Origin of the sequence: Vibrio sp. 10N.222.54.A3, from assembly GCF_041474095.1 — a bacterium.
In the GTDB taxonomy this organism is placed as follows: domain Bacteria; phylum Pseudomonadota; class Gammaproteobacteria; order Enterobacterales; family Vibrionaceae; genus Vibrio; species Vibrio crassostreae_C.
Map to the genome: position 1 here is coordinate 1 of NZ_JBFRTN010000054.1, position 54,732 is coordinate 54,732.

Consider the following 54,732-nt stretch of genomic DNA (forward strand, 5'->3'; position numbering starts at 1 on the left):
ACATTGCATACTTCCATCTTAAGCTCATTCTTATCAATAAAATTATTTTGCATATAAACCCCTGTAATTCCCACTCTAGTAATACGAGTGAAAAAAGTATGCATAATGTTCCCAAAGAGTTAACTATTTAGAAGGGATAGCCAATAGTTAAAAGTGCATAAAGTTTGTTAAAACCCTTAATTTTGAAGGGCTGAGGGATAAAAAACGATTTGTGATAGATCTCTAAGAATACCTGACTAGCAGGCGTAATATTAATTCCAGACAAGAGATATGAATAAATAATTCATTCTTCTCAACTGAAAATAAATAATTACTCTTAGCGATAAAAGTAATTCAAATATATAAGAGAGAGACGATCATGAGTAAGTTCTATGTAGGTTCTGAAATAGGTCAATTACGCCGCGTTCTAGTTCACCGTCCAAGACGCGCACTGACTCACCTAACACCCTCTAACTGTCACGATTTACTATTTGATGACGTACTGGCTGTTGAGCGTGCAGGTAAAGAGCATGACGCATTTACTCAAACGCTACGTGATCAAGGTGTTGAAGTTCTTCTTCTTACTGACCTACTAGCGGACACGCTAGCAGTGCCAGAAGCGAAAGATTGGCTTTTGAATCATCAAGTTTCTGATTACCGCTTAGGCAAAACTTTTGCTAACGACGTGCGCTGCTACTTGGGCGACTTACCAAACCTAGAGCTAGCAAAAATCCTAACGGGCGGCCTGTCTTACGCTGAGATGCCAATGAAATCATCTTCAATGATGCAAGGCATGCACGCACCAACCGACTTCATTATCGAACCGCTACCAAACCACCTATTTACTCGTGACACATCTTGCTGGGTATACGGTGGCGTATCCATCAACCCGATGGCGAAACCAGCTCGTCAACGTGAAACCAACCACGTTCGCGCTATTTACCGCTGGCACCCAACATTCGCAGGCCAAGACTTCATTAAATACTTCGGCGATGAAGAAAACATCAGCTACGACAACTCAACGATTGAAGGCGGTGACGTTCTTGTAATCGGTCGTGGCACGGTGCTTATCGGTATGTCTGAGCGTACAACAGCACAAGGTGTTGAGCACTTAGCATCTAGCCTATTCAAACACGGTCAAGCGAAACAAGTTATCGCAATGCAGCTACCAAAACACCGCTCTTGCATGCACTTAGACACCGTGATGACGCACATGAACGAAGATACGTTCTCTGTTTACCCTGAAGTGGTGAGTAAAGATGTGCAGTGCTGGAACCTAACTGGCGATGAGTCAGGCGCTGTGAAAGTGAAAGAAGAAGGCTACTTCGTAACGGCTATCGAAAAAGCACTTGGCGTAGACAAGCTAAACCTAATCACGACCGGTGGTGACAACTTCCATGCAGAACGTGAGCAGTGGAACGATGCAAACAACGTTCTAACGGTTAAACCTGGCGTCGTGATTGGCTACGAAGGCAACACCTACACCAATGAAAAATACGACAAAGCAGGCATCACCGTTCTTCCTATCCCTGGTGATGAACTTGGCCGCGGTCGCGGTGGCGCACGCTGCATGAGCTGCCCAATTGAGCGTGATGGTATCTAATCACTAAGACGAAAACGGCCAAGCTGAACGATCTTAAATAATCTCAGCTTGGCCAAAATGAGAGAACACAATTATGACTAAGCAAACTGTTGTTGTTGCACTCGGCGGTAACGCCCTACTTCGTCGCGGTGAGCCGTTAGAAGCCGATGTTCAACGCCGTAATATTGAAACAGCGGTTAAAACCATCTCTGAAATCGCGAAAGTGTACAACGTGGTTCTAGTGCACGGTAATGGCCCACAAGTTGGTCTACTGGCTCTGCAAGGTTTGGAATACAAAAAAGTAAATCCATATCCGCTAGATGTATTGGGCAGTGAGACTCAAGGCATGATCGGCTACATGCTGATGCAAGAGTTCAAGAACTATCTGCCTAACCGCAACATCTCATGCATGTTGACGCAAATGACCGTTGATCCAAACGATCCTGCATTCGCAGATCCAACCAAGCCGATTGGCCCGATCTACGAAGAAGCAGAAGCGCGTGAGTTGGCGGAGAAATTCCACTGGATCGTCAAACCAGACGGCCAACACTTCCGTCGCGTTGTGCCAAGCCCACGCCCTACTGGCATTGTTGAACACGAAGCGATCACCCAACTTATCGATGCAGGCCACCTCGTAATTTGTACTGGCGGCGGCGGCATCCCAGTGAAAAAAGAGAACGGCAAATTAGTCGGTGTTGAAGCAGTTATCGACAAAGACATGTCAGCGGCTTTCTTGGCGAAACAACTGGATGCGGATGCGCTGCTTATTCTGACCGACGCGGACGCTGTTTACCTTGATTGGGGCAAACCGACTCAACACGCACTGCGCAGCACCACACCAAGTGAACTGGCGCAATTCGAATTTGATGCAGGCTCAATGGGGCCAAAAATTGAAGCATCGTGCGAGTTCATTCAGCAAGGCGGCAAAGTCGTCGGTATTGGCGCACTCGAAGATGGTTTGCAAATCCTGCAAGGCTTGGCGGGCACCAATATCACCAAAGATTAATCTACTCGCGAGCTTTTCAAACCTTGCGAGAAAACTGAATCACCGTTTGAACTGAAATTAATACACAAAAATTGAATCGCGCTTTCTTGAATTTTCTTTCCCTGTAACAAGAAAGCGCCTAAATCTAAGAAGGAATACATCATGGCTTTTAACCTACGCAATCGTAACTTCCTAAAACTACTAGATTTCACTCCACGCGAAATTCAACACTTGTTAGATCTTTCTATGGAGCTAAAAAAAGCGAAGTACAACGGTTACGAACAGCCAACACTAACTGGCAAAAACATTGCGCTTATCTTTGAGAAAACCTCAACTCGTACTCGCTGTGCATTCGAAGTAGCGGCATTCGACCAAGGCGCTCGCGTGTCTTACTTAGGCCCATCTGGCTCTCAAATTGGCCACAAAGAATCAATGAAAGATACCGCTCGCGTTCTTGGCCGTATGTACGATGGCATTGAATACCGCGGCTTCGGTCAAGAAATCGTTGAAGAGCTCGGCGCTTACGCTGGAGTTCCAGTATGGAATGGTCTGACTGACGAATTCCACCCTACACAAATTCTTGCTGACTTCCTAACCATGACGGAATACGGCCGTGGTAAACAACTGCATGAAATCAGCTTTGCTTACCTAGGTGATGCTCGCAACAACATGGGTAACTCTCTAATGGTTGGCGCTGCGAAAATGGGCATGGACATTCGCCTTGTTGCTCCAAAACAGTTCTGGCCACAAGAAGAACTATTGGCTCAGTGTCGTGAAATCGCAGAGCACACAGGTGGCAAAATTACACTGACTGAAGATGTTCAAGAAGGCGTGCAAGGTTGTGACTTCCTGTACACCGACGTTTGGGTATCTATGGGCGAAGCGAAAGAAGCATGGGCTGAGCGTATCAACCTAATGATGCCTTACCAAGTGAACATGGAAATGCTGAAAGCAACGGGTAACCCACATGTGAAATTCATGCACTGTCTGCCAGCTTTCCATGGCGAAGATACCACGGTAGGCAAACAACTTGCGGCTGAATATCCACAGCTAAAAGACGGTGTGGAAGTGACTGATGAGGTAGTTGAGTCTGAATACTCTATCGTGTTCGATGAAGCTGAAAACCGCATGCACACCATCAAAGCAGTAATGGTTGCAACACTAGGCAGTTAATTACCTAAACAGCTAAGAATCGAAACAACTAAGAAGTTAAGCACTCACTTGTTCGCGAGACATTGACAAGTTAAGTTTAATGACAGGGAAATGCGGGCGGCGAACTTGGGATTTAGCCCTTGGATAAAGCCCGCATTTTTTTTCATGTACTTGAGGGCATTATCGCCCCAAAAACCCTGAGATTTTCTGTTTCAACAAAGGCTTAAATCAAAGCAAAATGTAGAGGTTATTTCGCATAAAAATCCATTAAATGAATACTTTACAGAAAGTATTGCATGCCGTTTTTATCTGAGTATAATCCTCCGCAATTTGTCTTAAGAGAGCAAAAAATGAACTGCAATTCTGTCGCACATGATTGTCAAACTACACGCCAAAGAGTGGCGGTGGTGTCATTTTTATTTTGCTCTATTGATCGTTTCGAAGCCTCCTATTTTTAGGGGGCTTTTTTTTGTCCGCAATTTGACTGTATGCATAGAAGGAAGACCCGTTATGGCGCATTCGTTATTTAACAAGCACATCATCTCCATACCTGAGCTCACTCGTAATGAACTGGAGCTTATCGTCGACACAGCAGCAAGACTCAAGGCCGAGCCAAACCCAGAGTTGCTGAAAAATAAAGTCGTTGCGAGCTGCTTCTTTGAGCCTTCAACTCGAACTCGCCTTTCATTTGAGACCGCCGTCCAGCGCCTTGGTGGCACGGTCATTGGCTTTGATAATGGCGGTAACACCTCACTGGCGAAGAAAGGCGAAACACTTGCCGATTCAGTGCAGGTTATTTCATCCTACGTCGATGCCTTTGTAATGCGTCACCCACAAGAAGGGGCAGCACGTTTAGCGTCTGAATTTTCTAACGGTGTGCCGGTAGTAAACGGCGGCGACGGTGCTAACCAGCACCCGACGCAAACCTTGCTGGACCTGTTCTCGATTTACGAAACACAAGGCACGCTCGATAACCTCAATGTGGCGTTCGTCGGCGACCTAAAATATGGCCGTACCGTGCACTCATTGACCCAAGCACTATCGAAATTCAATAACGTGCGTTTCTTCTTTATCGCGCCAGAAGTCTTAGAGATGCCAGATTACATCTGTGAAGAATTGGAAGAGATGGGCATCCAATACAGCACTCACAGCAGCATTGAAGAAGTCGTGCCGGAACTGGATGTTCTGTACATGACTCGCGTGCAGAAAGAGCGCTTTGATGCGTCGGAATACGCACACATGAAATCGGCTTACATCCTCACCGCCGATACATTGAAAGACGCTCGTCAAAACATGAAGGTACTTCACCCGCTGCCACGCGTCGACGAAATCACCACCGACGTTGATAAAACGCCACACGCTTACTACTTCGAACAAGCTGAAAACGGTGTATACGCTCGCGAAGCCCTATTGGCCCTAGTTCTTAACGACACTTTATAAGCAGGAGAAACAGTCATGGTTAAACAAACTCAGCTACAAGTAGAAGCGATCCGTAACGGCAGCGTGATTGACCACATCCCTGCTCACCTTGGTATCAAAATCCTTAAACTGTTTAAGCTACACAAGACAGAACAGCGCATCACTATGGGCTTAAACCTGCCATCATCGGCACTTGGCCATAAAGATCTAATCAAGATTGAGAACATCTTCCTGACCAAGGAACAAGCCAACCAATTGGCTCTTTATGCTCCGCAGGCAACGGTCAATCAGATTGAAGAGTATAAAGTGGTTAATAAGCTAACCCTTGTGCTGCCAGAGCAAATCCACAGTGTCTACTCTTGCCCGAATAGCAACTGTATTTCGCACGGTGAACCTGTCGAAAGCAGCTTTAAAGTGCAGCTAAAACAGGAAAACGTGCAGCTAAAATGTCACTACTGTGAAAAAGTATTCTCTCGCGAGATCATGAGTGAAATTCGCTAACCCTTAGCGCCATTATCACGGTCTCCAAAGCACCCTAATACCGATGGATATTTATGCCAAACTTGGAATAAATATCCATTTAACAAAAGAATAAAACTCCAAAATAAAAGCAATTAACTAGAATTTTATTTGGTGATCCCCTTCAAAAAGACAACTATCCTTTAGTGGTAGACTCAATGGGTAGACGATCATACATCACGCATACCTTCCCTCTTTATTTCGGGATTCATCGGTAAGCCCTATTTAACAATCGTACTCTACGGCTTTGGGAGTACGCTCGGCGCTATGGACAAGCGATAACCACATGTTGACCTTAAGGAGTTGTTCATGAACCCAATCACTGAGCACGGTTGCTTGTATTCAGCTGAAGATAAAACACTGACTGCAGCGTGCAAACGCTTACTACAACAACAAAGCTTCTCGACCCAAAATCAACTGCGAGAGAAACTCGTCGATATTGGCTATACCGGTATCAGCCAATCGACCGTATCTCGTATTTTGTCACAGCTTGGTGTTGTCAAAATTCAGAATGCTTGCGGTAAAAAGGTTTACTGCATCACGGTTGAAAGTGCACCGGTTCGTGTCGATGCATCCATCTCATCGCAAATCGAATTCATCACTCATAACCAAGCGATGGTCATCGTAAAAACTCATCCAGGTTGTGCTCAATTAGTCGCAAGATTAGTCGATATCGACCCACATACTGAGATTATCGGCACCGTTGGCGGTAATGATACCGTGCTTATTATTCCAAAAGATACGATGAATATTGATGCTTGCGAACAAGTAGTAAAAGCACGCTTGGGTGTAGCTTAAATGTCTCTTTTACAAAGGCAAGTCACTCAAGTTGAATTGCAGCTCCCCACTCGATTACCCAATAAAATCGCTATCCCGCCTTAGGGGATATTTGTTTGCCGATGAAACTAATAGCAAACTATTACGGTCTGATTGAGTTAAGATACCTTCAACTCCATTTTGATGACTAAATAGTATGCGACGACTTGCCACATTACTTTTTGTTTGTGTTTCCCTATTCACCCAGCCTGCGTGGGCGCTATTTGGGAACGACAACGCCGAGCCAAGCTTCGGAGGCAATAACAATGGTTTTGTCCCTGTAGACCAAGCTTTCCCTTTCAATTACTACCAGCAAGACGACAAAGTCCTTCTCGACTGGCAAGTAAAAGAGGGCTACTACCTCTATCAACATAGCCTCTCGTTCACCGGGCAAAATCTCGCTATCGGTAATGTTGAATTAGAAGATGGTAAGCCGCACCAAGATGAATTCTTCGGTGAGGTGAGCATTTATACTCAGCCGTTATTCGTGCAAGTTCCTCTGCAGAGTTACCAAGATGGCTCACAGCTGATCGTTAAGTATCAAGGCTGTGCGGACGCAGGGTTCTGCTACCCACCAGAGACTCGTATCATCGACATTGAACCTTTCACAACAACAGGTTCTGCTAATTCGCAAGGTAGTGACTCACAAGCTTCATCTTCTGCTGGCAACGAAACCGATGTTTCTACGCAACCAACATCTCCGAAAGCAGACGTTGTAAGTAACACGACTCAACAGCCAAATGCCCCTGTTTCAAAAGAAGCAGGCTTAGCCGATAAGCTCGGTGACAGTTGGTGGACCCCTCTATTATTCTTAGCACTCGGTGTTGGTTTAGCCTTTACGCCGTGTGTGCTGCCTATGTATCCGATTCTAACGGGTATCGTTTTAGGTGGTGGCAAACTCAGCCAAGGTCGCGCGCTGATGCTGTCCTTTATTTACGTGCAAGGCATGGCGTTAACCTACACCTTATTAGGTTTAGTGGTTGCTTCAGCAGGCATGCAGTTCCAAGCCGCTATGCAGCACCCTTACGTGCTGATCGCGCTGAGTGTTCTGTTCGTGGCGTTGGCAATGTCGATGTTTGGCGTTTATAACCTGCAACTGCCAAGCAGCATTCAAACTTGGCTCAACAATCAAAGCAATAAGCAGCAAGGTGGCAATACCTTGGGCGTATTCGCAATGGGCGCTATCTCTGGCTTGGTGTGTTCACCTTGTACCACGGCGCCATTGTCAGGCGCGCTGCTGTATGTGGCTCAGAGTGGCGACCTATTTACCGGTGCGATTGCTCTGTATGCATTAGCCATGGGTATGGGTATTCCGCTGATTTTAGTTGCGGTATTTGGTAATAAGCTATTGCCTAAAGCGGGCAGCTGGATGGACAAGGTGAAGATCGTATTCGGCTTTATCTTGCTGGCAGCACCTATCTTCCTGCTAGAGCGCATCATTCCTGAATTGTGGGCAACCGTGCTTTGGTCTGGCCTTGGCTTCATCGCCTTTGGTTGGCTGTACCATAGCAAGAATGCACTGCCATTCGGCGGCTGGAAGCAGAGTGCGGTAGGCATCATCGCGATGCTTGGCTTGTTTGCTTCGGCACAGCCTGCATTGAACTATTGGTTTGCGGAGAAGAGCGTAACGGTAGAACAACAGCACATCCAATTTGCACGCATCAACACGGTTGAAGAGCTAGAAATCCAGCTCATCGAAGCGAAGAAACTCGGTAAGCCTGTGATGCTCGACTTCTACGCCGATTGGTGTGTGGCGTGTAAAGAGTTCGAGAAGTACACCTTCCATCAAGCTGATGTGGAAAACAAGCTTTCTGACTTTGTACTGCTACAAGCCGATGTAACGAGAAACATGCCTCAAGACATTGAACTGCTTAAACAATTACAGGTACTTGGCTTACCGACGATTGAGTTCTGGGATGGCGAGGGTAACCATGTTCCAAATGCTCGTGTAACCGGTTTTATGCCTGCTGATGTATTCTTAAAACACATGCAAAACCACCAGCTATAACGGCAATATTCACTAAAATATAAGCCGAATCGAAAGCCGCACCGCCCCTCCGTAACGAGATGGCAGTGCGGCTTTTTTGCTATTCAGAGTAACGCTTTCTTATTCCCGGGATAAAAGTCGATATGGTTCAGACTTTTAATGCATAGATATTGTCCACATACTCAATCAGGATGATAATAAATATTAACTAAATTGTTAAAAGTATGAACGTCATGGACTCGACCTATACCATCATCATTGCTGATGACCACCCTCTCTTTCGCAACGCCCTGTTTCAGTCAGTTCATATGGCGATCAGTGGTGCGAACCTGCTTGAGGCCGATTCTCTCGATGCCTTACTGACTCTGCTAAAGAAAGAAGGCGAGCCGGATTTATTACTGCTCGATCTGAAAATGCCGGGCGCCAATGGCATGTCAGGCTTAATTCAACTGCGCGCTGAATACCCAGATCTACCGATTGTGGTGGTTTCTGCCAGTGAAGATGCCAGCGTGGTCACTCAGGTGAAGAGCCACGGTGCGTTTGGCTTTATTCCTAAGTCGAGTGATATGCGTGAGTTGGTGAGTGCACTGAATCAAGTGCTGAATGGCGACCCGTTCTTCCCTGAAGGGCTTATCACCAATAATGCAGCGTGTAGCGACCTTGCAGAAAAGATTTCCACACTGACGCCTCAGCAATACAAGGTATTAGGGATGCTTTCTGACGGCTTGCTTAACAAGCAAATCGCGTATGAATTGAATGTTTCGGAAGCGACCATCAAAGCACATATGACGGCCATCTTCCGTAAACTGGATGTGAAAAATCGTACTCAAGCGGTTATCTTGCTACAAGAAGTCCACAATTAAGCTTCACTGATATCCTCTTCTAAAGTCGTCTTAGGTAAACATAAACCCAACCTGACGACTTTATGATCATCTATCTCTGCAACCACCCAAGTGATGTCATGCCACTCAAAGCTATCACCCAATACAGAGTGTGCGCCAAGCTCTTGAGCAACCAATTGTTTTAGCGTCATTTCTCGCTCTTCTTCCGAGCCAAGTTCAATACCATAACAATCACTCACTGCCGCAACTGATAGCTCAACATCCAAGAAGAAGTCACCAAAGAATCGTGCCGCCTCTTCTGCTAGAGGCGCCTCACTGAACAACGAACTTAAGCTGTCCAAATCTTTGTCTTGACCAAGCACACATAAGATATCGTTCGCCTCTAACACGGTGCTGCCTGATGGGTGAAGCATGGCATCTTGTCGAAACACTGCCGCAATGCGCGTCCCTTCTGGCATAGATAAGCGTTTAAGCGGCTCGCCGACACACCACTTCTCGTCTTTCAATTTGTAAACAAACATCTCCCACTCACTGGTCGGATAAATCTCCATACCGGTACGAGAAATCGGTGTTGGCGTCGGTGGTAAAGTCACTTGAGCGAGTCTTGCAACTTTCATCAAGCTACCGCCTTGAACAATCAGCGAAACCATAACCACGAAGAAGGCGATATTGAAATACAGCTGAGCATTGGGCAGGCCTGCCATCATCGGGAATACCGCTAAGATGATTGGTACTGCACCACGCAAACCTACCCAAGAAACAAACCAGCGTTCTTTGGTGGAAAAGCTTCTGAACGGCAGTAAACCCAACCAAACCGACAGCGGACGAGCAAACAAAATCATACCGAAGGCCAGTGCCAGCGCAGGCAGAGCAATGTCCATCAACGTTGATGGCGTCACCAATAAACCCAATACCAAGAACATCACGATCTGGCTTAGCCACGTCATGCCATCAAGAACATTAAGAATCGAGTGTCGCGAGCGCGTCGGACGATTACCAATGAACAAGCCCACTAGGTAAATCGATAAAATGCCGCTGCCGCCAAGCATGTTAGAGAACGCAAACAGAGCCACGCCCCCACTGAGTACCAGAATGGAATAAAGGCCATCAGCCAATTGTACTCGATTGATTAAGCTCCATAGAACCCAGCCGCCGCCAATACCAACAAGAGTACCGATACCAAACTGCATCGCAAAACTTTGCAGTAGGAAGTTCATTCCCATCTCAGCGTCAGGGTTACCTAACAGCGCAATTAAGGTCACCGTCAGGAAGACCGCCATTGGGTCGTTAGTGCCCGATTCGATCTCTAGGGTTGAGCCAACACGCTCATTGAGACTCTGTCCTTTCAGCAAAGAGAATACCGCTGCCGCATCGGTTGAACCAACAATCGCCCCGACCAAGATGCCCTGCATTAATGACAAGTCAAACAGCCAAGCCGCCATTAATCCGGTTAAGGTTGCTGTACATGCGACACCTATCGTCGCCAGCGAGAGCGAAGGCCAGAAAGCGACCTTGAAGCTCGCCACCTTGGTTCGCATACCGCCATCCAACAGAATCACGGCAAGCGCAAGGTTACTCACCAAGTAGGTCAGTGAGTAATCATCGAAATGAATATTACCGGGTCCATCTTCACCCGCTAACATACCAACGAACAAAAAGATCAAAAGAATAGGAACGCCCAATCGAGAGGACACTTGTGAGAAAAGCACGCTGATGGCGATGAGTACGGCACCAGTCAAGAATAAGTGGTTAATGGTTATTGCGTCCAATTCGTTCCCCCAAAGAATAAAATCCGAGCTTTAAGCCTGTTGATCTTTTGCCACTAGCTTGTTGATCTTCTGCCGTTTAGCAAGGCACGGTCGGTGAAAGTGCCGTTGTTACTATAACAAACTTATGTTTCGCTTCGTGTCATAAGCAGGGCTAAATACCGTTTCTCGGTCATTTAGTTGTTAAATTTTATGACTCGCAGTCTAATTCATCCCTTTTTGTTAGACCTTTGGCTAATTTAACAACATTGTAACATCACATTTTTCTATGGTTATGTCTCCTAGCTCCCATATTTCAGTACATTAGCGCTAATACCATCCCGACTAAAGTTGCACAGATCCCTTGACTTATCCTTGCTACATTCTAAATCGTAACATTACGTTAACACGCTATTTTACAAAACGGTTTCACAAAAACAGTTTCTACGAAAACGGAATAAAGGAGAAGGCAATGGCGTTCGAATCTACGGAACATGCTCAAGCCTACTGGAAGGAAAACTTGGGAATTATGGGAACACTGCTCGCGGTCTGGTTTGCGGTGTCTTACGGCGCTGGCATCTTATTTGTGGATGCCCTCAATACCGTTCAGTTTGGCGGGTTCAAGCTAGGATTTTGGTTCGCTCAGCAAGGTTCGATATACACCTTCGTGGCGCTGATATTTATTTACGTTGTCCGCATGAATGCGCTCGACAAAAAATACAACGTACAGGAAGACTAGAGGCTAGAACATGGATATTCAAACTTGGACGTTTATTCTCGTCGGTATTACTTTCGCGGTATATATCGGCATCGCAATCTGGGCTCGTGCAGGGTCTACTAGTGAGTTCTACGTTGCTGGCGGTGGTGTACACCCAGTAGCAAACGGCATGGCGACCGCCGCTGACTGGATGTCGGCAGCATCATTCATCTCAATGGCAGGTATCATCTCATTCGTTGGTTACGACGGTGCGGTTTACCTAATGGGTTGGACAGGTGGTTATGTACTACTTGCGCTATGTTTAGCACCTTACCTACGTAAGTTCGGTCAGTTTACGGTTCCTGATTTCATCGGTGAGCGTTACTACTCGAAAACGGCACGTATGGTAGCGGTATTCTGTGCAATCTTCGTATCGTTTACGTACGTTGCAGGCCAGATGCGTGGTGTGGGCGTTGTATTCTCTCGTTTCCTAGAAGTTGATATTAACCTAGGCATCATCATTGGTATGGGTATTGTGTTCTTCTACGCAGTACTAGGTGGCATGAAAGGCATCACTTATACGCAGGTAGCTCAATTCTGTGTCCTCATTTTCGCCTTCCTTGTTCCAGCAATCTTTACCTCAATCATGATGACAGGTAACCCACTTCCACAAGTTGGTATGGGCTCTACGCTATCAGGCACAGATGTTTACCTTCTTGATAAACTGGATGGACTGACCGAAGAACTCGGATTTACCGCCTATACCGAAGGTAACAAGAGCATGGTGGATGTATTCTTCATCTGTGCAGCTCTAATGGTCGGTACTGCGGGTCTTCCACACGTAATCATTCGTTTCTTCACGGTACCAAAAGTACGTGATGCTCGTATATCAGCGGGTTGGGCACTACTGTTCATCTCATTGCTATACACAACAGCACCAGGCGTTGCAGCATTCGCTCGTGTAAACATGATCGAAACAATCAACGGCCCTGACATGCAAGGTGTCGCAGCCGCAGACGCACCGAGCTGGTACAAAAACTGGGAAAGCACTGGCCTAGTAGGTTGGGAAGATAAGAACGGCGATGGCAAAATGTTCTACTCGGGCGATGAGCGCAACGAGATGAAGATTAACCGTGACATCATCGTACTGGCTTCTCCAGAGCTAGCGAAACTACCAAACTGGGTTGTAGCACTGCTTGCAGCCGGTGGCCTAGCAGCCGCACTATCAACAGCCGCGGGTCTACTATTGGTCATCTCAACGTCGATTTCACATGACTTGTTGAAGAAAGGCTTCAGACCAAACATGACCGACAAGCAGGAGCTGTTAGCCGCTCGTCTGGCAGCCATGGTCGCGATTGTCGGTGCCGGTTACTTAGGTATTAACCCACCAGGCTTTGTAGCACAGGTAGTAGCGTTTGCCTTCGGCTTAGCCGCAGCATCCTTCTTCCCAGCGATTATCCTAGGTATCTTCTACAAGAAGATGAACAAGGAAGGCGCAATTGCAGGTATGTTGTCAGGTATTGCCTTCACAGCAAGCTACATCATCTACTTCAAGTTCATTAACCCAGCAGCAAGCACACCTGAAAACTGGTGGTTTGGTATCAGCCCAGAAGGCATCGGTACGCTAGGTATGTGTCTAAACTTCGTAGTATCGATTGCGGTAAACAAAGTAACTGCTGAAGTACCACAAGATGTACAAGATATGGTTGAGAACATCCGTTACCCGAAAGGTGCAGGTGAAGCTCACGACCACTAAGCACGACCATTAAACAAAGATGTTTAGCAAAAAATGAATCAGTGCTTACATTGTAGGGATTAGGTACTGACTCCAGAAAGCCGATACTTCGTGTATCGGCTTTTTCTTTTTTTGCTCACTTTATAAAAAGAGAAACAAAGGGTTGTTTTTAAAATCTCATTTGATAATAATTATCATTAACATCCAATAAAGAGATGCAGATGATGATGAAAGAGCAGCAGGTTCTCTATTCGAGGTTTTACAAAGCACAGGATCGCTTTGCTTCATTAGAACAAGTTCAAGGCCATGAGCCGTTTGTAATTCGAGAGTATATCGAATGTGCACTGTCGCTTTCGGCTTACTATGAAAAGCATGCCGCTCAAGAAAACATCTTGTTGTGCGAGCTGTATCTACGCCAAGTTTTCTTTCATTTGATTGAAGCGATTGAGTCTCCTGAGCGCAGTTTCGCCTTTCGTCATATCTGCCTAGACTCTATTCACTCACCACTATTTTATTTGAAGCGCCACTACTGCCAGCAACCTCAAGGCCAAGCGCGTTTTTTGAATCTCAGCCAAACACTAAAACAAGTCCAAGCCCCACTTGGCTAACAAGGATAGAACATGACCCTACAATTTCGGATTGAAAAAGACAGCATGGGCGAAGTGAAAGTCCCTGCCGATGCGCTATACCAAGCACAAACTCAGCGTGCAGCGGATAACTTCGCGTTTAGCTCTCACAAGATGCCGACCAGTTTTATTCAAGCACTGGCGTTAATTAAACAGGCAGCGGCAGATACCAATGCTCAGTTAGGTCTACTGGAAGGTGATATTGCCAACGCGATAGCCGAAGCCAGCCAAGAGATCATTGAGGGTAAACACCTCGATCAATTCCCTATCGATGTCTACCAAACCGGTTCAGGTACCAGTTCCAACATGAATGCCAATGAAGTGATTGCTACGCTTGCCTCAAGAAGCTTGCAAGGCGACGTGAACCCCAATGATCACGTCAACATGGGCCAAAGCAGTAACGATGTGGTGCCAACCGCAATTCAAGTGAGCGTTGCTTTGATGGCTGAAAATAAGCTATTACCTGCATTAACTCACCTTTCTGAAGCACTCACCATCAAACAACAGGAACTTGCGGAGGTCGTGAAGACCGGCCGCACTCATCTAATGGATGCGATGCCAATGACCTTTGCTCAAGAGCTAGGTGGTTGGAAATTTCAGATAGAACACGCTAAGCAAGCAATAGAGAACACCCTGCCCGCTATCAAGGCTTTAGCACAAGGTGGTACTGCGGTTGGAACAGGGATCAATGCTGACCCACGCTTTGCCGATAAGTTTGCGAGTAACCTGTCTCAATCGACAAAGATCAGTTTTAGCTCGAGTGAAAACTTCTTTTTTAGCCTCAGCAGTCAAGACGCGATCGTTGCGCTGTCAGGTCAGATCAAAACGGCAGCAGTTGCGATCATGAAGATCTCAAACGATCTTCGCTGGATGAACTCTGGGCCGTTGGCTGGCTTAGGGGAAATTGAATTACAAGCTCTACAACCAGGCTCATCGATCATGCCTGGCAAGGTAAATCCTGTGATTCCAGAAGCTGCAGCTATGGCGGCGGCGCAAGTCATTGGCAACGACACCACCATTACCGTAGCCGGACAATCAGGTAACTTCCAACTTAATGTGATGCTGCCAGTGATTGCTCATAACGTGTTGGAAAGTATTGAGTTATTGGCAAACAGCTCAGTCGCTTTAGCGGACAAAGCCATCGCGACCTTCACGGTACGCCAAGACAATCTCGATTTGGCACTGTCAAAGAACCCAATCCTAGTGACCGCACTTAACCCTGTGATTGGCTACTTGAAGGCGGCTGATATTGCCAAGAAAGCTTACAAAGAAGGCTTACCAATTCTGGATGTCGCAGAAAGAGAAACCGATCTTAGCCGAGAAGAGCTCAGTAAACTGCTTGATCCAACCACACTGACACAAGGTGGCATTGCTGGTTAGTTATTGAATTAACAAGCGAATCGGCGTTCGCAAAAAAAACAGAGACAAAAAAGGCCTCATCTGAGGCCTTTTCACTATCCGCTCACGAACGTACTAATCCGAGCCTGTTAACCCAAACTAGCTCACTCGATTCAAGACCGCTCTTAACTTAAGTGGCTTCACTGGCTTGGCAATAAAGCGAAAGCTGTTGGCCTTTATCGCTGCCAACATGTCATCGGTTCTATCGGCACTAATGATGACCCCTTCAAAAGAGTCTCCGAGGCGCAAGCGACACTGCTGCAGGACTTCGAGACCCGTTCTGCCATTATCTAAACGGTAATCAGAGAAAATCACATCAGGTAGCCAACCCTCATCTAGGCACTGCAAGCTTTCGACCAAATCAACCGCCGTCTTAACCTCACAGCCCCAACGTCCGATCAGGTTTTCCATACCGACTAAGATTTCTCGTTCATTATCGACACACAATATCTTGAGATGTTCGATGTCGCTGGTCGCCATTGGCGTCGAAGCTTGCACAACTGGAGCCACTTTTTCCGCTCTAGCTAAGGTGATGGAAAAAACACTGCCTTGACCCGGCCATGAACGCATCGAAATTTGATGACCAAGCACATGAGCAATACCTTTGGAGATGGCTAGCCCTAGCCCCAACCCTTGGTCAGCACGAACTTGGCTACCACGAGTAAACTCTTCGAAGATCTCTTGTTGCTTGTCTTCATCGATACCGGTTCCGTTATCCCACACATCGATTCGTACCTGACCGTTCACTCGCCTTGCACCGAGTATCACTTTCCCTTCAGGGTTATAGCGGAAAGCATTGGTCAAAAAGTTCTGAATCACACGCCTTAATAACTTAGGATCTGAGTGAATGAACAATGACGATGGGATCATCTGAAACTCAATTTTTTGTTGTCTCGCTAACGCGCTAAATTCCGCGTTCAAGTTGGTTAGCACATCGTGCACGGCAATCGCGTGAATGTTGGTTTCTAATTTCCCTGACTCCAATCGAGAGATATCCAGCAAGTCACCAATCAAATCTTCTGCGGCGCCAAGTGCACTCTCGATGTGAGATGACAACTGCTTCACCTCTTGCTCTTTTGCCACCTCAGACAGTGACGAAGCAAATAGACGTGCGGCATTGAGCGGCTGCATCAAATCGTGGCTTACCGCGGCTAGAAAACGACTCTTAGATTGTGATTCTTGATCCGAAATCTGCGTGGCTTTTACCAAGCGATGGTTCAGTTTTTCGAGTTCTTGAGTTCGCTCATGCACTCTCGATTCCAAACTTTCGTTGGCATCTTTTAGCGCTTGCTCTGCTTGTCGGAATACCGTGATGTCGGTAAAGCTCATCACAAAGCCACCACTTGGCATTGGGTTACCTTGCACCTCAATCACTCGGCCATCAGGACGAATACGAGAAGAGGTGTGTCGAGTGCCTTGCTCAAGGTGATAAACACGGCGGCGAACGTGATCTTCCGGGTCACCTGGGCCACACAACCCTTGCTCGGCATTATGACGAATCACGTCTGAAATGGGTCGCCCAACCTGAATCAAACCCGCAGGGAATTCAAACAATTCTAGGTAACGCTGATTCCATGCAACCAGCCTCATTTGTTTGTCGATTACTGCGATGCCTTGGCCAATATGTTCAATCGCGCCTTGCAGTAAACCGCGACTGAAGTCGTACAGCTCCGAGGCTTCATCAACGATGGTCGCGACTTCTTCAAGCTGCATGTTTCTTCCCTGCAAAGCAGAAGTAAGTACTAACTTAGCAGATGAAGCACCGAATACACCAGCGAGCACGCGCTCTGCGTGTCGAATCAGACTCGCAGGCGCTTGTTGATTGGGAAGCAGCGGCTGCCCGTGTTGTTGCCAATAGCTGTGTAAAGCACTTTTCGCACGCTTACGGCCCACAAAACGCGACGCCAGCATCTCTAATTCAGCGACCGTCACTCGGTTCTGGTAAAGGCTGATATTCTCGTTTTCAGGCAGCGGCGTGCCAACAAATGCTGCTGATTGTAAGCGCTCACTTAGGCTTGGGCGAGTCGTCATCGAAACCACGGCATAGCACAAGGTATTAAGTACAATACTCAGCACAATGCCCCAGTTTGAACTGCTGATATTCCAGCTACTGAGCAGTTCTGGCGGCGTGATAATCCACAGTAAAAGGTTACTTTCACTGTCGCCAGCCAACATGCTGGTTTGGCTCATCAAGGTAATCAGCCAAATCAACGAGCCCACCATTAAGCCGACATACACGCCCTTGCGGTTACCCGGGCGCCAGTACAAACCACCAATAAGTGCTGGCGCGAATTGAGCAATCGCAGCAAAGGAAAGAAAGCCAATCGCTGACAGTGAATGGATGGTATCGAGCGCCTGATAAAACAGCCAAGCACCCAGTAACAGCAGTAAAATTAGCCCGCGGCGAATCACCAATAGCAGGCCAGAAAAGTGTCGATGGGTTCTTTGAGTTAGGCGCATACGGCGCAGTAACAATGGCATCACTAAATCATTCGACACCATGATCGCCAAGGCGATGGTCGACACTATCACCATGCCACTTGCCGCAGACGTACCACCAAGGAAAGCCAGCAAGGCAATGTGATTAGCGCCTTCTGACATTGGCACACTGATCACATAGGTATCCGCTGGCATACCAGTAAGTAGTCCTTGTCCTGCCCAAGCAATTGGCAGCACGAACAGTCCCATCAAAATCAGGTAAAGCGGAAACAACCAACGAGCGGTATGCAGGTCTTGAGGACGTTCGTTCTCTACCACCATGGTATGGAACTGGCGTGGCAGACAGACAATCGCCAACATGGTCAAAACGGTATGAATAATTAAGGTCGGAATATTGGGTGATTCGTAGGTGGAAGCCGCCACATCAAGCAAGTCGATCTTGTCGCTGCTCATCGCCAGATACATGATGAATAGGCCAACGATCAGGAATGCCGCGAGCTTAACGATGGATTCAAACGCCACCGCCATCATCATGCCACGGTGATGCTCTGTGTTATCAATGTGTCTTGTACCAAACAGCATGGTGAAAATAGCCAAAGCACCGACCACAAACCAAGACACATGATAGTCCTGATAACCGAAGTCAGCCGCTAGGTTGGGTGCAACAATATCCAACCCCATGGTAATACCACGCAGTTGCAGAGCAATATAAGGAAGGATACCAACCACGGCGATAACCGTCACCGCCACCGCTAAGCCCTGAGATTTTCCATAACGAGCCGCGATAAAGTCGGCAATGGAGGTGATATGTTCCCGCTTCGCAATCAGGATCAGCCGCGCCAAGATCCGCCAGCCTAGTGTAAAGACTAGAATCGGGGCGAGGTAAATGGGTAAAAAAGACCAAGGGTTGTTACTCGCCTGCCCGACCGTTCCATAGAAGGTCCAAGAGGTACAATACACGGCAATCGAAAGGCTATAGATCCACGGGCGCCAACGCGATAGCCAACGAACCTGCCTGTCTCCATACCAAGCGATCAGAAATAACACGCCCAAGTAGGCTAAAGAGACTGGAATTACTATCCATCCTTGCATTGAAAACCCTTTTCTCATCCATAAAAAAACCTCTCCATAAGGGAGAGGTTTCATTTAACTAAGGATGGGTGATTAACTCAATCGCATCGCTTAAATTCTGTGCTTTAGACTCTAATTATCAGCATTTGCTGTGAGATTCTGACTGTTCCGAATCTGATTGATTAATCTCAACCACTGAACTTCTTTCATCCAACTTAATGAACAGAGCAAGTGCACCCATAGCAGCCATACCCCAGAAGATATTTGCACCCCAAAGCTCATAACCCCAACCACTGAAGGTAGTCATTAATGCAATAAAGGCACCTAATGGAATCGCGTTATACAGGGCTTGTAACGCAACCATCTTGTTTTGTTCTTCAGATTGGATGTATTGAATCGCGGCGATGTGTGCCATGGCAAAGGTCACGCCGTGCAGTAGCTGCACCATAACCAGTGCGAAAATCGCTGTGGTAGAAGCGGTAATCCCCCAACGCGCCATCACCCCAATAGCCGCGACGACAAACAAAGTACGCAGTGACCAACCTGAGAACAATCGCTTACTCAGAGCAAATACGGCCACTTCAGCGACAACACCTAAGCTCCACAAGTAACCGATGATCGCTTCTGAGTGACCCGCTTCTTTCCAATAAATCGCACTAAAACTGTAGTAAGCCGCATGGCTACCTTGCAGCAGCGCCATCAAGGCTAAAAACTTTACCACTGACGACTCACGCAGCAGTTCACCTAGTTTTGGTCGCGCCGCTTGTTGCTCAGATTGTGTTACTGGCATCACATTGGGGTTTCTCATCGCAAGAATCAATGAAAGCAACACACCGGCAAGCGCAGTATACAAAATCATGTCAGTGCCGAATTGTGCCACCAAATAGCCAACAACCGTTGAACCTGCGATAAAGGCAATTGATCCCCAAAGACGAGTTCGGCCGTAGTCGAGCATTTTCAAACGACTGTAATGGTTAGCCATCGCATCAGAAAGAGGAATGATCGGCCCACAACAGAGGTTAAACAGTACCGTTGCCAACAACATCAGTATAAAGCTGCCACCGGTGAAGAAGTGGAAACCGACAAACAGCAGCGCAGCGAAACTCAAACAGCGTAGCGCTGGCATCAAGTGTTCCACTTTATGGATACGCGGCGTAATCACTAAGTTGGCCACACAACGAGTCGCAAAGCCGATACCAATCAATACGCCAATATCACCAGCAGACACGCCTTGGTCTTCAAACCACAACGCCCAAAATGGCAAATACACGCCATACGCAAAAAAGAAACCAAGAAAATACTGAGAGATCCAGCCATAGGGTGAAGGGCTAAACATAAATGACCTATAAAGTGTGCGGAAAAAGGCAGCACCAATTATGCCTATCTCGCATACGATGAAAAAGGGAATTATTACTGGGATAGTATTCCCATATTCAATGGGTCTGGATATCGCATTTCAACAAGAGATTTCACGCTCATCAATACTCATACTCGCATTTAGACTAAAGTCGTCTGGAGCTTCGCTGGTATTTTGTCAGACTGATTAAAGACTCCCATTTCTTCTTGTGATGCTTATGCCTGACAAATTTAATATGCAGCACCCGCCCTTCGATAGCCTGTCCGACGCCGAACAGTTGAAGCTTCGCTCTTCATTAGACGTGGTGTATTACCGCTCTCAAGAAGTGATACTGGAAGCTGAAAGGCCGAGCCGACACCTGCATATTTTGATCAAAGGAGCTGTTGAAGAGCGCGCGAGCAGTGATGGTGAGATTTACGCACACTATGCCAATGACGATATTTTTGATGTCCGCAGCCAGTTTGAACCCCACACCAAACACCAATATATCGCACTCGAAGATACATTAAGTTATCTGCTGCCCACCGATATTTTTCTTGAGCTTTACCACGCCAATGGCCAATTCGCTGCCTACTTTGATAGCAACCTATCAACACGAAAAGCTTTGATAGAAGCCGCCCAGCAGCAACAGAATCTTGCCGAGTTTATATTAACCAAAGTGGATGACTCTATCTATCACCCACCACTGATACTTGAACCAAACCAACCGATCAACCAAGTCACTCAAACCCTTAAAGAACAAGGGTTAGACTCGGCCCTAGTCCATTTGGAACATAATGATCCAAAAGCTTTTGGATCATCATGTTCCTTGTCGTATGGAATCGTCACTCGAACCAATTTATTGCATGCTGTGATGCTCGATAATTTCACACTGGATGCGCCTGTCGGTGAGATCGCAACGTTTCCGGTGATGCACGTGAACCAAGGCGATTTCTTATTTAACGCCATGATTACCATGACCAGAAATCGAGTAAAAAGGTTGATGGTTTGTGATGGTAAAAATGCGGTCGGCATGGTGGATATGACACAGATTCTCAGTGCATTCTCCACACACTCCCACGTTCTTACTTTGCGTATTGCGCGCGCCACCAGCGTTGAAGAATTGGCAATGGCATCCAACAAACAACGTCAACTGGTCGAGAGCTTGCTCAGTAATGGGATTCGCACACGCTTTATCATGGAGCTGATTTCTGCGGTCAACGAACAGATCATAGAGAAGGCTTTTGAGTTGGTGATCCCACCTGCACTGCATAATCATTGCTGCCTAATCGTGTTGGGTTCCGAAGGCCGTGGGGAACAAATTCTCAAAACCGATCAAGACAACGCGCTCATAATTCAAGATGGCTTGGAGTGGCATCAATGCCAAAGTGCCATGAACGACCTCACTCATACCCTTCAACAATTGGGTTACCCACTGTGCCCGGGCAACGTGATGGTCAACAATCCGAAATGGGTGCATTCAGAGCAAGAGTGGAAACAAACCCTTACCCATTGGGTAAAAAAAGCCACGCCAGACACCGTGATGGATATCGCGATCATGGCAGATGCACACGCAGTAGCGGGGAATAGAGAGTTATTAAAACCTGTAAAGCAGCACCTCAGTGATTTAATGCTCGGACAAGAATTGATTCTGACGGAGTTCTGCCGCCCGGCGCTGAACTTCTCAGTTCCCCTGACCCTGTTTGGTAATGTGAAGCAATCCAAGTCCGGACTCGATATCAAACAAGGCGGTATTTTCCCTATCGTGCATGGTGTGAGAGCGCTTTGCCTAGAACATGGTGTCACGGTCAACAACACCTTCGAACGCATTGAGCAGCTGGTCAGCAAGAAAGTATTAGAGCAAAGTACTGCCGATAATCTCAGTGAAGCACTCAAGCAATTCTTTAAGTGGCGCTTAGCCCAAAGGCTTTCTCAGCAGCACAGCAGCAACAAGATTAACGTCAAACTGATGGAACGAGCAGACAGGGATCTGCTTCGTCATAGCCTGCACGTGGTGAAGAAATTCAAGCAATGGCTCGGCTACCACTATCAGATACGGGATTAGGCATTGAACGATGAATAGGTTGGTTCGCTATTACTGGCATCACAAGCTCAAAGGCTCCCTCTATCAGCCTCTGTTTACTGCGCCTATTGATCATGAATATGTATCGCTCGATTGTGAAACCACCAGCCTAGATCCCAATCAGGCAGAATTAGTTACCATTGCCGCGACCAAGATCATCGGTAACCGAATCATTACCAGCCAACCTTTTGAAGTCCGGTTGCGCGCCCCCCAATCGCTCGATTGCAATTCAATAAAAATCCACCGTATCCGTCATCAAGATCTAAAGCACGGCATCGAAGAAAAACAGGCTTTAATCGAGCTACTGAACTTCATTGGAAATCGTCCTTTAGTCGGCTATCACATCCGCTATGATAAAAAAATTCTCGACCGCGCCTGTTTAAAACAGCTTGGATTTCCACTGCCTAACCGATTAGTCGAAGTGAGCCAACTCTATCAAGACAAACTCGAAAGACAGCTGCCCAATGCCTATTTTGATCTCAGTATGGACGCCATCTGTCGCCAACTCGATTTACCTATCCCGGTCAATAAACATGATGCATTACAAGACGCTATCTCCGCTGCGCTGATCTTTGTGCGCCTGAAACATGGTGACCTTCCCCGTTTCAACTCTTCTTATTCTTAATTCAACCACTGGCGCTTCACATAGAGAGCAACATCTCAAAATTGAACTTAACTCGCTATTTTGTAAGTGAAAAGCAGCGTCTCATCCTAAAGTCTAATTGTGGAAATCGCCGTCCTAGCCGAGAGTGATAACACAAAGACGGTTCTGTAATAGACCTAGAAACTGAACACAAAGGAAGTTGCCAGTTCATTAGGAATGTAGGCACAAGGAGAGATGCAATGAGTGAAGCCCACGTTTATCCGGTAAAAGAAAATATTAAATCAACCACACACGCGGATAATGACACTTACCTAGCCATGTACCAGCAATCTGTTTCTGACCCTGAAGGCTTTTGGGGTGAACACGGAAAAATCGTTGATTGGATCAAACCTTTCACACAAGTAAAAAACACCTCTTTCGACCCTGGCCACATTGATATTCGCTGGTTTGAAGATGGCACGCTTAACGTTTCGGCTAACTGTATCGACCGCCACCTTGCTGAGCGCGGTGATGAAGTCGCTATCATCTGGGAAGGCGATGACCCGGCAGATGATAAAACTCTAACTTTTAATGAACTGCATAAAGAAGTGTGCCTGTTTTCGAATGCTCTAAAAGAGCAAGGCGTGCGCAAAGGTGATGTGGTTTGTTTATACATGCCAATGGTGCCAGAAGCGGCAGTAGCCATGCTGGCGTGTACCCGTATCGGTGCGGTTCACACAGTCGTATTTGGTGGTTTCTCACCAGAAGCACTGTCTGGTCGTATTATCGATTCAAATTCTAAAGTCGTTATCACTGCCGATGAAGGCGTGCGTGGCGGCCGTGCTGTTCCACTGAAAAAGAATGTCGATGAAGCACTGACGAACCCTGAAGTGAAAAACATCGAGAAGGTTGTTGTATTCAAACGCACTGGCGGTGATGTGGCATGGCACGAACATCGCGATGTGTGGTGGCACGATGCTATTGCTAATGTATCTGCAGATTGCCCACCAGAAGAGATGAACGCAGAAGATCCACTATTCATCCTTTATACGTCAGGCTCAACAGGTAAACCTAAAGGCGTTATGCACACCACAGGTGGCTACCTTGTTTATGCTGCGATGACCTTCAAATACGTATTCGATTACCAAGAAGGCGAGACTTTCTGGTGTACAGCCGATGTGGGTTGGATTACCGGTCACACATATCTTGTTTACGGACCGCTTGCTAATGGCGCAAAAACGATTCTGTTTGAAGGCGTGCCAAATTACCCGAACACCAGCCGCATGAGCGAAGTGGTCGATAAGCACCAAGTTAATATTCTTTATACGGCGCCAACGGCTATTCGTGCATTGATGGCGAAAGGCAATGAAGCCGTTGAAGGTACTTCTCGTGACAGCCTAAGAATCATGGGCTCAGTGGGTGAACCTATCAACCCAGAGGCGTGGGAGTGGTACTACAAAACAATCGGTAATGAGCAATCTCCAATTGTTGATACATGGTGGCAAACAGAAACGGGCGGTATCTTGATTGCACCGCTACCAGGCGCAACAGACCTGAAACCGGGCTCTGCAACTCGTCCATTCTTCGGTGTGCAACCGGCACTGGTTGATAACATGGGTAACATCATTGAGGGTGCAACAGACGGCAACCTAGTGATTCTTGACTCTTGGCCAGGCCAAATGCGTACCGTTCATGGCGATCATGACCGCTTCGAACAGACTTACTTCTCGACCTTTAAAGGCATGTACTTCACCAGTGACGGCGCTCGTCGTGATGAAGACGGTTACTACTGGATTACGGGGCGTGTCGATGATGTACTTAACGTATCAGGTCACCGTATGGGTACTGCTGAGATTGAATCGGCTCTAGTCGCGTTCGATAAGATTGCAGAAGCCGCGATTGTGGGCATCCCTCATGATATTAAAGGCCAAGCGATTTACGCTTACATCACGCTGAATGATGGTGAGTTCCCAACCGCAGAGCTTCATAAAGAAGTAAAAGACTGGGTACGTAAAGAGATTGGCCCAATTGCAACGCCAGATGTACTGCACTGGACCGACTCTCTACCAAAAACTCGTTCGGGTAAAATCATGCGTCGTATCCTGCGTAAAATCGCGACTGGCGATACAGGTAACCTAGGTGATACCTCGACACTGGCCGACCCAAGTGTGGTTGATAAGCTGATTGCCGAGAAAGCAGAACTGGCATAAGCAACCAGTCACAGCAGCTAATCACTGTTTAAAACAGCACTTTCTAAACCGTCACCTATGTGGCGGTTTTTTTTATGGCTGATCTTGATCTCAAATATCCCGCCCCAAATTAAGGCTAAGACGCTTTTTTGTTAAGTTGGTAACAATTCCAAGCTGTATCAATAGGAGATTAGACCAGTAAATTGCTGCGATTTGCGCTGAATTAGCTATAATCTGGTTCTAATTTTTAAATTTGGGTTTTTCTCACTGGAAATTAACCGCAAATTTTCAATAAAATGGCAACATTCACGTTCGTAAACACGATAAAGGAAGATAGCCCCACGATGTCTACAAAGTTTCGCATTCTAGTTTTAAATGGCCCAAACCTTAACCTGTTAGGCCTTAGAGAGCCCGCACACTACGGTTCTCAAACACTTGACCAGATTATTAGCTCACTGACCGAGCAAGCGAAAGCACACGATGTTGAGCTATCTCACTTACAGTCAAATCGTGAGTACGAACTGATTGAAGCTATCCATAGTGCTTATCAAAATGTTGATTTTATTATTATCAACCCAGCAGCCTTTACACATACCAGTGTGGCACTGCGTGATGCACTACTTGGCGTTGCCATACCATTTATTGAGGTTCATCTATCGAATGTTCACGCGCGTGAACCATTCCGTCACCACTCTTACCTATCTGATAAAGCAGAAGGTGTGATTTGTGGCTTAGGTGCCCAAGGTTATCAATTTGCTTTGACCGCTGCGCTCAGCAAGCTCAACTCAAAGTAAACATAAACAACGAACTATTACTAACCTACTCAGTCATAGAGTAAGTTCAATTAACAGATAAAGAGAAAGAAACAATGGATATTCGCAAAATCAAAAAGCTAATCGAATTGGTTGAAGAGTCTGGTATTTCTGAGCTAGAAATCTCTGAAGGTGAAGAGTCAGTACGAATCAGTCGTAACAGCACTGCACCTGTAGCACCTGTTCAATATGCAGCTGCTCCAGCACCTGTAGCGGCAGCAGCTCCTGCGGCGGTACCTGTAGCAGCAGAAGCAGCAGCTCCTGCAGTTCCAGCTGGTCACCAAGTTCTTTCTCCAATGGTTGGTACTTTCTACGGCGCTCCAAGCCCAGACGCAAAACCATTCGTTAAAGTTGGTCAATCTGTAACTGCTGGCGAAACGCTATGTATCGTTGAAGCAATGAAAATGATGAACCAAATCGAAGCTGATAAATCTGGTGTTGTAACAGCTATCCTAGTTGAAGACGGTCAACCAGTAGAATTCGACCAAGCTCTAGTAATTATCGAATAATAGAGAGCACTCATTATGTTAGATAAATTAGTAATCGCGAACCGTGGTGAGATTGCACTACGTATTCTGCGTGCATGTAAAGAGCTTGGCATTAAAACGGTAGCGGTTCACTCAACTGCTGACCGTGACCTTAAGCACGTACTGCTTGCAGACGAAACCATTTGTATCGGTCCAGCTCGTGGTATCGATAGCTACCTAAACATCCCTCGTATCATCAGCGCAGCTGAAGTTACAGGTGCAGTAGCTGTTCACCCTGGCTACGGCTTCCTATCTGAAAATGCAGACTTTGCAGAACAGGTAGAGCGCAGTGGCTTTATCTTCGTTGGCCCTAAAGCTGAAACCATTCGCATGATGGGTGACAAAGTGTCAGCTATCACGTCAATGAAGAAAGCTGGCGTACCTTGTGTACCAGGTTCTGACGGCCCTCTTGACGACGACGAAGCAAAAAACAAAGCGCACGCTAAACGCATTGGCTTCCCAGTTATCATCAAGGCATCTGGCGGCGGCGGCGGTCGTGGTATGCGTGTTGTTCGTTCTGAAGCAGAATTAACAGAAGCTATCGCGATGACTCGTGCTGAAGCAAAAGCATGTTTCAACAACGACATGGTTTACATGGAGAAATTCCTAGAAAACCCACGTCACATTGAAGTACAAGTGCTTGCAGATGGCCAAGGTAATGCTATCCACCTAGGTGAGCGTGACTGTTCAATGCAACGTCGTCACCAGAAAGTTGTGGAAGAAGCGCCAGCTCCAGGTATCACTGAAGAGATGCGTAAGTACATTGGCGAACGTTGTACTCGTGCATGTATTGAGATCGGTTACCGCGGTGCAGGTACATTTGAATTCCTATACGAGAACGGTGAATTCTACTTCATCGAAATGAACACTCGTATCCAGGTTGAACACACGATTACTGAAATGGTAACGGGTATCGACCTAGTGAAAGAACAGCTACGTATTGCAGCTGGTCAGCCTCTATCATTCACTCAGGATGACATTAAGCTGCGTGGCCACTCAATCGAATGTCGTATCAATGCTGAAGATCCAGTTCGTTTCCTACCTTCACCAGGTAAGATTGAACGTTTCCACGCACCAGGCGGCATGGGCGTACGTTGGGAATCTCACATCTACACGGGTTACACAGTGCCACCACACTACGATTCAATGATTGGTAAGCTGATCACTTACGGTGAGAACCGTGATGTTGCTATCGCTCGTATGAAGAACGCACTGGGTGAAATGATTGTTGAAGGTATTAACGTTAATACTGAGCTTCAACTGTCTATTATGAACGACGAAAACTTCCAACACGGTGGTGCAAACATCCACTACCTTGAGAAGAAACTTGGTTTGTCATAATCCGTTCGTTTAAGAACAGTCAAAATGCTCACTTCGGTGAGCATTTTTGTTTTTGAACCGCCGAAAAAATCAATCTTTAATCCCCATTATATTCCGTGGGGTTTTGGTGAATTTGCTCATATTTTCTGCTAGACTCGCCATCCAATTTTTCTCATATAGAAGATGCAGCCATGCCTTGGATTCAAATCAAGCTTAATGCTACCAATGAAAATGCCGAACAAATCGGCGACATGTTAATGGAAGAGACTGGTGCTCTTTCTGTAACTTTCCTGGATGCACAAGATACCCCTGTATTTGAGCCTCTGCCAGGCGAAACTCGCCTTTGGGGTGATACTGACATTCTCGCGCTTTACGACGCTGAGACTGATACTGGTGTCGTTCTAGCGCAGATTAAAGCAAGCAACATGTTCCCTGCAGACTTTGCTCATAAAGTAGAGCAAATTGAAGACAAGGATTGGGAGCGTGAATGGATGGACAACTTCCACCCAATGAAGTTTGGTGAGCGTTTATGGATCTGCCCTAGCTGGCGCGATATCCCTGAACCTGACGCTGTTAACGTAATGCTAGACCCTGGCCTTGCATTTGGTACAGGTACTCACCCGACAACGGCATTGTGTCTTGAGTGGCTTGAAGGCTTAGACCTTGCAGGCAAAACCGTGATCGACTTCGGTTGTGGCTCAGGCATCCTAGCGATCGCTGCGATCAAACTAGGCGCAGCAAAAGTTATCGGGATCGACATTGATCCTCAAGCTCTGCTTGCATCAAAAGACAACGCACAACGCAATGGCGTTGCTGAGCAACTAGAGGTGTTCTTGCCACAAGATCAACCGGAAGGTTTGCTAGCAGACGTTGTTGTTGCCAACATTCTTGCGGGTCCATTACGCGACCTTTCTGGCATCATCAAGGGCCTAGTTAAGCCAAATGGTGTACTTGCGATGTCGGGTGTTTTAGATACACAAGCAGAAGATGTTGCCACTTATTATCGTGATGAGCTTCACATTGATCCGATCATCGAACAACAAGAATGGTGTCGAATCTCAGGTCGCAAGCAAGGCTAGACAAGACTTTGGGCGCTAATTGACTGAAATTTAAACAAATTACAAAAACAAATTGTAAATGCTCAAATATTAGTCTTTTCACGCAGCGAAAAAATGCGTAAAATGCGCGCCCTTGCTGGTACAGAACTGTGATGACATTTTTGAAAATCGGAAATTATCAACTTAAGAACAATCTAATCGTCGCTCCTATGGCTGGCGTAACGGATAGACCATTCCGTGAGTTGTGTCTTCGCTACGGTGCGGGGATGGCAGTCAGTGAAATGATGTCCTCCAATCCGAAAGTTTGGAAAACGTCAAAGTCTCAGCAGCGTATGGTACATGAAGGCGAATCGGGCATTCGTTCAGTACAAATCGCTGGTGCAGATCCACAGCTTATGGCCGAGGCTGCTCAATTTAATGTCGATAACGGTGCGCAAATCATCGATATCAACATGGGTTGTCCAGCCAAAAAAGTGAATAAGAAGCTTGCGGGCTCAGCCTTACTGCAGCATCCAGAACTCATTGAAGACATTCTGAAAGCGGTGGTAAATGCTGTCGACGTTCCAGTAACGTTGAAAACGCGCACAGGCTGGGATACAGACAATAGAAACTGTGTCCAAATCGCGAAAATAGCCGAAGACTGCGGCATACAAGCTCTTGCGCTCCATGGAAGAACTCGCGCTTGTATGTACAAAGGTGAGGCAGAATACAAACACATTAAAGCAGCGAAACAAGCAGTATCTATTCCGGTTATCGCTAACGGTGATATCGATAGTCCGGAAAAAGCGAAGTTTGTGCTGGAGTACACCGGCGCTGATGCTTTAATGATAGGTCGACCTGCCCAAGGACGCCCTTGGATTTTTAACGAAATCCTACACTATTTGGAAAACGGCACCACGATGGACCCACTCCCGATTTCGGAAGTGAAAGACATCATGCTTGGTCATGTGCACGCTCTACATGAATTTTATGGAGAGTTTTTAGGCCCTCGCATCGCTCGTAAGCATGTGGGTTGGTATCTAAAAGAACATGAACAAGCGAGTGAGTTTCGCCGTACCTTCAACGCATTCGAAGCAGGTGATCTGCAGCTTGAAGCGCTAGAAGGTTTTTTTGATAACGTTGCACCATAATTACGAGAAGAGCTAGACCGAATATGTTCGAACAAAATCTGACTTCAGAAGCATTGACAGTAACTACAGTTACATCACAAGACCAAATCACGCAGAAGCCACTACGTGACTCAGTTAAAGCATCATTGAAAAATTACCTTGCTCAATTAAACGGTCAAGAAGTCAGCGAGTTATACGAATTAGTATTAGCTGAAGTTGAACAGCCACTACTAGACACTATCATGCAGTACACTCGCGGTAACCAAACTCGCGCAGCAACCATGATGGGTATTAACCGCGGTACTCTTCGCAAGAAACTTAAAAAATACGGCATGAACTAATCGTTCTTTCGTAATTTATTGAATTGAAAGCCAAGCTCATTGTTGAGTTTGGCTTTTTTTTGGCTTGTCGATCCGTGATAGTCGCTGATTACTCTCCAGTGCGACAGCAGCGACCTTTGTCGACGTTTGCTGAGTCCAAGGCTGCCAGAATCGAACAATGGCTTGCATCGTCGTCTACGTGGCCGCAACACGCATCATTAATCTTCTTAAGTGCGGTGCGAATCTTAGTTAACTCAGTGATCTTCTCATCAATCATCTCTAATTTTGCTGAGGTAATCGACTTCACTTCAGCGCAACTGTGCTGTGTGGCCTCGAGGCGAATCTCAAGCAATTCTTTAATCTCGTCCAAACTCAGCCCCAACGCTTTAGATTTGAGAATAAACGTCACCTGTTTCTGGTTATTTTCATCATATAGGCGATAACCCGAGTCACTGCGACTGGCTGGCGCGATCAGGTTATTCTTCTCATAAAATCGCAAGGTATCGGCTGTCACACCGCATCGCTTCGCTAATTCACCGATCTGAAACATGTTTTTTCCTACTGTTTCGTCCATTCCACAATTAACCTTATCGTTACTTTTCAGGCTGAAATGGCACTTTTCATAATTAATTTTGAGATGCCAAACGATTGCGCGAGCTTTTTTGTAATAAATTAGTTAGAATCTGCGCCATCAAATTTGGAGTTGGTTATCTTATAGCTTAATCATAAGACTAACCCAAAAGGTCTTTACCAAAACTGGCCAATATTTTATCTCTTACTGGTATCTAAGATAATCCACGCTAAGAAGATAGAAACAAGTTCTTTTTTGGCAAATATCTTTATTTTAACCCCATGAATTTGAGGAAGATGGAAGCATGAATAACGCTCGTCCAATTCGCCGCGCTCTAATCAGCGTATCAGACAAAACTGGTATCGTTGAATTTGCACAAGCTCTTGCTAACCGTGGTGTAGATATCCTATCTACCGGTGGCACTGCTCGCCTGCTTGCTGAAAAAGGCATCTCTGTTACAGAAGTATCTGACTACACTGGTTTCCCAGAAATGATGGATGGCCGTGTTAAGACTCTGCACCCAAAAGTTCATGGTGGTGTTCTAGGCCGTCGTGGCCAAGATGATGACGTGATGGAAACTCACGGTATCAACCCTATCGATATGGTTGTTGTAAACCTATACCCATTCGCAGAAACCGTTGCTAAAGAAGGTTGTACCCTTGCTGATGCTGTTGAGAACATCGACATCGGCGGCCCTACAATGGTTCGCTCTGCAGCGAAAAACCACAAAGACGTAACGATCGTTGTTAACGCACACGACTACGAGCGCGTTGTCGCTGAAATGGACACGAACGAGAAATCTCTAACACTAGAGACTCGCTTCGACCTCGCTATCGCAGCATTCGAGCACACCGCTTCTTACGACGGCATGATCGCAAACTACTTCGGCACTATGGTTCCATCTTACGGTGAGAACAAAGAAGGTGACGAACCTTCTCCTGAAAACAAGAGCAAATTCCCTCGCACGTTCAACCAACAGTTCGAGAAAAAGCAAGACATGCGCTACGGTGAGAACAGCCACCAGGCAGCCGCATTCTACGTTGAAGCAAACCCTGAAGAAGCATCAGTTTCTACAGCTCGCCAGATTCAAGGTAAAGCCCTTTCTTACAACAACATCGCTGACACCGACGCAGCACTTGAGTGTGTGAAAGAGTTCGACCAGCCAGCATGTGTGATCGTTAAGCACGCTAACCCATGTGGTGTTGCACTAGGTGAAGACATCCTAGAAGCTTACGACCGTGCATTCAAAACAGACCCAACTTCTGCATTTGGCGGCATCATCGCTTTCAACCGTGAGCTAGACGCTGCAACAGCAACGGCTATCACTGAGCGTCAATTCGTTGAAGTTATCATTGCACCATCAGTTTCTGCTGAAGCAGTAGCAATCGTAGCGACTAAGAAAAACCTTCGCCTACTTGAGTGTGGTGAGTGGACAACGAAGACAACTGGCTTTGACGTTAAACGCGTTAACGGTGGTTTGCTAGTTCAAGACCGCGACCAAGGCATGGTGTCTGAAGATGACCTTAAAGTGGTTTCTAAGCGCCAACCTACAGCTGAAGAATTGAAAGATGCTCTATTCTGCTGGAAAGTAGCGAAATACGTTAAATCTAACGCTATCGTTTACTCGAAAGGCGACATGACAATTGGTGTTGGCGCTGGCCAAATGAGCCGCGTTTACTCTGCGAAAATCGCAGGCATCAAAGCTGCAGACGAAGGTCTAAAGGTTGAAGGTTGTGTAATGGCATCTGACGCGTTCTTCCCATTCCGTGACGGTATCGACGCGGCAGCAGAAGCTGGCATCAAGTGTGTTATCCAACCGGGTGGTTCTATGCGTGATGACGAAGTTATCGCAGCAGCAGACGAACACGGCATGGCGATGATCTTTACGGGCATGCGTCACTTCCGCCACTAATTTCCTCTTCGTATTTGGCACTGTGGCGTCGTTAGCTGCTTTCGCCCACCCCGGTCACATAGCAGACTATGCTCCCCGGGGATGGGCTCAATTGCTGCCTAGCCACATCACCAACTACTTTGAGCAAGACTTATAACTTTGTTTTTTTAAATATTTAGATATTTGAGATTAAGGATTTTACAATGCGAGTTTTAATCATCGGTGCTGGCGGTAGAGAACATGCTTTAGGCTGGAAAGCAGCACAAAACCCAAACGTTGAAACAGTATTCATCGCTCCAGGTAACGCAGGTACTGCACTTGAGCCGAAACTAGAGAACGTAAACATCGGCGTTGAAGACATCGCTGGTTTAGTCGCGTTTGCCCAAGATAAAAAAATCGAACTGACTATCGTGGGCCCTGAAGCACCATTGGTTATCGGTGTGGTTGATGCATTCCGCGAAGTAGGTTTGCCAATCTTCGGCCCTACTCAAGCTGCAGCACAGCTTGAAGGCTCTAAAGCATTCACTAAAGACTTCCTAGCTCGTCATGATATCCCAACAGGTTACTACTCAAACTTCACTGAGATTGAGCCAGCTATCGCTTACGTTCGCGAGCAAGGCGCTCCTATCGTAGTGAAAGCTGACGGTCTTGCGGCAGGTAAAGGCGTTATCGTTGCGATGACCCTTGAAGAAGCAGAAGACGCAATCAAAGACATGCTAGCGGGCAACGCCTTTGGCGAAGCAGGCAGCCGCGTTGTTATCGAAGAGTTCCTCGAAGGCGAAGAAGCAAGCTTCATCGTAATGGTTGACGGCTCTAGCGTGCTTCCTATGGCCACCAGCCAAGATCACAAACGTGTTGGCGACAAAGACACTGGGCCGAACACGGGCGGCATGGGTGCTTACTCTCCTGCGCCGGTTGTAACTCCAGAAATCCACAACCGTATCCTTGAGGAAGTTATCTACCCAACGGTACGTGGTATGGACGCAGAAGGCGCACCTTACACAGGTTTCCTTTACGCTGGCCTAATGATCGATGCTGACGGCACACCTAAAGTTATCGAATACAACTGCCGCTTTGGCGACCCTGAAACGCAACCTATCATGATGCGTATGGAGTCAGACCTTGTTGAACTTTGCCTAATGGCTATCGACGAGAAGCTCGACGAAGCAGAATCGAAGTGGGATCCACGCGCTTCTATCGGTGTTGTTCTTGCGGCTGGCGGTTACCCTGCTGACTACGCAAAAGGTGACGTTATTTCACTACCAACAAGCGAAGTTGAAGGCCAAAAGATTTTCCATGCAGGTACGACAAATAACGAAGCTGGCGATGTGGTGACAAACGGTGGTCGTGTACTTTGTGCAACGGCACTGGGTAACACGGTTTCTGAAGCTCAGGAGCGCGCATACGCGTTAGCGAAGCAAGTGAGCTGGAATGATATGTTCCACCGCAATGATATTGGTTACCGTGCGATTGCGCGCGAACAAGAGCAGTAAACAATCTTGTTGCTCGCTTACTTTCCAATAACAGTAAGCAAATGACAGCAAGTGAATAACAGAAAAAGGCGCCTCAATAGGCGCCTTTTATTATCTCATTTACACAAGAATCTGTATTTGTACAGACAAATAGGCACTTGGCCTACAGTAGGCCAAATACTCTCAATCCTTTGATTACTCGCTATTCTTTCAACAATGATGGCCTAACGACACAATCATGGCTGTCTTCAGCCAGCATCAGTAACTCTTCCACGCTCATCTTACCCAGTGAATCACTGCCAAGAAACGCCGCATAGCTTTCCACAGACGCCAATCGGTCAATCACGAAGCCTGGCAAGGTCTGGTTAAATTCAATGCGATCAAACTCACCACCAGCGCACGTTTTAAAAGAGCTGCCATTCCAGTAACCCTGAATCAGCCTAAGCCCTTCATCATGCTGCTTCGTTGTGGTCTCTAGAACCGACGTCGCTTCTTTCTGATAGTTTTCAAGCTGCTTGGCTTGGATAGGTAAGATTTTGCTATCAATACGATACTGTTGATACACAGCTTCGCCTGACTTATTGAAACGCACATGGACTCGATAGGGAACCAGCTCATTAGAAGAGTTACGCTGCTCGCCTTCACGAATGAATTCACGAAGCACGCCTTCTGACCAAGCATAATCAGTTTGGTACCAGCCGTAATCGCCGACAGTGACGTAGTCAGCTGAAGTATGAGGTTGTGTTAGCTTGTTTGTAACCCAGTAGAAACTCGTCGCGTCGCCCATGACTTGGCCGCCAGTGTGAGTTTCAAATTGCTCTAGGTTTTTGCGAGGGCTTGTTGAAGAACAGCCAATAAGAAATGTAGATAATAGTGAAACGAGAAGAAATGCTTTTTTCATAAAAACCTGTACCGAGGTGGAATACGACTACCTCGGTACAGTTTAGATTATTTCACTGAATCTTTCAGCGCTTTACCTGCAACAAATGCTGGAACATTTGCAGCAGCGATTTGGATCTCATCACCAGTTTTTGGGTTACGACCAGTGCGAGCTGCACGGTGGTTTACTTTAAAAGTACCAAAACCAATTAGCTGAACTTGATCGCCATCTTTAAGAGCATCTGTAACACCGCCAAGAGTCGCTTCTAGAGCAGCTTTAGCTTGTGCTTTAGAAAGGTCCGCTTTTTCAGCAATAAAGTCGATTAATTGAGTCTTGTTCATTTTAGGTTTCCCTTCTTTGTATTTTTGAATTCAATTCACTCTAAAACATAAATGCCCCATCTGGCAAAGGTTTGTCGTCGATCTTTAGCTCTAATGCCGTAGTTTTAGCCATAATATGAGTAATAACTCACAATTTGTTACTGATTTTATTAAGCAAGCCCTTGTTTAAAAGGGGCTGAGAGCAAAATTAATGATGACCTAGCCACTACTTTTTCACTATAATCCACTCTGAATCGCTGCTAAAGCGTACAATTTAATTTAAGGGCAAACATGCTGCTGCTATCTATTTACGTCTCCATTGCTATTGGAGTTTCTTTCATTTGTTCTGTTTTGGAAGCTGTACTTTTGAGTATTAGTCCGAGCTACATTGCTCAACTAAAACAAAATGGGCACCCTGCAGCAGAGTCTTTAGACAAACTGAAAACAGATATTGACCGCCCGCTTGCGTCAATTTTAACGCTCAACACCATCGCCCATACTATCGGTGCTGCGACAGCAGGTGCACAAGCGGCTGTCGTTTTTGGTAGCCAATGGTTAGGTGTCTTCTCTGCCGTGCTAACGCTAGGTATCTTGGTATTATCTGAGATTGTTCCAAAGACCATTGGTGCAACCTACTGGCGTCAACTTGCCCCTGCTTCGGCAAGCGTGCTGCGCTGGATGGTGTTCTTCCTAACACCGTTTGTCTGGTTCTCAGAACAGATCACCAAACGTCTTGCTCGTGGCCACCAAGCACCAAAAATGCGTGATGAGCTATCTGCAATGGCGATTTTGGCAAAAGAGAGCGGCGAGTTTGCAGAAGGCGAATCAAAAATCCTGAGCAACCTACTGGGTATTCAAGATGTACCCGTGACTCAAATAATGACGCCGCGCCCAGTGGTATTCCGTGTTGATGCGGAAATGAGTGTCAATACCTTCCTAGAACAACATAAAGACACGCCATTCTCACGCCCGCTGGTTTACAGCGAGCAGAGTGACAACATCATCGGTTTTGTTCACCGCTTAGAGCTGTTTAGATTGCAGCAAGCCGGTTGTGGTGAGAAAGCTCTGGGTGAAGTAATGCGCCCTATCCACGTGTTGCTGAACAACATGGGCTTGGCTAAAGCCTTTGACCAGATGATGGCAAACCGCCTGCAACTGTCTTTAGTTGTGGACGAATACGGCACTATTCAGGGCATCATCACCCTAGAAGACATCTTTGAGCACCTAGTGGGCGAAGAGATTGTCGATGAAGCGGATAAGACGACTGATATGCAAGAACTGGCGTTCCAACGCTGGGAGAAGTGGAAAGAGACACACGGTGTTATCGAAAACCGCGATGACGAGGACGAGGAAGAAACTCCAGCAGACAACGACTCTTCAGATGCAAAATCAACGAATGACGACGACGCATCAAAAGATAAGGCATCAAAAGACAAAGTGTAGAACGAAGACAAAAAAGACGCTTAATCTAAATTTGATACCGTCAGATACAACAAAGGCTCCCTAGGGAGCCTTTGTTTTTATTCGTACCTTGGTGCAATTGCGAATTATAGCGCAACACCAATGTTACTGACTGGGTCTTCACGCAGTTCGTGGCGTAGGTCTTTGATCAACTCTAAGTCACGCTCAGTCGTTTCACGTAAAGGTCGGAAAATGGCCCACTGAACGTCCCACTCTTCACATACCGCTTCGTTTTCTTTCTGGTTTTCGTTCGTCACTTCTTCAGCGCCTTGAGCAAACTCAAGCTCAGCAACCGTCTTCACCGATTGTTGACTCACTTTAATTACCGCTTCCAACATATGTTCACGGTCAAGCAGACCATGAATTAGCGTTGCTAGGCCTTGGCATGCGTCCATTGCTGGGTAAACACCATAAAAATCAAAATCATCACCGCTAGGGAATAGCTCTTCAACCTTCTCAAGTTGACGCTCAAAGTTCACCTTTGCTGTTTTAACCGTCAGGATTTCCCAAATGCTATCCAAAACATCACGATAGATTCGAGCTTCCGCAAATTCTGTATTCTCACAAAACATGGCATAGTTAGGGTACATACGCTCACATAGACACGCCATAAAGGTAATTTGTTGCCAAGGTTCTAACTTTTCAAGACGAACCTGCAGTGGATTCTGAAGCATAGTCACTCAATAATTGCAGAAAAAGACAGCGAAAGTGTACTTGATAAACCCTGGGGGGAAAAGGTAAGCCGATGAACAATTTTACGAATAAGCTCTATATTCTTACTGAGCATGACGATACCTATACGCAACTGATTCTACACCAGGATTTACCCGACCTAGAAATCACTCAAAACCCCGAATCAGCACAGATTGTCTTGGCGTCACCACCTCTAATCGCAGAACGCCTCAGCGAGTTTAAAGAGCTAGACTGGGTACAGAGTACCTATGCTGGAATCAATAAACTCACTCAGCCAGATCTGCGTCAGGACTATACGCTAACCAACGTCAAAGGCATCTTTGGCCCGGCTATCGCAGAATACGTATTGGGTTACACAATCAGTCACTGTAGACACTTCCCTCATTACCACCAGCATCAACAACAACGAAACTGGCAGCCACAGCTTTATACTAGCCTAACTGACAAAACTATGGTGATTTTAGGAACAGGTTCAATCGGCAGTCATTTGGCAAAAACCGCGGCGGCTTTTGGTATTCATACCATAGGTGTCAACCGTACGGGTATCCCATCCAAACAAGAAACCTTTAAAGAGACTTTCCACATCAATGAGATAGAGGCTGCCCTTAAGCAGGCCGATATTGTGGTCAACACCTTGCCATCAACCGCTGAAACCTATCAGCTGTTGAACCAAACCACGTTAGGTTACTGCTCTAATGTGTTGCTGTTTAATGTCGGTCGAGGGGAAAGCATCGACAATAAAGCCTTGTTGCTCGCCATAAAAAACAGATGGGTAGAACACGCATTTTTAGATGTGTTTGAAAGTGAACCCCTCTCTCAGGAATATCCTTTCTGGAAACTACCGCAAGTCACCATCACTCCACACATCGCTGCACTCAGTGAGCCAAGACAAGTAGTCGAGATCTTCGCAGAGAATTACAAACAGTGGCGAGATGGCTTTACACTTAATCATGTCATCGATTTTGATAAAGGTTACTGATGTCCTCTTCGTTACTTAAAGAGATTCGACAATGCCGAGCTTGTGAGCCTCACCTATCACACGGTGCCAACCCGGTGATTCAAGCGCATCCAAACGCGCGCTTGCTGATCATAGGTCAAGCGCCGGGTATCAAGGTGCATGAGTCGTCGATCCCTTGGAATGACGCGAGTGGCGAACGATTAAGAGGATGGTTAGGGATAGATAGCGATACTTTTTACGACGAGCAAAAAGTCGCGATTGTGCCTATGGGGTTTTGTTATCCGGGGAAAGGGAAAAGTGGTGATCTTCCACCACGCAAAGAGTGCGCGGAGCTTTGGCATAACAAAGTGCTGCAATCTCTACCCAATATTCAAATGACACTGCTGATTGGCCAGTACGCACAAAACCATTACCTAACAAACAAAACCACCAGCACATTGACCGAAACCGTGCGTGATTGGCAAAGGTGGGCGCCTGAGTTTTTGCCATTACCCCACCCTTCGCCACGCAATAATATCTGGCTCAAGAAGAACCCTTGGTTTGAAAATGAAGTCATTCCTTATATCAGGAAACACATCTCAGAGCATTTGGCCTACCATGATCCAAATGCCTGATTAACTGTACACAATAAGATTAAACCGCCATCAAATGCCAATTTCAGACAATAAAAAAGCGCTGTTGGTTTCCCAACAGCGCTTTCAATAATCTTACTCAGAATTACTTGTGGTAAGGCTTAGACAATTCGTGAACAGCGTCAACGAATACACCAGCATTCTCTGGCGGTACATCTAAGTGGATACCGTGGCCTAGGTTAAATACATGACCGGTACCACCGTCGCCGAAGCCTTCAAGGATGCTGCCCACTTCTTCGCGAATACGTTCAGGTTGAGCGTAAAGCATTGAAGGATCCATGTTACCTTGCAGAGCAACTTTGTCGCCGATGCGAGCTTTTGCATCTGCGATGTTGATTGTCCAGTCTAGACCAACCGCATCACAACCTGTTGCTGCGATAGACTCAAGCCACATGCCGCCGTTCTTAGTGAACAGAGTAACCGGTACACGGCGACCTTCGTTTTCACGGATTAGGCCATCAACGATTTTGTGCATGTATTGCAGTGAGAATAGGTTGTAGTCACGAGGAGTCAGTACACCACCCCATGTATCAAATACCATTACCGATTGAGCACCCGCTTTAATTTGCGCGTTCAAGTATTCGATAACACTGTCAGCCAGCTTGTCTAGAAGCAGGTGCAGCGTTTGTGGTTCTGCGTACATCATCTTCTTGATCTTAGTGAATGCTTTAGAGCTTCCACCTTCAACCATGTATGTCGCTAGAGTCCATGGGCTACCAGAGAAACCAATCAGTGGCACTTCGCCTTTCAGGTCTTTACGGATCTGACGAACGGCATTCATTACGTATTGAAGCTCACCTTCTGGATCTGGTAGGCCAATCTCCTCTACGTCAGCTTTACACGTGATAGGACGCTCAAATTTAGGGCCTTCACCTGTTTCAAAGTACAAACCTAAGCCCATTGCATCAGGGATAGTTAGGATGTCTGAGAACAAGATTGCCGCATCAAGCGGGAAACGACGTAAAGGTTGAAGTGTTACTTCGGATGCCAGTTCCGCGTTTTTGCACAAAGACATGAAATCGCCCGCTTCAGCGCGCGTTGCTTTGTATTCAGGAAGATAGCGGCCAGCTTGGCGCATCATCCATACCGGTGTGTAATCAACAGGCTGTTTTAAAAGTGCGCGTAAATAGCGATCGTTTTTTAATTCGGTCATTCCGTTAAATTCCAATTCAATCTTGTCTAGTTTTGATGGCAAGTATTCTAACACTGATTGAAGGGTAAAAGCTGTGTGCTTTGCAACCTAGATCAAGTTATTAACTTTTAAATCAATGCTTAATTTGCACCCAATTACGGGAGCATGTTAAAAATTTGTTCGCTAGCGAAAATTACAATTATAACATCTGAGTAGTCACTACTCAGCATCTCATAACGACATCTTACTTACCCCCTCCACTTGTGGAGGGTTTTTTTTAGCTTTTGACCACCCATAGGCCAAATACTATTACAGGCAAATTAGTGCTCTAGCATCTGCTCCGTCACACCATCTTTCATCACGTCATCAACGGTTTTCTCAATCAACTGTCTCGCAATGGTTCCAACAGGAGCAACATCAGGTAGGCTTGTTACGTCAAACCATTGAGCATCCGATAGCTCGCTGTAATCAGGCTTAAGCGTACCACCAGCATAATCTGCGAGAAAGCCCATCATCATACTTGATGGAAACGCCCATGGCTGGCTGCCAAAATAACGAATATTATCGACATCGATACCCGTTTCTTCTTTGACTTCTCTTGCCACACACTGCTCTAAGGTTTCTCCGACCTCTAGGAAGCCCGCTATCACGGTATACATGCCTGTTTTATGTCTTGGGTGCTGTGCAAGCAATATCTTGTTGTCGTTTCGTACAGCGACAATGATGCACGGGAAGATACGGGGGTAGTGAAGCGTGCGGCAATCTCCACACTGCATCGCCACCTGGTTATGATTGAGATGATTTCGACCACCACACTGAGGGCAAAAACGCATACTTTGAGTCATATGCCCATATTGGATGGCTTTGCTTGCAGTCAAGAAACTCACTTCAGGCCAGTGCAGTAACTCTCTTAGGCTGACCATGCTCAGCTCATTCTCCACATCACAATCGTTGAGCCAATACACCTTGCGACCTTGATGCTGACCAATACAGATTGCATGCTCCACACTCAGCCCAAGCTCTTCAGCAGAGCCAAACGGAAACTGATCATTATTAACCCAAATATCACTACCAGAAACGACGCACCAATAAGCTTGCTCTGTCATTTTGTTATCACTTTTTTTTAACATCCCTATGCCTCATTGCTTGCAGTTCGTTCATTTTACTGGCAATCTAATTTCATACTAGAGTTGTAGCAGAGAATATTTCAAGCTATTAATTTTAGTAGCTACCAATAAAACGGACCCTGCTTAGGCAATTACTTGATCACAAGGTTGTGATCAGATCATGAGGACATGGTCATGCTAAATAAATTCAAACAAATACAAGAACAATGGGGTGGCTCTAATGAGGTCATCGATCATTGGCTCGAAACTCGACAGTCTCTAATCGTTGAGTATTGTAAGCTAGGTGCCCTGCAGCCAGCTAGCAACGGGCAATCAAACGTTGTTGAACTCCCTTCTCCTAAAGAAATAAGCTCATTCTGTGATCATGTTGTCGATTATATCTCAGAGGGTCATTTTAAGATCTACGATATGGTCATGAAAAAATGGCAAGCAACAGGCTTTAAAACCAATGACGAGATTGATACAACTTACGCGAAGATCGTACTTACAACCGAGCCGCTTCTAGAATTCAATGATAAGTACGTTAAAGTAAATGCAGACGATGAGTTGCCTAACTTCGAAGGAGATATGTCCAAAATAGGTGAACTACTCGAACTACGTTTTGAAGTAGAAGATAATCTTATCCAGCTTATTGCAGACAGTTTAGCGATTCCACCAGGCGCTTAGTTAGCCGAATCCTTAATAAGCTTGCCTCTGTGCAAGCTTTTTGTTTTGTCTGTAAGGTTATCCAAACTACCCAGAACCTTTCAGACAGAGCTTACTCGCTCGCCCTGACCTTTAGCCATAAGCATATGGTTACAGCCCTAATCAGCCTAATCATCTCTACCCTTTATCTTACTGGCCTCAAAGAGCACTCTTCAGGACATAAATCCAACCTCACCAGCTAGATAAGCACACCTATCACTTTATAAGTCATAGCTAAATACCAATACGCCAGATACAAAAAAGGCACCCGAAGGTGCCTTTTTCTTATCTCTTAGAGACTACTCGTAGAGCTTACTCTTCTGAAGAGAAACCAGCGTTTAGAAGTGCTGCTAGATTGTCAGTAGCTTGTTCAGCTGAAGGACCTTCTTGCTCTTCTTCACGTTGTTTTTGACGCTCTTGGTGGTATGCGAAACCAGTACCAGCTGGGATCAGACGACCAACAATTACGTTCTCTTTCAGACCGCGAAGGTCATCACGCTTACCAGAAACCGCAGCTTCTGTTAGTACGCGAGTCGTTTCTTGGAACGATGCAGCTGAGATGAATGACTCAGTTGCAAGAGATGCTTTAGTAATACCTAGTAGATCACGTTCGAAACGTACTAGTTCTTTACCTTCAGCTTCTAGCTTACGGTTAGCAATCTTAACATTGTGGTACTCAACTTGTTCGCCAGGTAGGAACGGAGAGTCACCAGAATGAGTGATTGTACACTTACGTAGCATTTGACGAACGATAGTCTCGATGTGCTTATCGTTAATCTTTACGCCTTGTAAGCGGTAAACTTCTTGAACTTCGTTCGCGATGTACTGAGTTACTGCGTGGATACCACGTAGACGCAGGATATCGTGTGGAGTTTCAGGACCGTCGGCGATTACATCACCACGTTCAATCTTCTCACCTTCGAACACGTTCAATTGACGATGCTTAGGAATCATCTCTTCGTAAGCGTCACCGCCTTCACGAGTGATTACTAGACGACGCTTACCTTTCGTTTCTTTACCGAAAGACACAGTACCTGTGTGCTCAGCAAGGATCGCAGGCTCTTTAGGCTTACGAGCTTCGAATAGGTCAGCTACGCGTGGTAGACCACCGGTGATATCTTTGTTTCCGCTCGATTTTTGAGGGATACGAGATAGTGTGTCACCGATGCCAACTTCAGCGCCATCTTCGATGTTTACAATCGCTTTGCCAGGTAGGAAGTAGTGAGCTGGCATATCAGTACCAGGGATCATTACGTCGTTACCTTGCTCATCAACAAGTTTGATAGCTGGACGCATATCTTTACCTGCTGCTGGGCGAGCTGCTGCGTCTGTAACTTCACTTGAAGAAAGACCCGTTAGATCGTCAGTTTGACGAGAAACTGTAATACCATCGATCATATCTACGAATTGGATACGACCTGCCACTTCAGTGATGATTGGCATGGTATGCGCTTCCCAGTTAGCTACAACTTCACCAGCAGTAACTGCTGCGTTGTCGCCTTTGGTTAGCATCGAACCGTAAGGAAGTTTGTGCTTCTCTTTAGTACGGCCGAATTCATCAATAATCGTCATCTCAGATGCACGAGAAGTGATAACCAGTTTCTTATCTTTGTTAACTACGAACTTAGCATTGTGAAGTTTCACAGTACCTGTTGTCTTAGCTTGGATGCTGTTCTCTGCTGCTGCAGTAGATGCCGCACCACCGATGTGGAACGTACGCATCGTTAGCTGTGTACCCGGTTCACCGATAGATTGTGCAGCGATAACACCAACTGCTTCACCTTGGTTCACTAGGTGACCACGTGCTAGGTCACGACCGTAACACTGTGCACAACAACCGAAGTCTGCATCACAGGTAACAACAGAGCGCACTTTCATGCTATCTACTGAGTTGTCTTCCATGATTTGACACCACTTCTCATCAATCAGAGTATTACGTGGAATCAGTACATCTTCAGTACCAGGCTTAAGAACGTCTTCAGCTACTACACGACCTAGAGCAAGCTCAGAAAGTGCAACTTTAACGTCACCACCTTCGATGTGAGGCATCATGTCGATACCTTCATGCGTGCCACAGTCATGTTCGTGTACTACAACGTCTTGAGCAACGTCTACTAGACGACGAGTTAGGTAACCCGAGTTTGCTGTTTTCAGTGCTGTATCCGCAAGACCCTTACGAGCACCGTGCGTTGAGATAAAGTACTGAAGGACGTTTAGACCTTCTTTAAAGTTCGCTGTGATCGGCGTTTCGATGATTGAACCATCTGGACGCGCCATCAGACCACGCATACCTGCTAGCTGACGAATCTGAGCTGCAGAACCACGTGCGCCCGAGTCGGCCATCATGTAGATGCTGTTGAACGATTCTTGCTGTTCTTCTTCGCCGTCACGGTTGATAACTGTTTCAGAAGATAGGTTATCCATCATTGCTTTCGCAACGCGGTCATTCGTAGATGCCCAGATATCGATAACTTTGTTGTAACGCTCACCCGCAGTAACAAGACCAGATTGGAATTGCTCTTGGATTTCGCGAACTTCTTCTTCAGCAGATTCAATTTCATCGTATTTCGCTTGAGGTACAACCATATCGTCGATACCTACAGAAACACCAGAAAGTGCAGCGTATGCAAAACCTGCGTACATGATTTGGTCAGCAAATACTACTGTATCTTTTAGACCAAGCTTACGGTAACACTCGTTAAGAAGAGTAGAGATCTGCTTCTTACCTAACTTTTGGTTAACGATGCTGTACGGTAGGCCAGCTGGAACGATTTGCCATAGCATTGCACGGCCGACAGTTGTATCAACCATCTTCGTTTCAGTAGTGCTGTTACCATCTTCGTCTACTACAGTTTCGGTGATACGTACTTTAACGCGAGCGTGTAGCTCAGCAGTCTTAGTACGGTATGCCTTTTCAGCCTCAGCAGGGCCAGCAAGGTACATACCTTCGCCTTTCACGTTGATCTTGTCACGTGTCATGTAGTAAAGACCCAATACAACGTCCTGAGAAGGTACGATGATCGGATCACCTGACGCTGGCGACAGAATGTTATTCGTCGACATCATCAGTGTACGTGCTTCAAGCTGTGCTTCTAGAGTTAGAGGCACGTGTACCGCCATTTGGTCACCATCGAAGTCGGCGTTGTATGCCGCACACACTAGTGGGTGAAGCTGAATCGCTTTACCTTCGATTAGTACTGGTTCAAACGCTTGGATACCTAGACGGTGAAGTGTAGGTGCACGGTTAAGCAGTACTGGGTGTTCGCGGATTACTTCGTCCAGGATATCCCAAACGATAGCTTCTTCGCGCTCTACCATCTTCTTAGCAGCTTTGATTGTCGTAGCCATGCCACGAGTTTCTAGCTTGCTGTAGATGAACGGCTTAAATAGCTCAAGTGCCATCTTCTTAGGAAGACCACACTGATGTAGACGAAGGTATGGACCTACTGTGATTACAGAACGGCCAGAGTAGTCTACACGTTTACCTAGAAGGTTCTGACGGAAACGACCTTGTTTACCCTTGATCATATCAGCAAGAGATTTCAGAGGACGCTTGTTAGAACCAGTGATAGCACGACCACGACGACCGTTATCTAGAAGTGCATCAACAGACTCTTGCAGCATACGCTTTTCGTTACGTACGATGATGTCCGGAGCAGCTAGCTCTAGAAGGCGCTTCAAACGGTTGTTACGGTTGATCACACGACGGTAAAGGTCGTTCAGATCTGAAGTCGCAAAACGACCGCCATCTAGTGGTACTAGAGGACGTAGATCTGGCGGCAGAACCGGAAGTACAGTCAGAATCATCCATTGCGGATCGTTACCCGATGCAATGAACGCTTCAACTAGCTTCAGGCGCTTAGTAACTTTTTTACGCTTAGTTTCTGAGTTAGTCGTTTCTAACTCTTCGCGCATTTCTTCCACTTCTTGATGAAGGTCCATTGTTGCAAGCAGATCTTTGATCGCTTCAGCACCCATCTTAGCAGTAAATTCGTCACCCCACTCTTCTAGACGATCCAGATACTCTTCTTCAGTAAGCATCTGAGATTTTTCTAGATCAGTCATACCTGGTTCAGTTACTACGTACATCTCGAAGTAAAGAACACGTTCGATATCACGTAGAGGGATATCCATTAGTAGACCGATACGAGACGGCAGTGATTTTAGGAACCAGATGTGAGCAACTGGTGAAGCTAGCTCGATGTGGCCCATGCGGTCACGACGAACTTTAGTTTGTGTAACTTCAACGCCACACTTCTCACAGATAACACCACGGTGCTTCAGGCGCTTGTATTTGCCACAAAGACATTCGTAGTCTTTAACTGGACCAAAAATACGTGCACAGAACAGACCATCACGTTCAGGTTTGAACGTACGATAGTTAATTGTTTCCGGCTTTTTAACTTCACCAAAAGACCATGAACGGATCATGTCTGGTGAAGATAGACCGATTTTGATTGCATCAAATTCTTCGGTCTTATGCTGTGCTTTTAGAAAGTTTAATAAGTCTTTCACATTCAGCTCCTGTAAGGAGTTAAAGGAGCTCACTGCTGTAGCAAGCTCCCTTTTACCAAATAATCCTATCTTCTTTTAAAAAGAAGGAGGGATTACTCTTCGTCTTCTAGCTCGATGTTGATACCTAGCGAGCGAATCTCTTTCAACAGTACGTTGAACGACTCAGGCATACCAGGTTCCATGCTATGGTTACCGTCTACGATGTTCTTATACATCTTAGTACGGCCGTTAACGTCATCTGACTTAACTGTTAGCATTTCTTGTAGAGTATATGCAGCACCGTATGCTTCTAGTGCCCATACTTCCATCTCACCGAAACGCTGACCACCGAACTGAGCTTTACCACCAAGTGGTTGCTGAGTTACTAGGCTGTAAGAACCAGTTGAACGAGCATGCATCTTGTCATCAACCAAGTGGTTCAGTTTCAGCATGTACATGTAACCAACAGTTACAGGACGCTCAAACGAATCACCAGTACGACCATCAAACAGTTTAAGCTGACCAGATTCTGGCAGATCACCCAGTTTAAGTAGTTCTTTGATTAGAGACTCAGAAGCACCGTCGAACACAGGAGTAGCAATTGGTAGACCGCCACGTAGGTTCTTGATCAGTGTACGAACTTGATCATCAGACAGTTCAGCAATATCAACTTTCTGACGAGTATCACCAAGATCGTAAACCTTCTGTAGGAACTCACGGAACTTATGCAGTTCTTGTTGTTCCTTAACCATTTGGTTGATCTTGTCACCGATACCTTTCGCAGCCAAACCTAAGTGAACTTCTAGGATCTGACCGATGTTCATACGCGATGGTACACCCAGCGGGTTAAGTACGATGTCTACAGGCTGACCTTTCTCATCGTATGGCATGTCTTCAACAGGGTTAATCTTAGAGATTACACCTTTGTTACCGTGACGACCGGCCATCTTATCACCAGGCTGGATACGACGTTTAACCGCTAGGTAAACTTTAACAATCTTAAGAACGCCAGGCGCTAGATCATCACCTTGAGTGATTTTACGACGCTTAGTTTCAAACTTCTTATCGAAGTCTGCTTTTAGCTCATCCCACTGCTCAGCAAGTTGCTCAAGCTGTGTTTGTAGCGCATCGTCTTCTAGAACTTGCTCTAGCCATTGCTTACGACCGATAGTATCAAGCTTAGCTTCAGAGTAACCACCAGACAGAAGTACAGCTTTAACACGGTTAAGAAGGCCACCCTCAAGAATTTGGAACTCTTCAGTTAGGTCTTTCTTAGCTTCTTTAAGCTGCATCTGTTCGATTTCAAGTGCACGCTTGTCTTTCTCTACGCCATCGCGAGTGAAGACTTGTACATCGATGATAGTACCCGAAACAGAGTTTGGTACACGTAGAGAAGTATCTTTAACATCAGATGCTTTCTCACCGAAGATAGCACGTAGTAGCTTCTCTTCAGGAGTCAGTTGAGTTTCACCTTTAGGGGTTACTTTACCAACTAGGATGTCGCCACCCTTAACTTCAGCACCAATGTAAACGATACCTGACTCGTCTAGTTTAGACAGAGCAGACTCACCTACGTTTGGAATATCAGCTGTGATCTCTTCAGAACCCAGCTTAGTATCACGAGCCACACAAGATAGTTCTTGGATGTGGATTGTCGTGAAACGGTCTTCTTGAACTACGCGCTCAGATACTAAGATCGAGTCTTCGAAGTTGTAACCGTTCCAAGGCATGAATGCGATACGCATGTTTTGGCCAAGAGCTAGTTCACCAAGGTCTGTTGAAGGACCATCAGCAAGAACATCGCCACGTGCAACTGGTTCACCAGGAAGTACAGTTGGACGTTGGTTAATACATGTGTTTTGGTTCGAACGCGTGTACTTAGTTAGGTTGTAGATATCGATACCAGCTTCGCCAGGTACCAATTCATCTTCGTTAACCTTAACTACGATACGAGAAGCGTCTACAGACTGAACTTGACCACCACGTTTAGCAACCGCTGTAACACCAGAGTCAACTGCGATGTTACGTTCGATACCAGTACCTACTAGAGGCTTATCAGCCTTAAGTGTTGGTACAGCTTGACGTTGCATGTTGGCACCCATCAATGCACGGTTCGCATCATCGTGTTCTAGGAACGGGATAAGCGAAGCAGCGATAGATACTACTTGGTTTGTCGCAACGTCCATGTAGTCAACGTGATCGCGTGGGTGAAGACCAGATTCACCTTTTTGACGAGCTGTGATTAGCTCATCTGCAAACGTACCTTCTTCAGTAAGAATGGTGTTTGCTTGCGCGATTACGAATTGACCTTCCTGGATTGCAGACAGGTAATCAACTTCTTCTGTTACTACACCATCTACTACACGACGGTACGGAGTTTCTAGGAAACCGTAATCGTTACAACGTGCAAACGCAGATAGTGAGTTAATTAGACCGATGTTTGGACCTTCAGGCGTTTCGATCGGACATAGACGACCGTAGTGAGTTACGTGAACGTCACGTACTTCGAAGCCTGCGCGCTCACGAGTAAGACCACCAGGACCTAAAGCAGAGATACGACGTTTGTGCGTAACTTCTGACAATGGGTTGTTTTGGTCCATGAACTGTGAAAGCTGTGAAGAGCCAAAGAATTCTTTAACTGCAGCAGAGATCGGCTTAGCGTTGATAAGATCTTGAGGCATGATTGCATCAAGGTCACCAAGGCTTAGGCGCTCTTTAACGGCACGTTCTACACGAACTAGACCAACACGGAATTGGTTTTCTGCCATTTCACCTACAGAACGGATACGACGGTTGCCAAGGTGGTCGATATCGTCCACTTCACCAATACCGTTACGGATACCAATCAGTTTCTTCATCACTTCGATGATGTCTGATTCATCCAGAGTACCGCGCTCTTCTTCTTCTTCACGCTCGATAGAGCTGTTGAACTTCATACGGCCTACAGTTGATAGGTCGTAACGTTCTTCAGAGAAGAATAGGCTTTCGAATAGAGACTCTGCAGCTTCTTTCGTTGGTGGCTCGCCAGGACGCATCATGCGGTAGATTTCTACCAATGCAGAGATGCGATCTACTGTGCTATCTGCACGTAGAGTGTCTGACATGAATGGACCGTGATCTAGGTCATTCGTGAACAGAGTTTGTAGAGACTTGTGACCTGCTTGAGACAGGTTAGCAAGTGCTTCTAGGCTAATCTCTTGGTTCGCGCCAACGATGATCTCGCCAGTTGCTTCATTGATGTAATCTTTAGATGCAACTTTACCAACGATGTACTCTACTGGTACTTCGATGTGCTCAACGCCATCTTTTTCAAGTTGACGGATATGACGAGCAGTAACACGACGACCAGTCTCAACGTAAGTTTTTCCGTTTGCTTCGATGTCGAATGACGCAGTTTCACCACGTAGACGATCAGGAACCAACTCCATAAGAAGAGTTTGGTCTTTAACTTCGAAGTTCACCTTGTCGAAGAACAGATCTAGGATCTCTTCAGTCGATTTACCAAGTGCACGAAGAATAATCGATGCTGGTAGCTTACGACGACGGTCGATACGTACGAATAAGTTATCCTTAGGATCGAACTCAAAGTCTAACCATGAGCCACGGTAAGGAATTACACGTGCGTTATAAAGAACTTTACCTGATGAGTGGGTCTTACCCTTATCACTGTCGAAGAACACGCCTGGGCTTCGGTGCAGCTGGGATACGATAACCCTCTCGGTACCATTAATTACGAAAGTACCATTGTCTGTCATAAGCGGAATTTCGCCCATGTAGACTTCTTGTTCTTTAATGTCTTTTACAGTACCTGCTGGTGCATCTCGATCAAAGATAACTAGACGTAGTTTTACGCGTAGTGGCTTTGAGTAAGTAACACCGCGGATTTGACATTCTTTAACGTCAAAAACTGGCTCACCAAGACGGTAGCTAACGTATTGCAGCTCAGAATTGCCGTTGTAGCTCTGAATTGGAAATACAGAACGGAAAGCAGCTTCAAGACCGTATTGACCTTCTGGATCCTGTTCGATGAATTTGTCGAAAGAATCAAGCTGGATCGATAACAGGTATGGAATGTCCAAAACTTGTGGACGAGTACCAAAATCCTTACGGATGCGCTTTTTCTCGGTATAAGAGTAAACCATGGGGTTCCTCAGCTCGCTGATAAGTGACCCAAACCACCCAAAACACTCTTCAGAGGGGGTGGTGACAAACAGCTGTTTAGTGGTAGTGAACAATCATTTCGAAAAAATGACTGTTTTTTTGCTCGGATTATGACGGTTAAACAGCGGAAATTTCGCCATAGCCCTACAGCGCAAAAAGGCCGGTGGTTAATAAACCACCAGCCATTAGCCTTGCGGCTATGAAATTAAGTAATAATTACTTGATTTCAACAGAAGCGCCAGCTTCTTCTAGCTGTGCTTTAAGAGCTTCAGCTTCAGCTTTGTCAACGCCTTCTTTAAGCGCTGCAGGAGCTGAGTCTACAAGACCTTTAGCTTCTTTAAGACCTAGGCCAGTTGCGCCACGTACAGCTTTGATAACTTGTACTTTGTTAGCGCCAGCAGCAGTTAGGATTACGTCGAATTCAGTTTGCTCAGCAGCAGCGTCGCCGCCAGCTGCGCCACCAGCTACAACTGCAGCTGCAGCTGAAACGCCGAATTTCTCTTCCATAGCTTCGATAAGCTCAACAACTTGCATTACAGACATTTCTGCAACTGCGTCTAGGATTTGCTCGTTAGTAATAGACATAACAATTCTCTTTTAAGTCAACAATAAGTTTAATTTGCAACCAGTGAAAAGCAAGGCTTAAGCCGCTGCTTCTTCTTTTTGGTCACGTAGTGCAGCGATAGTACGAACCAGCTTGCCAGCAGAAGCTTCTTTCATGCACATCATTAGGCGTGCGATAGCTTCGTCGTAAGTTGGTAGTGTCGCTAGTACTTCAGCATCAGTAACTGCGCCTTCAAATGCAGCAGCTTTGATCTCGAAATCTTTGTTCTCTTTAGCGAAGTCTTTGAAAAGACGCGCTGCAGCACCTGGGTGCTCGTTAGAGAACGCGATCAGAGTTGGACCAGTGAAAGTGTCTACTAGACACTCGTAGTCTGTACCCTGAACCGCACGGCGTGCTAGTGTGTTACGAACAACTTTCATGTAAACACCCGCTTCGCGAGCTTGTTTACGTAGAGAAGTCATTGCGCCAACTTCAACGCCACGAGAATCAGCTACAACTGCAGAAAGTGCACCACTGGCAGCTTCGTTGACTTCAGCAACAATTGCTTTTTTGTCTTGAAGATTTAAAGCCATTTGGATTAACCTCTGGTTGTGATTACAGCACCCAATACAAAATGTATTGAGCGTTTACGATGTTATTTAAAAATGAATAAATCCACTTCAAACCACAACATCGCCTACGTAGGTTTTATTAAGCTATCAATAATCTAATGAAAATCGACAGCGCCTACGGTCTTGGGATAGATGATTTCAAATTGCTTTAAAACCACCCAACCACAAATATTAGGCGCAGAAGTATACACTAAATCTGCGCCTAAGCAAATTAGTTTGCTTGAGTATCAAGACTAGCTTGATCAACAGCAACACCAGCACCCATCGTAGTAGAGATGCTTACTTTCTTCAGGTAAGTACCCTTAGCTGAAGAAGGCTTAGCTTTCTTAAGAGCAACTAGAAGTGCTTCTAGGTTCTCTTGAAGCTGGCTAGCTTCGAAAGATGCTTTACCGATAGTAGTGTGGATGATGCCGTTCTTGTCGTTACGGTAACGAACCTGACCAGCTTTAGCGTTCTTAACCGCTTCAGCAACGTTAGGAGTTACAGTACCAACTTTAGGGTTTGGCATAAGGCCGCGTGGACCTAGGATTGTACCTAGTTGACCAACAACACGCATTGCATCTGGAGAAGCAACAACTACGTCGAAGTTCATTTCGCCTTTTTTCACTTGCTCAGCAAGATCTTCCATACCAACGATATCTGCGCCAGCAGCTTTAGCAGCTTCTGCGTTTGCACCTTGAGTGAAAACAGCAACGCGGATGTCACGGCCAGTACCGTGAGGTAGCACAGTTGCGCCACGAACGTTTTGGTCAGATTTACGAGCATCGATGCCTAGGTTAACAGCAACGTCTACAGACTCAACGAATTTAGCAGTCGCTAGTTCTTTTAGAAGAGCAACAGCTTCGTTGATTTCGTATTCTTTAGTTGAGTCAACCTTGTCGCGGATTACGCGCATACGCTTAGTAAGTTTAGCCATGATCTTATCCCTCTACCACTAGGCCCATTGAACGAGCAGTACCAGCAATAGAACGTTTCATTGCTTCGATGTCAGCACCAGTCATATCAGCAGCTTTAGTTTCTGCGATTTCCTGAACTTGAGCGTCAGTAACAGTACCAACTTTCTCAGTGTTTGGACGACCTGAACCAGACTTAACGCCAGCAGCTTTCTTAAGAAGAACAGCAGCAGGTGGAGTCTTAGTTACGAACGTGAAAGAACGGTCGTTGTAAACAGTAATAACTACTGGAGTAGGTAGACCTTTCTCAACAGATTCTGTTTTTGCGTTGAACGCTTTACAGAATTCCATGATGTTCACGCCGTGTTGACCTAGAGCAGGACCAACCGGTGGACTTGGGTTTGCCATACCAGCTGCAACTTGCAGTTTGATATAAGCTTCAACTTTCTTAGCCATGATATTTCCTAATATTTTGGGTACATGCGCTAGCCGCAAGGCGAGCTCCCCATAAATTCAATTAACTCTTTTTCACTTCCACAGAAGCAAAAAGGCGCGAAATTATAATCATAATTCGCGCCTTTAACAACCCTAAAAAGGTGATTTTTTATACTCTTTTATTTTGAACAACTTATGAAGTATTTATCCACAGCTTGTTCAAAACTTAGAGTTTTAGTCCAGTTTTTCAACCTGACCAAATTCAAGCTCAACCGGTGTTGCACGACCAAAGATCGATACAGATACCTTAATGCGGCTTTTCTCGTAATCTACTTCTTCAACAGTACCGTTGAAGTCAGCAAATGGACCATCGTTCACACGAACCACTTCACCCGCTTCGAACATTGTCTTAGGACGTGGAGACTCGCTCGCTTTCTCTAGACGGTTCAAGATAGCATCAGCTTCTTTATCAGTGATTGGTGCAGGACGATCAGAGGTACCACCAATGAAGCCCATAACACGCGGAATGCTGCGTACTAAGTGCCATGATTCATCATTCATGATCATTTGAACTAATACGTAGCCAGGGAAGAATTTACGTTCACTTTTACGGCGTTGGCCTGCACGCATTTCCACTACTTCTTCAGTAGGTACTAGCACATCGCCAAATAGTTCTTCCATGTTGTGCATTTTAATATGCTCGCGTAGCGACTGTGCAACACGACCTTCAAAGCCAGAAAAGGCTTGAACTACATACCAACGTTTTTTTGGAGCTTCACTCATGAATCAGAACCCTCTACACCCCAGTTGCTAGAGAAACTAGACGGACCATAATGCCGTCAATTCCCCAAAGCACTAGAGACATAACAATACATACAGCTAAAACGATCAATGTAGTTTGCATAGTTTCTTGGCGAGTAGGCCAAACAACTTTACGAATCTCCATACGAGATTCTTTTGCAAAATCGATCGCAGCTTTACCTTTAGTTGTTGTTGCTGCAACGCCTAGTGCGGCAGCAATCAGCACAACTACACCTGCAGCGCGAATTACAACAGACAATTCACCATACAGGTAATTACCCACAACAGCAGCAGCCAACAGAACAAAAGCGACAATCCACTTCATTGTATCTGCTGCACCTGAGCTATCAGGAGTTTCAGCGTTTGCTTTCATAAAACCAACCTGTGATAAGTCTTAAATATAGACGACAATAACCCCGCTGTTGCAGGGCACATTCCTTTGCGTTGCAAAACAACACATCTAACAGTCATTTTAGTCAAAAAGACCGTTTAATTCTTTGCTAAGAGCAAAAATCGATGTCAAAACATCCAACTCTTTTTTTAGCGCAGAAAAAGGGCATCAAATGATGCCCTTTTTACTAGTGGTTCGTCAAATCTTATGCAAAGATTTTAGCTACAACAC

At 46.0% G+C, this 54,732-nt stretch carries 44 protein-coding genes; 27 read left to right on the forward strand and 17 right to left on the reverse strand.

Annotated elements, in window-relative coordinates; all coding sequences use genetic code 11:
• The first annotated feature begins 358 nt into the window (after positions 1–358).
• The 8 genes from arcA (at position 359) to AB4507_RS12215 (ending at position 9,302) form a co-directional block, all read left to right on the forward strand.
• Positions 359–1,582 (forward strand): arginine deiminase, encoded by a 1,224-nt coding sequence (gene arcA, locus AB4507_RS12180; RefSeq protein WP_017062724.1) that lies wholly within the window; start codon positions 359–361, stop codon positions 1,580–1,582.
• Positions 1,583–1,655: 73 nt separating this feature from the next.
• On the forward strand, positions 1,656–2,567 hold the full coding sequence (arcC, locus tag AB4507_RS12185) for a carbamate kinase (protein ID WP_019821541.1): 912 nt from the start codon (positions 1,656–1,658) through the stop codon (positions 2,565–2,567).
• A 141-nt stretch (positions 2,568–2,708) separates the two neighbouring features.
• Positions 2,709–3,719, forward strand: a complete 1,011-nt coding sequence (locus AB4507_RS12190) for an ornithine carbamoyltransferase (protein WP_017062722.1) — start codon at positions 2,709–2,711, stop codon at positions 3,717–3,719.
• Positions 3,720–4,208: 489 nt separating this feature from the next.
• Complete coding sequence (pyrB, locus tag AB4507_RS12195; protein ID WP_017062721.1) at positions 4,209–5,138, forward strand: aspartate carbamoyltransferase; 930 nt, start codon at positions 4,209–4,211, stop codon at positions 5,136–5,138.
• Between the two features lie 15 nt (positions 5,139–5,153).
• Entirely contained in the window at positions 5,154–5,618 is a 465-nt protein-coding gene (gene pyrI, locus AB4507_RS12200) for an aspartate carbamoyltransferase regulatory subunit (RefSeq protein WP_017062720.1), read from the forward strand.
• A gap of 327 nt (positions 5,619–5,945) precedes the next feature.
• Positions 5,946–6,434, forward strand: coding sequence for an arginine repressor (locus AB4507_RS12205; protein WP_017063664.1), 489 nt, complete (start codon positions 5,946–5,948; stop codon positions 6,432–6,434).
• 175 nt (positions 6,435–6,609) lie between these two features.
• Complete coding sequence (locus AB4507_RS12210) at positions 6,610–8,460, forward strand: protein-disulfide reductase DsbD (protein WP_136979829.1); 1,851 nt, start codon at positions 6,610–6,612, stop codon at positions 8,458–8,460.
• Between the two features lie 212 nt (positions 8,461–8,672).
• Positions 8,673–9,302: a response regulator transcription factor gene (locus AB4507_RS12215; protein WP_017062717.1), complete on the forward strand. Its 630-nt coding sequence runs from the start codon at positions 8,673–8,675 to the stop codon at positions 9,300–9,302.
• On the opposite strand, the gene AB4507_RS12220 is transcribed toward AB4507_RS12215, so the two are convergent.
• On the reverse strand, positions 9,299–11,050 hold the full coding sequence (locus tag AB4507_RS12220) for a potassium/proton antiporter (RefSeq protein ID WP_136979831.1): 1,752 nt from the start codon (positions 11,048–11,050) through the stop codon (positions 9,299–9,301). The genes AB4507_RS12215 and AB4507_RS12220 overlap by 4 nt on opposite strands.
• Positions 11,051–11,498: 448 nt before the next feature.
• On the opposite strand from AB4507_RS12220, the gene AB4507_RS12225 reads away from it, so the two are divergent.
• The 4 genes from AB4507_RS12225 (at position 11,499) to AB4507_RS12240 (ending at position 15,464) form a co-directional block, all read left to right on the forward strand.
• On the forward strand, positions 11,499–11,765 hold the full coding sequence (locus AB4507_RS12225; RefSeq protein WP_010435433.1) for a DUF4212 domain-containing protein: 267 nt from the start codon (positions 11,499–11,501) through the stop codon (positions 11,763–11,765).
• A gap of 10 nt (positions 11,766–11,775) precedes the next feature.
• Positions 11,776–13,479, forward strand: coding sequence for a sodium:solute symporter family protein (locus AB4507_RS12230; protein WP_017062715.1), 1,704 nt, complete (start codon positions 11,776–11,778; stop codon positions 13,477–13,479).
• 200 nt (positions 13,480–13,679) lie between these two features.
• Positions 13,680–14,066 carry a hypothetical protein gene (locus AB4507_RS12235; protein ID WP_372182758.1) on the forward strand — a complete coding sequence of 129 codons (387 nt, stop codon included), beginning with the start codon at positions 13,680–13,682 and terminating at the stop codon, positions 14,064–14,066.
• 12 nt (positions 14,067–14,078) lie between these two features.
• Positions 14,079–15,464, forward strand: coding sequence for a class II fumarate hydratase (locus AB4507_RS12240; RefSeq protein ID WP_372182760.1), 1,386 nt, complete (start codon positions 14,079–14,081; stop codon positions 15,462–15,464).
• Positions 15,465–15,581: 117 nt separating this feature from the next.
• Here AB4507_RS12240 and AB4507_RS12245 read toward each other — a convergent pair whose 3' ends face one another.
• Together AB4507_RS12245 and AB4507_RS12250 are read right to left on the reverse strand one after the other, a co-directional pair.
• Positions 15,582–19,013, reverse strand: a complete 3,432-nt coding sequence (locus tag AB4507_RS12245) for a PAS-domain containing protein (RefSeq protein ID WP_372182762.1) — start codon at positions 19,011–19,013, stop codon at positions 15,582–15,584.
• A 118-nt stretch (positions 19,014–19,131) separates the two neighbouring features.
• A complete protein-coding gene (locus AB4507_RS12250) occupies positions 19,132–20,328 on the reverse strand; it encodes a 3-phenylpropionate MFS transporter (RefSeq protein ID WP_136979837.1) in 1,197 nt (398 codons plus the stop codon).
• 232 nt (positions 20,329–20,560) lie between these two features.
• Between AB4507_RS12250 and AB4507_RS12255 the strand changes: the two genes are divergently transcribed.
• The 9 genes from AB4507_RS12255 (at position 20,561) to fis (ending at position 30,350) form a co-directional block, all read left to right on the forward strand.
• The gene (locus tag AB4507_RS12255) at positions 20,561–22,393 is read left to right on the forward strand and encodes a DUF294 nucleotidyltransferase-like domain-containing protein (RefSeq protein WP_102429028.1); all 1,833 of its coding nucleotides are present in this window, start codon (positions 20,561–20,563) and stop codon (positions 22,391–22,393) included.
• Positions 22,394–22,403: 10 nt separating this feature from the next.
• Positions 22,404–23,036, forward strand: coding sequence for a 3'-5' exonuclease (locus tag AB4507_RS12260; RefSeq protein WP_017062708.1), 633 nt, complete (start codon positions 22,404–22,406; stop codon positions 23,034–23,036).
• 218 nt (positions 23,037–23,254) lie between these two features.
• Positions 23,255–25,204, forward strand: coding sequence for an acetate--CoA ligase (gene acs, locus AB4507_RS12265; protein ID WP_009844693.1), 1,950 nt, complete (start codon positions 23,255–23,257; stop codon positions 25,202–25,204).
• 323 nt (positions 25,205–25,527) lie between these two features.
• Positions 25,528–25,977, forward strand: a complete 450-nt coding sequence (aroQ, locus tag AB4507_RS12270; protein ID WP_010435475.1) for a type II 3-dehydroquinate dehydratase — start codon at positions 25,528–25,530, stop codon at positions 25,975–25,977.
• A gap of 74 nt (positions 25,978–26,051) precedes the next feature.
• Positions 26,052–26,504, forward strand: coding sequence for an acetyl-CoA carboxylase biotin carboxyl carrier protein (gene accB / locus AB4507_RS12275; RefSeq protein WP_248369331.1), 453 nt, complete (start codon positions 26,052–26,054; stop codon positions 26,502–26,504).
• 15 nt (positions 26,505–26,519) lie between these two features.
• Positions 26,520–27,863 (forward strand): acetyl-CoA carboxylase biotin carboxylase subunit, encoded by a 1,344-nt coding sequence (gene accC / locus AB4507_RS12280; RefSeq protein ID WP_017062706.1) that lies wholly within the window; start codon positions 26,520–26,522, stop codon positions 27,861–27,863.
• 170 nt (positions 27,864–28,033) lie between these two features.
• Positions 28,034–28,921: a 50S ribosomal protein L11 methyltransferase gene (prmA, locus tag AB4507_RS12285; RefSeq protein ID WP_017055901.1), complete on the forward strand. Its 888-nt coding sequence runs from the start codon at positions 28,034–28,036 to the stop codon at positions 28,919–28,921.
• Between the two features lie 140 nt (positions 28,922–29,061).
• Complete coding sequence (gene dusB / locus AB4507_RS12290; protein ID WP_032546269.1) at positions 29,062–30,030, forward strand: tRNA dihydrouridine synthase DusB; 969 nt, start codon at positions 29,062–29,064, stop codon at positions 30,028–30,030.
• Between the two features lie 23 nt (positions 30,031–30,053).
• Positions 30,054–30,350, forward strand: a complete 297-nt coding sequence (fis, locus tag AB4507_RS12295; RefSeq protein WP_004729744.1) for a DNA-binding transcriptional regulator Fis — start codon at positions 30,054–30,056, stop codon at positions 30,348–30,350.
• 88 nt (positions 30,351–30,438) lie between these two features.
• Here the strand turns inward: fis and zntR are convergent, their stop codons facing one another.
• Positions 30,439–30,879 carry a Zn(2+)-responsive transcriptional regulator gene (gene zntR / locus AB4507_RS12300; protein ID WP_017062704.1) on the reverse strand — a complete coding sequence of 147 codons (441 nt, stop codon included), beginning with the start codon at positions 30,877–30,879 and terminating at the stop codon, positions 30,439–30,441.
• 325 nt (positions 30,880–31,204) lie between these two features.
• Between zntR and purH the strand changes: the two genes are divergently transcribed.
• Complete coding sequence (gene purH, locus AB4507_RS12305) at positions 31,205–32,812, forward strand: bifunctional phosphoribosylaminoimidazolecarboxamide formyltransferase/IMP cyclohydrolase (protein WP_372182764.1); 1,608 nt, start codon at positions 31,205–31,207, stop codon at positions 32,810–32,812.
• Positions 32,813–32,994: 182 nt separating this feature from the next.
• Complete coding sequence (purD, locus tag AB4507_RS12310; RefSeq protein WP_372182766.1) at positions 32,995–34,284, forward strand: phosphoribosylamine--glycine ligase; 1,290 nt, start codon at positions 32,995–32,997, stop codon at positions 34,282–34,284.
• Between the two features lie 181 nt (positions 34,285–34,465).
• On the opposite strand, the gene AB4507_RS12315 is transcribed toward purD, so the two are convergent.
• Together AB4507_RS12315 and hupA are read right to left on the reverse strand one after the other, a co-directional pair.
• Complete coding sequence (locus AB4507_RS12315) at positions 34,466–35,164, reverse strand: DUF1481 domain-containing protein (RefSeq protein WP_017063655.1); 699 nt, start codon at positions 35,162–35,164, stop codon at positions 34,466–34,468.
• Positions 35,165–35,211: 47 nt separating this feature from the next.
• Positions 35,212–35,484 (reverse strand): nucleoid-associated protein HU-alpha, encoded by a 273-nt coding sequence (gene hupA, locus AB4507_RS12320; protein WP_004729753.1) that lies wholly within the window; start codon positions 35,482–35,484, stop codon positions 35,212–35,214.
• A 270-nt stretch (positions 35,485–35,754) separates the two neighbouring features.
• Between hupA and AB4507_RS12325 the strand changes: the two genes are divergently transcribed.
• Positions 35,755–36,906: a CNNM domain-containing protein gene (locus AB4507_RS12325; RefSeq protein ID WP_371724703.1), complete on the forward strand. Its 1,152-nt coding sequence runs from the start codon at positions 35,755–35,757 to the stop codon at positions 36,904–36,906.
• Positions 36,907–37,010: 104 nt separating this feature from the next.
• Here the strand turns inward: AB4507_RS12325 and AB4507_RS12330 are convergent, their stop codons facing one another.
• Positions 37,011–37,598 (reverse strand): YjaG family protein, encoded by a 588-nt coding sequence (locus AB4507_RS12330; protein WP_017062699.1) that lies wholly within the window; start codon positions 37,596–37,598, stop codon positions 37,011–37,013.
• Positions 37,599–37,669: 71 nt separating this feature from the next.
• Here AB4507_RS12330 and AB4507_RS12335 point away from each other — a divergent pair, with 71 nt between their 5' ends.
• On the forward strand, positions 37,670–38,596 hold the full coding sequence (locus AB4507_RS12335) for a D-2-hydroxyacid dehydrogenase (protein ID WP_372182767.1): 927 nt from the start codon (positions 37,670–37,672) through the stop codon (positions 38,594–38,596).
• Complete coding sequence (locus AB4507_RS12340; RefSeq protein WP_017071166.1) at positions 38,596–39,189, forward strand: uracil-DNA glycosylase family protein; 594 nt, start codon at positions 38,596–38,598, stop codon at positions 39,187–39,189. The genes AB4507_RS12335 and AB4507_RS12340 overlap by 1 nt, the downstream gene beginning before the upstream one ends.
• 103 nt (positions 39,190–39,292) lie before the next feature.
• Here AB4507_RS12340 and hemE read toward each other — a convergent pair whose 3' ends face one another.
• Positions 39,293–40,360: a uroporphyrinogen decarboxylase gene (gene hemE, locus AB4507_RS12345; RefSeq protein WP_372182769.1), complete on the reverse strand. Its 1,068-nt coding sequence runs from the start codon at positions 40,358–40,360 to the stop codon at positions 39,293–39,295.
• Between the two features lie 299 nt (positions 40,361–40,659).
• Positions 40,660–41,469, reverse strand: coding sequence for an NAD(+) diphosphatase (nudC, locus tag AB4507_RS12350; RefSeq protein ID WP_102429034.1), 810 nt, complete (start codon positions 41,467–41,469; stop codon positions 40,660–40,662).
• A gap of 165 nt (positions 41,470–41,634) precedes the next feature.
• Here nudC and AB4507_RS12355 point away from each other — a divergent pair, with 165 nt between their 5' ends.
• Positions 41,635–42,132 (forward strand): Rsd/AlgQ family anti-sigma factor, encoded by a 498-nt coding sequence (locus AB4507_RS12355; protein WP_032545724.1) that lies wholly within the window; start codon positions 41,635–41,637, stop codon positions 42,130–42,132.
• 330 nt (positions 42,133–42,462) lie between these two features.
• Here AB4507_RS12355 and rpoC read toward each other — a convergent pair whose 3' ends face one another.
• From rpoC to secE, 8 genes are all read right to left on the reverse strand, one after another.
• Positions 42,463–46,665: a DNA-directed RNA polymerase subunit beta' gene (gene rpoC / locus AB4507_RS12360; protein WP_017060527.1), complete on the reverse strand. Its 4,203-nt coding sequence runs from the start codon at positions 46,663–46,665 to the stop codon at positions 42,463–42,465.
• A gap of 92 nt (positions 46,666–46,757) precedes the next feature.
• Positions 46,758–50,786 (reverse strand): DNA-directed RNA polymerase subunit beta, encoded by a 4,029-nt coding sequence (gene rpoB, locus AB4507_RS12365; protein ID WP_017065638.1) that lies wholly within the window; start codon positions 50,784–50,786, stop codon positions 46,758–46,760.
• Positions 50,787–51,021: 235 nt separating this feature from the next.
• Entirely contained in the window at positions 51,022–51,390 is a 369-nt protein-coding gene (rplL, locus tag AB4507_RS12370) for a 50S ribosomal protein L7/L12 (RefSeq protein ID WP_017060525.1), read from the reverse strand.
• Positions 51,391–51,447: 57 nt separating this feature from the next.
• Entirely contained in the window at positions 51,448–51,942 is a 495-nt protein-coding gene (gene rplJ / locus AB4507_RS12375; protein ID WP_017060524.1) for a 50S ribosomal protein L10, read from the reverse strand.
• Positions 51,943–52,192: 250 nt separating this feature from the next.
• Positions 52,193–52,897: a 50S ribosomal protein L1 gene (rplA, locus tag AB4507_RS12380; protein WP_017068866.1), complete on the reverse strand. Its 705-nt coding sequence runs from the start codon at positions 52,895–52,897 to the stop codon at positions 52,193–52,195.
• A gap of 4 nt (positions 52,898–52,901) precedes the next feature.
• Positions 52,902–53,330, reverse strand: a complete 429-nt coding sequence (gene rplK, locus AB4507_RS12385; RefSeq protein ID WP_010435555.1) for a 50S ribosomal protein L11 — start codon at positions 53,328–53,330, stop codon at positions 52,902–52,904.
• A gap of 213 nt (positions 53,331–53,543) precedes the next feature.
• Positions 53,544–54,092 carry a transcription termination/antitermination protein NusG gene (nusG, locus tag AB4507_RS12390; RefSeq protein WP_010435556.1) on the reverse strand — a complete coding sequence of 183 codons (549 nt, stop codon included), beginning with the start codon at positions 54,090–54,092 and terminating at the stop codon, positions 53,544–53,546.
• A 13-nt stretch (positions 54,093–54,105) separates the two neighbouring features.
• On the reverse strand, positions 54,106–54,483 hold the full coding sequence (gene secE / locus AB4507_RS12395; RefSeq protein ID WP_010435558.1) for a preprotein translocase subunit SecE: 378 nt from the start codon (positions 54,481–54,483) through the stop codon (positions 54,106–54,108).
• Positions 54,484–54,732: the final 249 nt, after the last annotated feature.

What these genes read in the sequence shown, in the direction of transcription:
- arcA (WP_017062724.1), top strand. Translation starts at nt 359, where the DNA reads ATGAGTAAGTTCTATGTAGGTTCTGAAATAGGTCAATTACGCCGCGTT.
- arcC (WP_019821541.1), top strand. Translation starts at nt 1,656, where the DNA reads ATGACTAAGCAAACTGTTGTTGTTGCACTCGGCGGTAACGCCCTACTT.
- AB4507_RS12190 (WP_017062722.1), top strand. Translation starts at nt 2,709, where the DNA reads ATGGCTTTTAACCTACGCAATCGTAACTTCCTAAAACTACTAGATTTC.
- pyrB (WP_017062721.1), top strand. Translation starts at nt 4,209, where the DNA reads ATGGCGCATTCGTTATTTAACAAGCACATCATCTCCATACCTGAGCTC.
- pyrI (WP_017062720.1), top strand. Translation starts at nt 5,154, where the DNA reads ATGGTTAAACAAACTCAGCTACAAGTAGAAGCGATCCGTAACGGCAGC.
- AB4507_RS12205 (WP_017063664.1), top strand. Translation starts at nt 5,946, where the DNA reads ATGAACCCAATCACTGAGCACGGTTGCTTGTATTCAGCTGAAGATAAA.
- AB4507_RS12210 (WP_136979829.1), top strand. Translation starts at nt 6,610, where the DNA reads ATGCGACGACTTGCCACATTACTTTTTGTTTGTGTTTCCCTATTCACC.
- AB4507_RS12215 (WP_017062717.1), top strand. Translation starts at nt 8,673, where the DNA reads ATGGACTCGACCTATACCATCATCATTGCTGATGACCACCCTCTCTTT.
- AB4507_RS12225 (WP_010435433.1), top strand. Translation starts at nt 11,499, where the DNA reads ATGGCGTTCGAATCTACGGAACATGCTCAAGCCTACTGGAAGGAAAAC.
- AB4507_RS12230 (WP_017062715.1), top strand. Translation starts at nt 11,776, where the DNA reads ATGGATATTCAAACTTGGACGTTTATTCTCGTCGGTATTACTTTCGCG.
- AB4507_RS12235 (WP_372182758.1), top strand. Translation starts at nt 13,680, where the DNA reads ATGATGATGAAAGAGCAGCAGGTTCTCTATTCGAGGTTTTACAAAGCA.
- AB4507_RS12240 (WP_372182760.1), top strand. Translation starts at nt 14,079, where the DNA reads ATGACCCTACAATTTCGGATTGAAAAAGACAGCATGGGCGAAGTGAAA.
- AB4507_RS12245 (WP_372182762.1), bottom strand. Translation starts at nt 19,013, where the DNA reads ATGCAAGGATGGATAGTAATTCCAGTCTCTTTAGCCTACTTGGGCGTG.
- AB4507_RS12250 (WP_136979837.1), bottom strand. Translation starts at nt 20,328, where the DNA reads ATGTTTAGCCCTTCACCCTATGGCTGGATCTCTCAGTATTTTCTTGGT.
- AB4507_RS12255 (WP_102429028.1), top strand. Translation starts at nt 20,561, where the DNA reads ATGCTTATGCCTGACAAATTTAATATGCAGCACCCGCCCTTCGATAGC.
- AB4507_RS12260 (WP_017062708.1), top strand. Translation starts at nt 22,404, where the DNA reads ATGAATAGGTTGGTTCGCTATTACTGGCATCACAAGCTCAAAGGCTCC.
- acs (WP_009844693.1), top strand. Translation starts at nt 23,255, where the DNA reads ATGAGTGAAGCCCACGTTTATCCGGTAAAAGAAAATATTAAATCAACC.
- aroQ (WP_010435475.1), top strand. Translation starts at nt 25,528, where the DNA reads ATGTCTACAAAGTTTCGCATTCTAGTTTTAAATGGCCCAAACCTTAAC.
- accB (WP_248369331.1), top strand. Translation starts at nt 26,052, where the DNA reads ATGGATATTCGCAAAATCAAAAAGCTAATCGAATTGGTTGAAGAGTCT.
- accC (WP_017062706.1), top strand. Translation starts at nt 26,520, where the DNA reads ATGTTAGATAAATTAGTAATCGCGAACCGTGGTGAGATTGCACTACGT.
- prmA (WP_017055901.1), top strand. Translation starts at nt 28,034, where the DNA reads ATGCCTTGGATTCAAATCAAGCTTAATGCTACCAATGAAAATGCCGAA.
- fis (WP_004729744.1), top strand. Translation starts at nt 30,054, where the DNA reads ATGTTCGAACAAAATCTGACTTCAGAAGCATTGACAGTAACTACAGTT.
- zntR (WP_017062704.1), bottom strand. Translation starts at nt 30,879, where the DNA reads ATGTTTCAGATCGGTGAATTAGCGAAGCGATGCGGTGTGACAGCCGAT.
- purH (WP_372182764.1), top strand. Translation starts at nt 31,205, where the DNA reads ATGAATAACGCTCGTCCAATTCGCCGCGCTCTAATCAGCGTATCAGAC.
- purD (WP_372182766.1), top strand. Translation starts at nt 32,995, where the DNA reads ATGCGAGTTTTAATCATCGGTGCTGGCGGTAGAGAACATGCTTTAGGC.
- AB4507_RS12315 (WP_017063655.1), bottom strand. Translation starts at nt 35,164, where the DNA reads ATGAAAAAAGCATTTCTTCTCGTTTCACTATTATCTACATTTCTTATT.
- hupA (WP_004729753.1), bottom strand. Translation starts at nt 35,484, where the DNA reads ATGAACAAGACTCAATTAATCGACTTTATTGCTGAAAAAGCGGACCTT.
- AB4507_RS12325 (WP_371724703.1), top strand. Translation starts at nt 35,755, where the DNA reads ATGCTGCTGCTATCTATTTACGTCTCCATTGCTATTGGAGTTTCTTTC.
- AB4507_RS12330 (WP_017062699.1), bottom strand. Translation starts at nt 37,598, where the DNA reads ATGCTTCAGAATCCACTGCAGGTTCGTCTTGAAAAGTTAGAACCTTGG.
- AB4507_RS12335 (WP_372182767.1), top strand. Translation starts at nt 37,670, where the DNA reads ATGAACAATTTTACGAATAAGCTCTATATTCTTACTGAGCATGACGAT.
- AB4507_RS12340 (WP_017071166.1), top strand. Translation starts at nt 38,596, where the DNA reads ATGTCCTCTTCGTTACTTAAAGAGATTCGACAATGCCGAGCTTGTGAG.
- hemE (WP_372182769.1), bottom strand. Translation starts at nt 40,360, where the DNA reads ATGACCGAATTAAAAAACGATCGCTATTTACGCGCACTTTTAAAACAG.
- nudC (WP_102429034.1), bottom strand. Translation starts at nt 41,469, where the DNA reads ATGTTAAAAAAAAGTGATAACAAAATGACAGAGCAAGCTTATTGGTGC.
- AB4507_RS12355 (WP_032545724.1), top strand. Translation starts at nt 41,635, where the DNA reads ATGGTCATGCTAAATAAATTCAAACAAATACAAGAACAATGGGGTGGC.
- rpoB (WP_017065638.1), bottom strand. Translation starts at nt 50,786, where the DNA reads ATGGTTTACTCTTATACCGAGAAAAAGCGCATCCGTAAGGATTTTGGT.
- rplL (WP_017060525.1), bottom strand. Translation starts at nt 51,390, where the DNA reads ATGTCTATTACTAACGAGCAAATCCTAGACGCAGTTGCAGAAATGTCT.
- rplJ (WP_017060524.1), bottom strand. Translation starts at nt 51,942, where the DNA reads ATGGCTTTAAATCTTCAAGACAAAAAAGCAATTGTTGCTGAAGTCAAC.
- rplA (WP_017068866.1), bottom strand. Translation starts at nt 52,897, where the DNA reads ATGGCTAAACTTACTAAGCGTATGCGCGTAATCCGCGACAAGGTTGAC.
- rplK (WP_010435555.1), bottom strand. Translation starts at nt 53,330, where the DNA reads ATGGCTAAGAAAGTTGAAGCTTATATCAAACTGCAAGTTGCAGCTGGT.
- nusG (WP_010435556.1), bottom strand. Translation starts at nt 54,092, where the DNA reads ATGAGTGAAGCTCCAAAAAAACGTTGGTATGTAGTTCAAGCCTTTTCT.
- secE (WP_010435558.1), bottom strand. Translation starts at nt 54,483, where the DNA reads ATGAAAGCAAACGCTGAAACTCCTGATAGCTCAGGTGCAGCAGATACA.